General features: G+C 50.7%; 53 protein-coding genes, 1 tRNA gene, 1 pseudogene and 1 riboswitch (2 of these 56 cut by a window edge). Of the genes and pseudogenes, 37 read left to right on the forward strand and 18 right to left on the reverse strand.

Annotation, left to right across the window (positions count from 1 at the left end):
• The 4 genes from ESM_RS0113950 to dsbI form a co-directional block, all read left to right on the forward strand.
• Positions 1-475: the 3' portion of a glutathionylspermidine synthase family protein gene (locus ESM_RS0113950; protein WP_000442874.1), read on the forward strand. The gene continues 686 nt to the left of window position 1, outside the view; 475 of the gene's 1,161 nt are visible here — the last part of the coding sequence; its start codon lies beyond the left edge, outside the window; it ends in the stop codon at positions 473-475.
• 483 nt (positions 476-958) lie between these two features.
• Positions 959-2,755, forward strand: coding sequence for an aryl-sulfate sulfotransferase (locus ESM_RS0113955; RefSeq protein ID WP_000459873.1), 1,797 nt, complete (start codon positions 959-961; stop codon positions 2,753-2,755).
• Between the two features lie 17 nt (positions 2,756-2,772).
• Complete coding sequence (locus ESM_RS0113960) at positions 2,773-3,441, forward strand: thiol:disulfide interchange protein DsbA/DsbL (RefSeq protein WP_000040026.1); 669 nt, start codon at positions 2,773-2,775, stop codon at positions 3,439-3,441.
• A gap of 14 nt (positions 3,442-3,455) precedes the next feature.
• Positions 3,456-4,127 (forward strand): protein-disulfide oxidoreductase DsbI, encoded by a 672-nt coding sequence (dsbI, locus tag ESM_RS0113965; protein WP_000511510.1) that lies wholly within the window; start codon positions 3,456-3,458, stop codon positions 4,125-4,127.
• Positions 4,128-4,175: 48 nt separating this feature from the next.
• On the opposite strand, the gene ygiD is transcribed toward dsbI, so the two are convergent.
• A complete protein-coding gene (gene ygiD, locus ESM_RS0113970; RefSeq protein WP_010378843.1) occupies positions 4,176-4,964 on the reverse strand; it encodes a 4,5-DOPA dioxygenase extradiol in 789 nt (262 codons plus the stop codon).
• Positions 4,965-5,106: 142 nt separating this feature from the next.
• Between ygiD and zupT the strand changes: the two genes are divergently transcribed.
• Positions 5,107-5,880 (forward strand): zinc transporter ZupT, encoded by a 774-nt coding sequence (gene zupT / locus ESM_RS0113975; RefSeq protein ID WP_000115865.1) that lies wholly within the window; start codon positions 5,107-5,109, stop codon positions 5,878-5,880.
• A 57-nt stretch (positions 5,881-5,937) separates the two neighbouring features.
• Here the strand turns inward: zupT and yqiD are convergent, their stop codons facing one another.
• Both yqiD and ribB read right to left on the reverse strand, forming a co-directional pair.
• The gene (yqiD, locus tag ESM_RS1000000129400) at positions 5,938-6,108 is read right to left on the reverse strand and encodes a protein YqiD (RefSeq protein ID WP_000469265.1); all 171 of its coding nucleotides are present in this window, start codon (positions 6,106-6,108) and stop codon (positions 5,938-5,940) included.
• Between the two features lie 262 nt (positions 6,109-6,370).
• Positions 6,371-7,024 carry a 3,4-dihydroxy-2-butanone-4-phosphate synthase gene (ribB, locus tag ESM_RS0113985; protein WP_001076995.1) on the reverse strand — a complete coding sequence of 218 codons (654 nt, stop codon included), beginning with the start codon at positions 7,022-7,024 and terminating at the stop codon, positions 6,371-6,373.
• 103 nt (positions 7,025-7,127) lie between these two features.
• A riboswitch (FMN riboswitch) is annotated at positions 7,128-7,276 on the reverse strand.
• 122 nt (positions 7,277-7,398) lie between these two features.
• On the opposite strand from ribB, the gene ubiK reads away from it, so the two are divergent.
• On the forward strand, positions 7,399-7,698 hold the full coding sequence (gene ubiK / locus ESM_RS0113990) for a ubiquinone biosynthesis accessory factor UbiK (RefSeq protein ID WP_024257688.1): 300 nt from the start codon (positions 7,399-7,401) through the stop codon (positions 7,696-7,698).
• A gap of 33 nt (positions 7,699-7,731) precedes the next feature.
• Here the strand turns inward: ubiK and glgS are convergent, their stop codons facing one another.
• Complete coding sequence (gene glgS, locus ESM_RS0113995) at positions 7,732-7,932, reverse strand: cell surface composition regulator GlgS (protein WP_001517115.1); 201 nt, start codon at positions 7,930-7,932, stop codon at positions 7,732-7,734.
• 268 nt (positions 7,933-8,200) lie between these two features.
• Here glgS and ESM_RS0114000 point away from each other — a divergent pair, with 268 nt between their 5' ends.
• From ESM_RS0114000 to ibsE, 3 genes are all read left to right on the forward strand, one after another.
• Positions 8,201-8,830, forward strand: a complete 630-nt coding sequence (locus ESM_RS0114000) for an OB-fold-containig protein (RefSeq protein ID WP_000600176.1) — start codon at positions 8,201-8,203, stop codon at positions 8,828-8,830.
• A gap of 26 nt (positions 8,831-8,856) precedes the next feature.
• Entirely contained in the window at positions 8,857-10,518 is a 1,662-nt protein-coding gene (locus ESM_RS0114005; protein WP_000341014.1) for a flotillin family protein, read from the forward strand.
• 238 nt (positions 10,519-10,756) lie between these two features.
• Positions 10,757-10,816, forward strand: a complete 60-nt coding sequence (gene ibsE, locus ESM_RS1000000128465; RefSeq protein WP_001387082.1) for a type I toxin-antitoxin system Ibs family toxin — start codon at positions 10,757-10,759, stop codon at positions 10,814-10,816.
• Positions 10,817-10,934: 118 nt separating this feature from the next.
• Here the strand turns inward: ibsE and hldE are convergent, their stop codons facing one another.
• The 3 genes from hldE to ygiF are packed head-to-tail and all read right to left on the reverse strand — an operon-like array spanning position 10,935 to position 16,580.
• Positions 10,935-12,368, reverse strand: coding sequence for a bifunctional D-glycero-beta-D-manno-heptose-7-phosphate kinase/D-glycero-beta-D-manno-heptose 1-phosphate adenylyltransferase HldE (hldE, locus tag ESM_RS0114010; RefSeq protein WP_000869164.1), 1,434 nt, complete (start codon positions 12,366-12,368; stop codon positions 10,935-10,937).
• A 47-nt stretch (positions 12,369-12,415) separates the two neighbouring features.
• On the reverse strand, positions 12,416-15,256 hold the full coding sequence (glnE, locus tag ESM_RS0114015) for a bifunctional [glutamate--ammonia ligase]-adenylyl-L-tyrosine phosphorylase/[glutamate--ammonia-ligase] adenylyltransferase (RefSeq protein WP_010378851.1): 2,841 nt from the start codon (positions 15,254-15,256) through the stop codon (positions 12,416-12,418).
• Positions 15,257-15,278: 22 nt separating this feature from the next.
• Positions 15,279-16,580 (reverse strand): inorganic triphosphatase, encoded by a 1,302-nt coding sequence (ygiF, locus tag ESM_RS0114020; RefSeq protein WP_000046322.1) that lies wholly within the window; start codon positions 16,578-16,580, stop codon positions 15,279-15,281.
• A 241-nt stretch (positions 16,581-16,821) separates the two neighbouring features.
• On the opposite strand from ygiF, the gene ESM_RS0114025 reads away from it, so the two are divergent.
• Positions 16,822-17,442, forward strand: coding sequence for a TIGR04211 family SH3 domain-containing protein (locus ESM_RS0114025; protein ID WP_001125318.1), 621 nt, complete (start codon positions 16,822-16,824; stop codon positions 17,440-17,442).
• A 63-nt stretch (positions 17,443-17,505) separates the two neighbouring features.
• Positions 17,506-18,744 (forward strand): fused tRNA nucleotidyltransferase/2',3'-cyclic phosphodiesterase/2' nucleotidase/phosphatase Cca, encoded by a 1,239-nt coding sequence (gene cca / locus ESM_RS0114030; RefSeq protein ID WP_000708523.1) that lies wholly within the window; start codon positions 17,506-17,508, stop codon positions 18,742-18,744.
• 181 nt (positions 18,745-18,925) lie between these two features.
• Here the strand turns inward: cca and bacA are convergent, their stop codons facing one another.
• Both bacA and folB read right to left on the reverse strand, forming a co-directional pair.
• Positions 18,926-19,747, reverse strand: a complete 822-nt coding sequence (gene bacA / locus ESM_RS0114035) for an undecaprenyl-diphosphate phosphatase (RefSeq protein WP_010378857.1) — start codon at positions 19,745-19,747, stop codon at positions 18,926-18,928.
• A 90-nt stretch (positions 19,748-19,837) separates the two neighbouring features.
• Positions 19,838-20,206 (reverse strand): bifunctional dihydroneopterin aldolase/7,8-dihydroneopterin epimerase, encoded by a 369-nt coding sequence (gene folB / locus ESM_RS0114040; protein WP_010378860.1) that lies wholly within the window; start codon positions 20,204-20,206, stop codon positions 19,838-19,840.
• Between the two features lie 105 nt (positions 20,207-20,311).
• Here folB and plsY point away from each other — a divergent pair, with 105 nt between their 5' ends.
• Positions 20,312-20,929, forward strand: coding sequence for a glycerol-3-phosphate 1-O-acyltransferase PlsY (gene plsY, locus ESM_RS0114045; protein ID WP_001272800.1), 618 nt, complete (start codon positions 20,312-20,314; stop codon positions 20,927-20,929).
• Between the two features lie 44 nt (positions 20,930-20,973).
• On the opposite strand, the gene tsaD is transcribed toward plsY, so the two are convergent.
• Complete coding sequence (gene tsaD / locus ESM_RS0114050; protein WP_001264356.1) at positions 20,974-21,987, reverse strand: tRNA (adenosine(37)-N6)-threonylcarbamoyltransferase complex transferase subunit TsaD; 1,014 nt, start codon at positions 21,985-21,987, stop codon at positions 20,974-20,976.
• A 237-nt stretch (positions 21,988-22,224) separates the two neighbouring features.
• Here tsaD and rpsU point away from each other — a divergent pair, with 237 nt between their 5' ends.
• From rpsU to rpoD, 3 genes are all read left to right on the forward strand, one after another.
• Entirely contained in the window at positions 22,225-22,440 is a 216-nt protein-coding gene (gene rpsU / locus ESM_RS0114055) for a 30S ribosomal protein S21 (RefSeq protein ID WP_001144069.1), read from the forward strand.
• A 110-nt stretch (positions 22,441-22,550) separates the two neighbouring features.
• The gene (gene dnaG, locus ESM_RS0114060; RefSeq protein ID WP_000918813.1) at positions 22,551-24,296 is read left to right on the forward strand and encodes a DNA primase; all 1,746 of its coding nucleotides are present in this window, start codon (positions 22,551-22,553) and stop codon (positions 24,294-24,296) included.
• Positions 24,297-24,490: 194 nt separating this feature from the next.
• Positions 24,491-26,332 carry an RNA polymerase sigma factor RpoD gene (gene rpoD, locus ESM_RS0114065; RefSeq protein ID WP_000437384.1) on the forward strand — a complete coding sequence of 614 codons (1,842 nt, stop codon included), beginning with the start codon at positions 24,491-24,493 and terminating at the stop codon, positions 26,330-26,332.
• A 79-nt stretch (positions 26,333-26,411) separates the two neighbouring features.
• Here the strand turns inward: rpoD and mug are convergent, their stop codons facing one another.
• Positions 26,412-26,918 carry a G/U mismatch-specific DNA glycosylase gene (gene mug / locus ESM_RS0114070; protein ID WP_000227305.1) on the reverse strand — a complete coding sequence of 169 codons (507 nt, stop codon included), beginning with the start codon at positions 26,916-26,918 and terminating at the stop codon, positions 26,412-26,414.
• A 125-nt stretch (positions 26,919-27,043) separates the two neighbouring features.
• Between mug and ESM_RS0114075 the strand changes: the two genes are divergently transcribed.
• Positions 27,044-27,119, forward strand: a tRNA-Ile gene (locus tag ESM_RS0114075).
• Positions 27,120-27,177: 58 nt separating this feature from the next.
• Here the strand turns inward: ESM_RS0114075 and nfeF are convergent.
• On the reverse strand, positions 27,178-27,942 hold the full coding sequence (gene nfeF, locus ESM_RS0114080) for an NADPH-dependent ferric chelate reductase NfeF (RefSeq protein ID WP_000185302.1): 765 nt from the start codon (positions 27,940-27,942) through the stop codon (positions 27,178-27,180).
• A gap of 291 nt (positions 27,943-28,233) precedes the next feature.
• On the opposite strand from nfeF, the gene nfeR reads away from it, so the two are divergent.
• Entirely contained in the window at positions 28,234-28,863 is a 630-nt protein-coding gene (nfeR, locus tag ESM_RS0114085; RefSeq protein ID WP_000017992.1) for a DNA-binding transcriptional regulator NfeR, read from the forward strand.
• 117 nt (positions 28,864-28,980) lie between these two features.
• On the opposite strand, the gene aer is transcribed toward nfeR, so the two are convergent.
• Positions 28,981-30,501: an aerotaxis sensor receptor Aer gene (aer, locus tag ESM_RS0114090; RefSeq protein WP_000094660.1), complete on the reverse strand. Its 1,521-nt coding sequence runs from the start codon at positions 30,499-30,501 to the stop codon at positions 28,981-28,983.
• Positions 30,502-30,919: 418 nt separating this feature from the next.
• Here aer and ygjG point away from each other — a divergent pair, with 418 nt between their 5' ends.
• Positions 30,920-32,299: a putrescine aminotransferase gene (gene ygjG, locus ESM_RS0114095; protein ID WP_032141512.1), complete on the forward strand. Its 1,380-nt coding sequence runs from the start codon at positions 30,920-30,922 to the stop codon at positions 32,297-32,299.
• Positions 32,300-32,342: 43 nt separating this feature from the next.
• On the opposite strand, the gene ESM_RS0114100 is transcribed toward ygjG, so the two are convergent.
• A complete protein-coding gene (locus tag ESM_RS0114100; protein WP_000450593.1) occupies positions 32,343-32,675 on the reverse strand; it encodes a tRNA-binding protein in 333 nt (110 codons plus the stop codon).
• A 218-nt stretch (positions 32,676-32,893) separates the two neighbouring features.
• On the opposite strand from ESM_RS0114100, the gene ebgR reads away from it, so the two are divergent.
• From ebgR to ygjK, 6 genes are all read left to right on the forward strand, one after another.
• Positions 32,894-33,877, forward strand: a complete 984-nt coding sequence (ebgR, locus tag ESM_RS0114105) for a transcriptional regulator EbgR (RefSeq protein WP_000212448.1) — start codon at positions 32,894-32,896, stop codon at positions 33,875-33,877.
• 183 nt (positions 33,878-34,060) lie between these two features.
• Entirely contained in the window at positions 34,061-37,153 is a 3,093-nt protein-coding gene (gene ebgA / locus ESM_RS0114110; protein WP_001082935.1) for a beta-galactosidase subunit alpha, read from the forward strand.
• The gene (locus ESM_RS0114115; protein ID WP_001219940.1) at positions 37,150-37,599 is read left to right on the forward strand and encodes a beta-galactosidase subunit beta; all 450 of its coding nucleotides are present in this window, start codon (positions 37,150-37,152) and stop codon (positions 37,597-37,599) included. Before ebgA ends, ESM_RS0114115 begins: the two co-directional genes overlap by 4 nt.
• 62 nt (positions 37,600-37,661) lie before the next feature.
• The gene (locus ESM_RS0114120; protein WP_001285444.1) at positions 37,662-39,095 is read left to right on the forward strand and encodes an amino acid permease; all 1,434 of its coding nucleotides are present in this window, start codon (positions 37,662-37,664) and stop codon (positions 39,093-39,095) included.
• 140 nt (positions 39,096-39,235) lie between these two features.
• Positions 39,236-40,306 carry a protein YgjJ gene (ygjJ, locus tag ESM_RS0114125; protein ID WP_000671503.1) on the forward strand — a complete coding sequence of 357 codons (1,071 nt, stop codon included), beginning with the start codon at positions 39,236-39,238 and terminating at the stop codon, positions 40,304-40,306.
• Positions 40,307-40,322: 16 nt separating this feature from the next.
• A complete protein-coding gene (gene ygjK, locus ESM_RS0114130; protein ID WP_000695443.1) occupies positions 40,323-42,674 on the forward strand; it encodes an alpha-glucosidase in 2,352 nt (783 codons plus the stop codon).
• Between the two features lie 62 nt (positions 42,675-42,736).
• Here the strand turns inward: ygjK and srmB are convergent, their stop codons facing one another.
• Entirely contained in the window at positions 42,737-44,071 is a 1,335-nt protein-coding gene (srmB, locus tag ESM_RS0114135) for an ATP-dependent RNA helicase SrmB (protein WP_000219188.1), read from the reverse strand.
• A gap of 131 nt (positions 44,072-44,202) precedes the next feature.
• On the opposite strand from srmB, the gene trmN reads away from it, so the two are divergent.
• Complete coding sequence (gene trmN / locus ESM_RS0114140; RefSeq protein ID WP_010378883.1) at positions 44,203-44,940, forward strand: tRNA(1)(Val) (adenine(37)-N(6))-methyltransferase TrmN; 738 nt, start codon at positions 44,203-44,205, stop codon at positions 44,938-44,940.
• Here the strand turns inward: trmN and nadB are convergent.
• A pseudogene (gene nadB / locus ESM_RS01000000124950) lies at positions 44,925-46,546 on the reverse strand (L-aspartate oxidase). The gene trmN and the pseudogene nadB sit on opposite strands and share 16 nt — an antisense overlap.
• Positions 46,547-46,801: 255 nt before the next feature.
• Here nadB and rseD point away from each other — a divergent pair.
• From rseD to acpS, 12 genes are all read left to right on the forward strand, one after another.
• Positions 46,802-46,957, forward strand: a complete 156-nt coding sequence (gene rseD / locus ESM_RS1000000128470; RefSeq protein ID WP_010378892.1) for a rpoE leader peptide RseD — start codon at positions 46,802-46,804, stop codon at positions 46,955-46,957.
• Positions 46,954-47,529, forward strand: coding sequence for an RNA polymerase sigma factor RpoE (gene rpoE / locus ESM_RS0114155; protein ID WP_001295364.1), 576 nt, complete (start codon positions 46,954-46,956; stop codon positions 47,527-47,529). The genes rseD and rpoE overlap by 4 nt, the downstream gene beginning before the upstream one ends.
• A gap of 32 nt (positions 47,530-47,561) precedes the next feature.
• Positions 47,562-48,212, forward strand: a complete 651-nt coding sequence (gene rseA, locus ESM_RS0114160; protein ID WP_001168447.1) for an anti-sigma-E factor RseA — start codon at positions 47,562-47,564, stop codon at positions 48,210-48,212.
• Complete coding sequence (rseB, locus tag ESM_RS0114165; RefSeq protein ID WP_000812042.1) at positions 48,212-49,168, forward strand: sigma-E factor regulatory protein RseB; 957 nt, start codon at positions 48,212-48,214, stop codon at positions 49,166-49,168. The genes rseA and rseB overlap by 1 nt, the downstream gene beginning before the upstream one ends.
• The gene (gene rseC, locus ESM_RS0114170; protein WP_000589074.1) at positions 49,165-49,644 is read left to right on the forward strand and encodes a SoxR-reducing system protein RseC; all 480 of its coding nucleotides are present in this window, start codon (positions 49,165-49,167) and stop codon (positions 49,642-49,644) included. The genes rseB and rseC overlap by 4 nt, the downstream gene beginning before the upstream one ends.
• Positions 49,645-49,841: 197 nt before the next feature.
• Positions 49,842-51,641: a translation elongation factor 4 gene (gene lepA / locus ESM_RS0114175; RefSeq protein ID WP_000790174.1), complete on the forward strand. Its 1,800-nt coding sequence runs from the start codon at positions 49,842-49,844 to the stop codon at positions 51,639-51,641.
• A 15-nt stretch (positions 51,642-51,656) separates the two neighbouring features.
• Positions 51,657-52,631 (forward strand): signal peptidase I, encoded by a 975-nt coding sequence (gene lepB / locus ESM_RS0114180; RefSeq protein ID WP_000002549.1) that lies wholly within the window; start codon positions 51,657-51,659, stop codon positions 52,629-52,631.
• A 272-nt stretch (positions 52,632-52,903) separates the two neighbouring features.
• Positions 52,904-53,584, forward strand: a complete 681-nt coding sequence (gene rnc, locus ESM_RS0114185) for a ribonuclease III (RefSeq protein WP_001068343.1) — start codon at positions 52,904-52,906, stop codon at positions 53,582-53,584.
• Positions 53,581-54,486, forward strand: coding sequence for a GTPase Era (gene era, locus ESM_RS0114190; RefSeq protein WP_000020738.1), 906 nt, complete (start codon positions 53,581-53,583; stop codon positions 54,484-54,486). The genes rnc and era overlap by 4 nt, the downstream gene beginning before the upstream one ends.
• 11 nt (positions 54,487-54,497) lie before the next feature.
• A complete protein-coding gene (gene recO / locus ESM_RS0114195; RefSeq protein ID WP_000399390.1) occupies positions 54,498-55,226 on the forward strand; it encodes a DNA repair protein RecO in 729 nt (242 codons plus the stop codon).
• 11 nt (positions 55,227-55,237) lie between these two features.
• Entirely contained in the window at positions 55,238-55,969 is a 732-nt protein-coding gene (gene pdxJ / locus ESM_RS0114200; RefSeq protein ID WP_001516896.1) for a pyridoxine 5'-phosphate synthase, read from the forward strand.
• Positions 55,969-56,349, forward strand: coding sequence for a holo-ACP synthase (gene acpS, locus ESM_RS0114205; protein WP_000986026.1), 381 nt, complete (start codon positions 55,969-55,971; stop codon positions 56,347-56,349). The genes pdxJ and acpS overlap by 1 nt, the downstream gene beginning before the upstream one ends.
• Positions 56,350-57,051: 702 nt before the next feature.
• On the opposite strand, the gene yfhL is transcribed toward acpS, so the two are convergent.
• Together yfhL and ESM_RS0114215 are read right to left on the reverse strand one after the other, a co-directional pair.
• Positions 57,052-57,312, reverse strand: a complete 261-nt coding sequence (gene yfhL, locus ESM_RS0114210) for a 4Fe-4S dicluster ferredoxin YfhL (protein WP_001196284.1) — start codon at positions 57,310-57,312, stop codon at positions 57,052-57,054.
• Between the two features lie 55 nt (positions 57,313-57,367).
• Positions 57,368-57,671, reverse strand: partial view of a MurR/RpiR family transcriptional regulator gene (locus tag ESM_RS0114215; protein WP_001013776.1) — the final stretch only. Its footprint extends 545 nt past the window's final position; 304 of the gene's 849 nt are visible here — the last part of the coding sequence; its start codon lies off the right edge, out of view; the stop codon is at positions 57,368-57,370.

A 57,671-nucleotide genomic window follows, 5' to 3' on the forward strand; every position in this document is an offset into this window, starting at 1 on the left:
CCTGTTCAAACTATATCCGTGGGAATTTATGCTGCGCGAAATGTTCTCTACCAAGCTGGAAGATGCTGGCGTACGCTGGCTGGAACCGGCGTGGAAGAGCATTATCTCCAACAAGGCGCTTCTGCCACTGCTGTGGGAGATGTTCCCGAATCACCCGAACCTGTTGCCCGCTTATTTTGCGGAAGATGATCATCCGCAAATGGAAAAATATGTGGTTAAGCCGATCTTCTCACGTGAAGGTGCAAACGTGTCGATCATTGAGAACGGTAAAACCATTGAAGCGGCGGAAGGCCCGTATGGCGAAGAAGGAATGATTGTTCAGCAATTCCATCCGCTGCCGAAATTTGGCGACAGCTATATGCTGATTGGAAGCTGGCTGGTGAACGATCAACCTGCCGGAATTGGCATTCGTGAAGACCGTGCATTGATCACCCAGGATATGTCTCGCTTCTACCCCCATATTTTTGTTGAATAATACTGCTTAAAATTGCCCCGATAACCGGGGCAATTCATTATTAATCCGCAATTCATAACTCCAATCAATATATAACCACATACATCTCTACATTTTATTTAACATTAATAATCAATCTAATGTTAAATCGTCATATACAGACGGTTTTGTAATTAAAACAAGTAAAGAAATCACAATACAAGTCACTGATATTCCTTAAATATTTTGTTTTTATCACATTAAAATTTGATTTAATAATAAAAAAACAATGCCGCAGAGATCACACTACACAATATTGAATATTGTTATTGATATATCGCCACCCTACTATCCATTAAAGATAAATATTCATTTCAGAGAATGACAATATATTAAAAAACAACAAAAACATTCTCACTATTTATTTAACCTGCATCTTCATTCATAAAATGAATTTATTAGTCCTATCTCAACAGTCGATATTCATCATTATTATATATTTGCGTTATATAAGGAGATATATCCATGTTTGATAAATACAGAAAAACACTGGTAGCCGGAACTGTGGCATTAGCTCTGGGTTTATCTGCAACTGGCGTGATGGCTGCGGGTTTTAAACCAGCGCCACCAGCCGGGCAACTCGGTGCTGTCATCGTTGATCCCTACGGTAATGCACCTCTGACCGCTGTGGTTAATTTAGACAGTCACGTCATTTCAGACGTCAAAGTTACCGTCCACGGTAAGGGCGAAAAAGGCGTTGAAATCAGCTATCCCGTGGGTCAGGAGTCACTAAAAACTTATGATGGCGTACCGATTTTTGGTCTTTATCAGAAATTTGCAAACAAAGTGACCGTTGAATGGAAAGAAAACGGCAAAGCCATGAAAGATGACTACGTGGTGCAGACTTCAGCCATCGTCAACAATTACATGGATAACCGCTCCATCTCCGATCTACAGCAGACCAAAGTTGTTAAAGTCGCCCCCGGTTTTGAAGACCGCCTCTATCTGGTTAATACCCATACCTTTACCGCACAAGGTTCCGATCTCCACTGGCACGGCGAAAAAGATAAAAATGCCGGTATCCTCGATGCAGGCCCGGCAACCGGTGCACTGCCTTTTGATATCGCCCCCTTTACCTTCATTGTCGATACCGAAGGTGAATATCGCTGGTGGCTGGATCAAGACACCTTCTATGATGGCCGTGACCGCAACATCAACAAACGTGGTTATCTGATGGGTATCCGCGAAACACCGCGTGGCACCTTTACCGCAGTACAAGGCCAGCACTGGTATGAGTTCGACATGATGGGCCAGGTGCTGGAAGATCACAAACTGCCGCGTGGATTCGCTGACGCTACCCATGAATCCATTGAGACGCCTAACGGCACGGTACTGCTGCGCGTAGGCAAGAGCAACTACCGTCGCGATGATGGCATACACGTCACGACCATTCGTGATCACATTCTTGAAGTCGATAAATCGGGTCGCGTTGTCGATGTATGGGATCTGACAAAGATCCTTGATCCGAAACGTGATGCTCTGCTTGGCGCACTGGATGCCGGCGCAGTTTGCGTTAACGTTGATCTGGCCCACGCGGGTCAGCAGGCAAAACTGGAACCGGATACACCGTTCGGTGACGCTCTGGGTGTAGGACCAGGCCGTAACTGGGCGCACGTTAACTCCATCGCATATGACGCCAAAGATGACTCAATTATTCTCTCCTCTCGTCATCAGGGCGTAGTGAAGATTGGTCGTGATAAGCAAGTGAAATGGATCCTTGCACCATCCAAAGGCTGGGAAAAACCGCTGGCCAGCAAACTGCTGAAACCTGTGGATGCCAATGGTAAACCTATCGCCTGTAACGAAAATGGCTTATGTGAAAACTCGGATTTCGACTTCACCTACACCCAACATACCGCATGGATCTCCAGCAAAGGTACGCTCACTATCTTTGATAATGGCGACGGTCGCCATCTGGAACAGCCCGCCTTACCGACCATGAAATATTCACGCTTCGTGGAATATAAGATTGATGAGAAGAAAGGTACTGTTCAGCAAGTTTGGGAATACGGTAAAGAACGCGGTTACGATTTCTATAGCCCAATCACCTCCATCATCGAATATCAGGCCGACCGTAACACCATGTTCGGCTTCGGCGGTTCCATTCATCTGTTCGACGTCGGTCAGCCTACCGTCGGTAAGTTGAACGAAATCGACTACAAAACCAAAGAAGTGAAAGTGGAAATCGACGTGCTGTCTGATAAACCCAACCAAACTCACTATCGCGCGCTGTTAGTCCATCCAAAACAGATGTTTAAATAATTAAGAAGGGAATAAAAATGTCGAAATTAGGGATCTCATCACTGCTTAAAAGCGTGCTACTTACCGCTACTCTGGCGGTTTCATTTACTGCTTCCGCCTTCACCGAAGGCACGGATTATATGGTTCTGGAAAAACCCATTCCGAACGCCGACAAAACGCTGATCAAGGTTTTCAGCTATGCCTGCCCGTTCTGCTACAAATATGACAAAGCAGTTACCGGCCCGGTATCGGAGAAAGTGAAGGATGTCGTCGCTTTTACCCCATTCCATCTGGAAACCAAAGGTGAATACGGTAAGCAGGCAAGCGAAGTCTTTGCAGTATTGATTAATAAAGATAAAGCGGCCGGCATTTCTTTATTTGATGCTAACTCGCAGTTTAAGAAAGCCAAGTTTGCTTACTACGCGGCTTATCACGACAAAAAAGAACGCTGGTCTGACGGTAAAGATCCGGCTGCTTTTATCAAAACCGGTCTGGATGCCGCAGGTATGAGCCAGGCGGATTTTGACGCCGCACTGAAAGAGCCTGCGGTACAGGAAACACTGGAAAAATGGAAAGCGGCCTATGACGTAGCCAAAATTCAGGGCGTTCCGGCCTATGTCGTCAATGGTAAATACTTGATCTATACCAAGAGCATTAAATCTATCGACGCTATGGCAGACCTTATCCGTGAGTTAGCAAGCAAATAACAGGGAAACAGGCTATGGGTATTAAGGGAATGTGGAAAGACCTTAGCACTTCACCGGTGAACACGCTGGTAAGATGGCAGGAACAACGCTTTTTATGGTTGTTAATGGCTGTTGCGATGGGCGCGCTGATTATCCTGGCGCACTCTTTCTTCCAGATCTATCTCTACATAGCACCCTGTGAGCAGTGTGTTTACATTCGCTACGCCATGTTTGTGATGGTTATTGGTGGATTGGTTGCGGCGATTAATCCGAAGAATATCGTCCTTAAGTTGATTGGCTGTGTGATGGCCTTTTACGGCAGCATTATGGGACTGAAGTTTTCGCTCAAACTGAACGATATCCATCATGCAGTGCATAACCCGGATCCCGATTCACTGTTTGGCGTACAGGGTTGCTCGACCGATCCCACTTTTCCCTTTAATCTGCCGCTGGCACAATGGGCTCCAAACTGGTTCAAGCCTACCGGGGATTGCGGCTATGATGCGCCAATCGTTCCTGATGGCGTCACACTGAGCAGTATGCAGCAGTGGTTTGTGGAGATGTATCAGCAATCTGAAGGTTGGTATCTGCTACCTCCGTGGCACTTTATGAACATGGCACAGGCCTGTATGTTGGCTTTTGGTCTCTGTTTGTTGCTGCTACTGGTGATGAGCGGTGCGTGGGGACTTAACCTGCTGAGAAAGTAAGGTAATGCAAACCGAAGCCAACAATTTGGCTTCGGTTTTCTTCATCTATTAACCTACCTGCACCGATAGCATACTTAAACTCCCCATTTCTATGCCATCGACTGGAATGGTAATTGCCTCTTGCCCATCCCATGCGCCTAAAATATACAAAAGCGGTAGATAGTGTTCCGGTGTTGGGTTCGATAACGCCCCGCCCTCATGGTCCAGGTAGTTCACCAGAGGATGCTGTTCCACTGGCCCTTGCCACGTTAAATTCGCTTTCACATACTCATTGAACGACATCGCCCACGGATACGGTGAGCTGTCGCCATGCCATTTTACTGTGCGAAGGTTATGCACCACGTTGCCGCTGGCGACTAACATTATTCCTTCATCGCGCAGCGCCGCCAGTTTACGCCCCATTTCGAAATGCCAGGCGATGGGTTTAGTACTATCGATACTCAACTGCACCATCGGAATATCAGCTTGCGGATACATCTTAATCAGCACGCCCCACGAACCGTGATCAAAACCCCAGGCTTCTTGATCCAACGTGACAGGGACTGGCGCTAACAATTCAACCAGACGTTGCGCCAATACTGGCGATCCTGGAGCCGGGTAATGAGTGTCGTAAAGCGCCTGCGGAAAGCCACCAAAGTCATGAATAGTGGGCGGCGCTTCCATCGCAGTAACTCCTGTTCCCCGGGTAAACCAGTGAGCCGAAACCACAACAATCGCTTTCGGGCGCGGTAACGTCATCCCCAACTTGTACCAGCTACGGGTATATAGATTATCTTCCAGCACGTTCATCGGGCTACCGTGACCTAAAAACAATGCTGGCATACGTGTTGAAGACATGATGATATCCTTAACTAAAGGTGTCATTTTGATATCCTCACAATACGCTTGTTCGGCGGAGTAAGAACCCGGATAACAATGATGATCATCATCAGTTATTTTGAAGATCCGCCTGAAGGTGAAGATTTATAAGGAGTAGTCGATGTCAGTACCTCTCATTCTGACCATACTGGCGGGGGCAGCCACGTTTATTGGCGCGTTTCTCGGCGTTCTCGGGCAAAAACCCTCGAACCGGCTACTGGCGTTTTCGCTAGGATTTGCAGCGGGGATCATGTTGCTTATCTCATTGATGGAGATGCTACCTGCCGCATTAGCCGCTGAAGGGATGTCCCCTGTTCTGGGCTATGGGATGTTTATCTTTGGTCTGCTGGGCTATTTTGGTCTGGACCGTATGTTACCGCATGCGCATCCGCAGGATTTAATGCAAAAATCGGTGCAACCGTTACCAAAATCGATCAAGCGTACTGCCATTCTGCTCACTCTTGGCATCAGTCTGCATAACTTCCCGGAAGGTATCGCTACCTTTGTAACGGCAAGCAGCAATCTGGAACTGGGCTTTGGCATCGCGCTGGCCGTTGCATTACACAATATTCCTGAAGGTCTGGCAGTGGCGGGTCCTGTTTATGCAGCTACGGGGTCAAAACGAACAGCGATTCTGTGGGCGGGAATTTCTGGGCTGGCGGAAATACTCGGCGGCATTCTGGCGTGGTTGATCCTCGGCAGCATGATTTCACCCGTCGTTATGGCGGCAATTATGGCGGCGGTGGCTGGGATTATGGTGGCGCTCTCTGTTGACGAATTAATGCCGTTAGCGAAAGAGATAGACCCCAATAATAACCCGAGCTATGGCGTGCTATGCGGAATGTCAGTGATGGGATTCAGTTTAGTGCTGCTACAAACGGCAGGAATTGGCTAAAAACAATTTCAGATGTTGTCCTGTACATGGACAACATCTGCTGGCTCCCATAAAGCCCTATTCTAGCTTTTCGGCCGTCTCTTCTCTCGTACTGTTTAAGTATTTGTTTCGCGCTTCCAGCAGTGCGTCTCTATCCTGGCGAAAAGCCCGACAATAACGTTTCAAATGCAGGAAATAACCCACTACAACCAGCGCAATCAATACAATCCAGTACCAGGCGATAAACATCCTTTTTACCCTTAATATTTAACAATACTAAACATTTGGCGCATAAATTTCACATACCCTTTTCGGATATATTCATATGGTCGCATAATAACGGAACAAATATATGATTTTGATCATAATGAAAAAGGTTGGCTGATATCAGTGAAATTTTTTCATAGAAAAAGAGGGGATATTTACATTCCGTCAGGTGAAGACAAAATAAAACCGAAGCCTGCTACCGCTTCGGTTTCTTTGATTATCGCGCCAGTTTAAGCAGCCGTTTTCAGCTAGCTTTACGCTCATGCGCCTGCCGATACGCCACCAAATCTTCAATGGTGACCAGCGCCATATTGTGTTTATTGGCAAATTCAATGCATTCTGGCGCACGCGCCATAGTGCCATCATCATTAGTCAATTCACACAGCACACCTGCTGGTTTAAAGCCTGCCAGCGTCACCAGATCGATAGTCGCTTCAGTATGACCACCGCGAGTCAGTACACCACCCGCCTGTGCACGCAATGGAAATACGTGACCCGGACGATTGAGGTCAGAGGGTTTCGCATCATCGGCAATGGCGGCACGAACGGTCGTAATACGATCAGCAGCAGAAACACCGGTAGTCACACCTTCAGCAGCTTCAATGGTTACGGTAAAACCGGTGCCATAGGCACTGGTGTTATTTTCTACCATCATTGGCAGATCAAGTTGTTTACGGCGATCCTCGGTAATGCACAGGCACACAATACCGCTACCGTGGCGGATGGTCAGCGCCATCTGCTCAACGGTCATGGTTTCTGCCGGGAAGATCATATCGCCTTCGTTTTCACGGTCTTCGTCATCAAGCACCATTACACCGCGTCCTTCACGCAGCGCTGCCAGTGCATTTTCAACACGTTCGAAAGGCGTACCAAAAGAGGAAAGTAGCGTCTGATTCATGGTAAAAAAACCTCACTAAAATTATGGTTACCAGAATCAGGGCAGTCTTAGGAGTGGCGGCATACAGCCAAAATAACGTGAGCGGGTCCATGCCCGACAGAATCGTTACTCTCTCCCATCCGGACTTTAACCGTCGGCCCCGGAATTACACCGGATCTGCTGTCCTTTGAGTTTGCACCCAAAGCGCTCGCGGGCTTTCAACTATGTTGATTTACCGCCGGTGGGGAATTTCGCCCCGCCCTGAGAATAAGCGAGATCACTATAACGCTAATGGCTAGCGGCAGCAACGCTGCAGGTTCACATAATTCTGGTTTATGCCTGTCTCTTATCGCACTACAATGTTACTCAATACCTATCAGTTCAGGGAAACTACAATGATTGACCCGAAAAAAATTGAGCAAATCGCTCGCCAGGTTCACGAATCGATGCCTAAAGGAATCAGGGAGTTCGGGGAAGATGTGGAGAAGAAAATCCGCCAAACCCTACAAGCGCAGTTGACGCGTCTCGATCTGGTAAGCCGTGAAGAATTCGACGTTCAGACGCAGGTCTTGTTACGGACTCGTGAGAAACTGGCATTGCTGGAACAGCGCATCAGTGAACTGGAAACACGCTGCACCCCGACAGTAGAAACTCAATCTCCACCAGCTATCCCACCAGTTGATAAGCCTGAATAAAATAAACAAAAACGGGCCAAATGGCCCGTAATATCAATGTTCTAATTCCAGTTCTCTTGGCTGTGTCATCTGCTGGCAATACCATGCATAGCGGGCGCAAAACCAGGTTCGATGTTCTTCATCCATATTACCGGTGACGGCCAGAATATCGACCGGGCGGCCTTCAGTATGCATTCTGGCAAAACTACGCGCCAGGAAATCGAAATTATTTAAAGAATTAAGACTATGATCCATAAGCACATCCTCCGGTTATCGCATACCTTTTAAGGCTATATGCTTTTTCTGATTTCAGTATTCCTTAATCAGTGTAGTGCCTTTAAACATAACGTGCGTAAATATATTGTTTCGGATCACACTTTTTATCGAAAAATAAAAAATAACATTAATGGACTTCCCCTTTTAAAACATCACTAACACATGTTATTATTAGCAAAGGCAAATGTAAGAAAGGAAACAATACCATTGTAAACAATGCGTCACTGAATGGACGATGGAGTGACAAATGATTTTATTTACCGACTATAACGCACCTTATCTTTTTGCTATTTCCTTTGTACTATTGATCGGTTTGTTGGAAATTATTGCCATTATCTGTGGCCATATGCTCTCCGGCGCTCTTGATGCACATCTTGATCATTGCGATTCCATAACCACAGGTAATATTAGCCAGGCACTTCATTATCTCAATATTGGAAAACTGCCAGCCCTCGTCGTCCTCTGTCTGTTGGCAGGCTTTTTTGGCCTCATTGGCATTCTTCTTCAGCATGTCTGTGTCATGCTCTGGCAAACACCACTCCCAAACCTTTTCGTAGTTCCAGTTAGTTTACTGCTCACAATTATCATGGTGCATTATACCGGCAAGGTGATTGCGCCCTGGATCCCTCGCGACCATAGTACTGCCATTACAGAAGAAGAATATATTGGCTGCATGGCATTAATTACTGGTCATCAGGCCTCTTCCGGAAAACCCTGTGAAGGAAAACTCACTGATCAATTTGGTCAAATACACTATTTATTACTGGAACCCGAAAAAGGGATATTCTTCAATAAAGGCGATAAAGTATTAATTATTTGTCGACTTTCTACAACGCGGTATTTGGCTGAAAAAAATCCCTGGCCAAACATATTGTAATTATTTAATTAAAAGGAAATTTAATAATGGATGATATTGTCAACTTAGTTCCGTCATGGATGTTTACCGCGATTGTTGCCGTATGCATTCTATTTATTATCGGTATTATTTTCGCGCGGCTTTATCGTCGGGCATCCGCCGAGCAGGCATTTGTCCGTACCGGATTAGGCGGGCAAAAAGTAGTCATGAGCGGCGGCGCAATTGTTATGCCTATCTTCCATGAAATAATCCCCATCAATATGAATACATTGAAACTGGAAGTCAGTCGCTCGACAATTGATAGTCTGATCACGAAAGACCGTATGCGCGTCGATGTGGTTGTCGCTTTCTTTGTGCGCGTAAAACCTTCAGTTGAAGGAATTGCCACCGCAGCTCAGACGCTGGGGCAACGCACTCTGTCGCCTGAAGATTTACGTATGCTGGTCGAAGATAAATTCGTCGATGCCCTACGTGCGACAGCGGCACAAATGACGATGCATGAGTTGCAAGATACGCGCGAAAACTTCGTTCAGGGAGTGCAAAATACCGTTGCAGAAGACTTATCGAAAAACGGCCTGGAACTGGAAAGCGTGTCACTCACCAACTTTAACCAGACCTCCAAAGAACATTTCAACCCGAATAATGCCTTTGACGCTGAGGGTTTGACCAAGCTGACCCAGGAAACAGAACGTCGCCGCCGCGAACGTAACGAGGTTGAACAAGATGTAGAAGTTGCGGTTCGTGAAAAAAACCGTGATGCGCTGTCGCGGAAGCTGGAAATTGAACAGCAAGAAGCGTTTATGACCCTTGAGCAGGAGCAGCAGGTGAAAACCCGCACTGCCGAGCAGAACGCAAAAATTGCTGCTTTTGAAGCTGAACGTCGGCGTGAAGCAGAGCAAACGCGTATTCTTGCTGAACGTCAGATTCAGGAAACCGAAATCGACCGCGAGCAGGCCGTCCGCTCCAGAAAAGTTGAGGCTGAACGTGAAGTTCGCATTAAAGAAATCGAACAGCAACAAGTCACCGAAATCGCCAACCAAACGAAATCGATCGCCATTGCGGCCAAATCGGAACAACAATCGCAGGCAGAAGCCCGTGCCAACCTGGCTTTAGCAGAAGCAGTAAGCGCCCAGCAAAACGTAGAAACGACACGTCAGACCGCCGAAGCTGACCGTGCCAAGCAGGTAGCGCTGATTGCAGCAGCACAGGATGCGGAAACCAAAGCAGTTGAACTGACCGTGCGGGCGAAAGCAGAGAAAGAAGCTGCAGAAATGCAGGCGGCAGCCATTGTTGAGTTAGCCGAAGCTACGCGTAAAAAAGGCCTGGCAGAAGCAGAAGCGCAACGAGCGTTGAACGACGCCATCAACGTACTTTCTGACGAACAAACCAGCCTTAAATTCAAGCTGGCACTATTGCAGTCTCTGCCTGCTGTAATCGAGAAATCCGTTGAGCCGATGAAGTCTATTGACGGTATCAAGATTATTCAGGTCGATGGCTTGAATCGTGGCGGCGCTGCGGGTGATGCGACATCAGGCAGCGTTGGCGGAGGAAACCTGGCGGAGCAGGCATTATCAGCCGCTCTTTCTTACCGTACACAGGCACCGCTTATTGACTCTCTACTTAATGAAATCGGTGTTTCAGGCGGTTCGCTGGCGGCACTGACTTCACCATTGGCTTCATCGATTCCCGTCGCAGATAAAGTAGAATAAATCTTCTTATATTCACATCCCTGGCTCAAAAAGCCGGGGATTTTTTATATCTACGTTCCAGCAAAAAGTGCAAATGATCAGGCTGTTGCAGCGTTTTGCGTGACCGCTCGGGGAAGACCAAACTGCATCAGAGAAAGCATTGTGCGGGGTCTGTCACTCATCAACACTCGGAGAGTCAGTAAGGGGTTGAAACGGAAAAGCCCCTCCCAAGGAAGGGGCCTTATAGAAGGAAAGGGTTATGATGAAGTTCGTCATCATACTGGTTGTGTTGTTACTGTTAAGTTTCCCGACTTACTAACAACTCATCAGAGGGAGAGAAATCCTCCCTTACCCTTGTTCCTTTACCTTAGGTTGAAAAAACAACAGCGCCAATAGCTCTACCTGGCACGAAGCGAGATCTGCGAACCGCTTTCCAGTTAGCCTTTTTTATCCTGTTGGATCTTCTTGATGATGTTGGTTGTCGAGCAACCATCTTCGAAGTTGAGCACCAGCACTTCACCGCCGTTGGCCCAGACTTCTTTACTCCCGGCGATCTCTTCCGGTTTATAGTCGCCGCCTTTCACCAGCAGATCCGGCAGGATCCCGGCGATCAGGCGCTGCGGCGTATCTTCTTCAAATGATACCACCCAGTCGACCGCTTCCAGTGCGCCCAGTACAATCATGCGCTGTTCGAGCGGATTAACCGGACGAGAATCCCCTTTCAGCCGTTTAGTGGAGGCATCGCTGTTCACGGCGACAATCAAGCGGTCGCCCAGTTTACGGGCATTTGCCAGATAGGAGACATGCCCGGCATGCAAAATATCGAAGACGCCGTTGGTCATCACCACTTTTTCACCGCGTTTACGCGCCGCGGCTACAGCCAGCTTCAGTTCTTCTTCAGTCATCACGCCAAAGCCGGTGTCCGCACGTCCACGTACTGCGTTTTCCAGCTCGATCGGTGAAACCGTGGACGTCCCCAATTTACCGACAACAACGCCTGCTGCCGCATTCGCAAAGAAGCAAGCTTCTTCCAGTGAATTACCCGCAGCCAGCGTTGCCGCCAGCACGCCAATCACCGTATCGCCTGCGCCAGTTACGTCATAAACTTCCTGCGCCTGAGTTGGCATATGCAGCGGCGCTTTCCCCGGTTGCAGCAGTGTCATCCCCTGTTCGGAACGGGTTACCAGCAGCGCAGAGAGTTCATAATCGGCAATCAGTTTCATGCCGCGTTCAACAATCTCTTCTTCGGTCTTACATTTACCAACAACAGCTTCAAATTCAGAGAGATTCGGCGTCAGCAGTGTAGCGCCACGGTAACGTTCAAAATCAGTACCTTTTGGATCAATCAGCACCGGAACGCTCGCTTTACGCGCTAGTTGGATCATATGCTGTACGCTTGCCAGCGCGCCTTTGGCGTAGTCAGAAAGCACCAGCGCGCCAATCGAACCCAGCGCCTGATTAATCCGCTCGTGCAGTGGCTGCGGATCGACGCCTTCGAAACCTTCTTCAAAGTCCAGGCGGATAAGCTGTTGGTTACGGGAAAGCACCCGCAGTTTGGTAATGGTTGGATGCGTCGGCACAGAAACGAAGTCGCATTTTACGTTCACGTCCGCCAGTGATTTACTGAGCGCGCGCGCCGCATCATCAATACCTGTCAGCCCAACCAGACGCGCGTTAGCACCGAGAGAAGCGATGTTCATCGCCACGTTGGCTGCGCCGCCCGGACGTTCTTCAATGGTATTGACCTTAACCACAGGCACCGGCGCTTCCGGCGAAATACGACTGGTGGGGCCGTACCAGTAACGATCCAGCATCACATCACCAACCACCATCACTCCAGCACGTTCAAACTCTGGCAGCGTTACTTTCATTCCTGTCTCCTGAGAGATTCAAAATTTGCGCGCGATAATATCACACTTCATTCCTCCACCAGCCACTTCTGCCAGCTTGCCCGCACCAGTTCACGCTCTGCGGTGAAGCACTCATCCGGCACATGGCCCGGCAACTCCTGTAACGCCAGGTGGTGAAGTTCATCGCGAAGCGTAGTGTAAGCACGGGTTAGCGCCATCGCTTCCCGCTCTTCCATAATGTCGTTTTGCGCCAGCAGTTCCAGAATGCGCACGTTGTCTGACCAGCGCGTTAACTTTGGTTTTTCATGAGCGTAGCGCAACACCAGATATTGGGTAATAAATTCGATATCGGTAATTCCGCCCTCATCGGCTTTGATATCAAAGCGATCGCGATGTTTATTGCCGAGATGAGCGCGCATTTTCTCGCGCATTTCCCGCACTTCCGTTTGTAGGTTTTTACCTTCACGCGGCAGTGTCATAATTTCCCGACGCACCGCGTCGAATTGCGCTGTCAGTTGTGGATCGCCATACACCACACGCGCACGCACCAACGCCTGATGCTCCCACGTCCAGGCCTCGTTTTTCTGATAATCGGCAAACGCTTCTGTGGAGGTAACCAGCATTCCCGCCGCTCCGGACGGGCGCAGCCGCGCATCCACTTCATACAAAATGCCGGAAGAAGTACGTGTGCTGAACAGGTGCATAATGCGTTGCGCCAGACGCAGATAAAACTGCCGTCCGTCGATTTCCCGATCGCCGTCGGTCATTACATCCATCGGGCAATCGTGCAGGAAGATCAGATCAAGATCAGAACTGTAGCCTAACTCCCAGCCCCCCAGCTTACCGTAGCCGACCACCGCAAAACCGCGGCCTTCGCGTTCACTCAGGTGATTCGGTTTACCATAGCGGGCAACCATTTGTCCCCATGCTTGCTGTACCACAGCATCGATCATCGCCTCCGCCAGCCAGGTTAAGTGATCGCTCACTTTCATCACTGGCAGTGTTCCGGCAATATCCGCGGCAGCAATACGTAACAACTGTGCCTGTTTAAATTGACGCAACGCCTCAAGCTGCTGTTCTTCATCATCTTCTGGCACGCGCAGCAAATACTGGCGCAGTTCATCACGATATGCATCAGTCGCCGTCGGCTGGTAGAGCGTGTTCGGATCGAGCAGTTCATCCAGCAATAATGGATAACGCGCCAGTTGGCTGGCAATCATCGGAGATGCAGCGCACAGCGAAATCAAATGTTTAAGCGCCGCCGGAAATTCACTGAGCAACTCAAGATAAGTGGTACGAGTGACAATCCCCACCAACAAGGCGGTAATACGCGACAGCGTGACGGCGGCATCTTCACGCCCACAAACGTCACTCAGCAGATGCGGCATCAGATGGTCGAGTACCTGACGTCCGCGCGGCCCGATGGTACGTTTGTCTAACTCTTTACGGAAATCGGCAATCAGCGCCAGCACTTGTTTGCGATCATCCTCGCTAAGATGCGCCAGCACCGGCGTGGTGTCATCTTCCTGCAACGCATCCTGCCACAACTCACGCCACTGCTCCGATAGCGACTCTTCCTGAGTTTCGCTTTCGTCATCGCCAATCAGTTCGTTAAATACCCGGCGCACATTGGTCATATGTCCGATCAGCGCTCCGGTCAGTTGCAACCAGTCAGCGAAATCCATCGCCCACGCCAGCCGCGCACGGTTAAGCTCATCGGCTGGAAGCGTCTGGGTTTGTTCATCATTAATGCTTTGCAGCAAGTTTTCCAGACGACGCAGAAACAGATATGCCACTCGCAATTGTTCGGCATCGTTTTCAGAAAGCAGATGCAGTGCGGCAATGGCGCTGAGTGTTGGCAGTAAAGAGCGTGATTGCAGCGACGGTTCGCGCCCACCGCGAATGAGCTGAAACACCTGGACGATAAATTCAATTTCACGAATGCCACCGGCACCAAGTTTGATGTTGTCAGTAAGGCCACGACGGCGGACTTCACGGGCAATCATCCCTTTCATGTTGCGTAGCGACTGGATCACGCTGAAATCGATGTAACGGCGGAAAACAAACGGACGCAGCATCGAACGCAATTCGTTAGCATAAACGCCATCGCTATCGCCCATAATCCGCGCCTTGACCATCGCGTAACGCTCCCAGTCACGCCCCTGTTCCTGGTAATAATCTTCCAGCGCCGCGAAACTCAGCACCAGCGGGCCACTTTCACCAAACGGGCGCAGCCGCATATCCACGCGATAGACAAAGCCATCTTGCGTCGGTTGATCCAGCACTTTAATCAGCCGCTGGCCCATGCGGGTAAAGAACTGAGCATTATCCAGTTCGCGGCGTCCTCCCTGCGTGCAACCATGTTCCGGCCAGGCAAAAATCAGATCGATATCCGAGGAGAAATTCAGTTCTCCACCACCCAGCTTACCCATGCCTAAAATCAGCAGCGGTTGCGCTTCGCCCTGCGCATTACACGGCGTTCCCCATTCGCGGCAGCAGGCGTCATACAGCCAGTCACGCGCCGCGACAATCAGCGTCTCCGCCAAATGGCTGAGTTGCTGCAAAATGTTCTCTTCCGCAACCAGCGCCAGTGTTTGCGCCCAGGCAATACGCACCATAATGCGCCGACGGAACAGCCGCAGTTCGCGCATTAAGCTGGCTTCATCGTTTACATCACTGAGCGCCTTCTGTAACCATGCAGCGTAATGCTGCCATTCGTCGGCCTGCGGTGGTTCGCTTTCCAGTTCCACCAACCACTCTGGATGCGCAATCACACTGTCCTGCACAAAATCACTGAAGGTAAGTACTGACTTCGCCTGTGAGCTAAGTGATTCCTCGGCTAAAGGCGCTGGCAGCCGCTCAACAACGGTCTGCCAGTACTGCTGTAACGGTGAAGAGAGCGGCTTCATACGCGATTTTATCCTTGCCTGATTAACGTTTTCCGCTGTGCAACCAGAACGGTTCCTGATTGTTTGCCTCATTACGGAAATGTTCAATTTCAATGCGTTGCCCGGTCGCAATAGCGTGACGCAGCCCCTGCCAGTTCTCCAGCCAGGCTTGCGCGACGAGAGGATCGTAATAACCTGCCAGCAGCAATACGGAGTCAATATCACGCGTAAGACGTGGCAACTGATCACGATAGCGATCGCCCAACGGCTGGCAAAAAACACTTTTCAGCTCAGCGGCGTGGCGGGAGAGATGGATATCAGCAAAGCGTTTAAAGGAATCACTCATTTTGCTCTGCGCTTTGCTATCTAAAAACGGCTGCCAGGCTTTGCTTACCAGCCATTCGGTCAACGCCAGTTTCGCCATTGCCGTTTCGGTAGAGTAGACAGCCGTTACGGCAGAAACCGCAGAAACAATTGTCGCTTCACATTGGGTCAGCAGATCACGTAAGTGAGTGCTCGCTTTACGTGGGACAATGCCACCGAACAGCATCAGCGTATGACGAACCAGGCCGATGGCTGCCAACACTTGCTCTTTCGCCGCATCGTTGCCGCGTACCCACAGCTCCTCATGATACTGCCATTGCGCTAATGCCAGCTCCAGCGCCGCTTCCAGCCCCTGCTCGACATCCGCTTTTGCCGCAACATGCAGAATAGAGGTGGGTTTAATTTCACGCGCAGGATTGCCCTGTGCCAGGTGATAACCACGTGCGGCTTTGCTCAGGCTGCCCTGACGCAATCCGGTTTGCGATACCAGTTGGCTCGCCAGTTTCAGCACCGCGCGCGTTTCACCGCTAAGTAATTCCAGCTCCAGTTCGCAGATGGGTTCAGCAAATTCACCGGCTTTCACTTCCCCCAAATCGAGGGCAATCTCAATCTGGCTGCCATCAACATCTACCAACCATTTTTCGCGATAAAAATCAGTGCTGAACAGCGGCTGTACGCGGGAAGCAAGATCGGCAGGTAATTCATTGTTTGGCCAGACTTCTACTGGAAACTGTGCCAGATCGAGGTTCGCCTCACTCAACGCAACGTTATATTCCGGTCGCTGGTGTAACCCGCCCGTTACCCGCCCGGCAACTTTCATGGTCATCTCATAGCGACCATTTTCGCCACGAATACGCAGGCCCATATCGTGCCCACGCAGCCAGTTATCCGGCGTTTCGTAGTAGACGTTGAGCAACTGCACGGGGTCATGATGCTCACCGCCCAGCGTATTGAGATGGTCACGCAACGCCTCAACGGCACTGTGATTAACAATAAACTTTAATTCGATTTCCTGAGCCATGGCCTTTACTTATCGGTTATGTCACATAAGTGACGATGAACGGCGAACTAAATGCGATCTTTTTTGTCAGTAGATAGTATTTTGCGCCAAATTGCCATGCAACGAGCATTTTGACGGGCGTAAAAGTTTGAAACAGTGGCAAGAGCTGACACAGAGGATTCCGATTGATGCCGAATGCTTTGCGTAGCGACACTGATGCCACTACTATCGTTCCACTTTCCATGACAATAACGACAGCCTGATGCCAAAATTACGCCTGATCGCACTAACTTTACTCGCGCTTAGCGCCACTGCCGTCTCTCACGCGGAAGAAAAGCGCTATGTTTCTGACGAACTGAATACTTGGGTCCGCAGTGGCCCGGGAGATAATTATCGCCTCGTGGGCACGGTTAACGCCGGTGAGGAAGTGACATTATTACAAACTGACGCCAACACCAGTTACGCCCAGGTGAAAGACAGCTCTGGTCGTACCGCCTGGATCCCGTTGAAACAACTTAGCACAGAGCCAAGTCTACGCTCCCGTGTGCCAGATCTGGAAAATCAGGTCAAAACCCTGACTAATAAGCTCACTAATATCGATAACACCTGGAATCAGCGCACGGCAGAAATGCAGCAGAAAGTGGCGCAGAGCGACAGCGTGATCAACGGGTTAAAAGAAGAAAATCAGAAGCTGAAAAACGAACTGATTGTCGCCCAGAAAAAAGTTGATGCCGCCAGCGTGCAACTGGATGACAAACAGCGCACCATCATCATGCAGTGGTTTATGTATGGTGGCGGCGTGCTGGGGCTTGGCTTGCTGCTCGGTCTGGTATTGCCGCACCTGATCCCAACGCGCAAACGTAAAGATCGCTGGATGAACTAAATCGCCTTCTTCGTCACACTATCTTATTATTAGGAATTGTGTATTTGACGAAGGGAAAATGGCGTGAAGATTTATCTGGTCGGTGGTGCGGTTCGGGATGCGTTATTAGGGCTACCGGTCAAAGACAGAGATTGGGTGGTTGTCGGCAGCACGCCACAACAGATGCTTGACGCGGGCTACCAGCAGGTAGGCCGCGATTTTCCTGTTTTTCTGCATCCGCAAACGCATGAAGAGTATGCGCTGGCGCGTACCGAGCGGAAATCCGGTTCGGGATACACAGGTTTTACCTGTTATGCCGCGCCTGATGTCACGCTGGAAGATGATCTTCAGCGTCGCGATCTGACTATCAATGCGCTGGCCCAGGATGATGACGGCGATATTATCGATCCGTACAACGGTCTGGGCGATCTGCAAAGCCGTCTTCTGCGCCATGTTTCCCCCGCTTTTGGCGAGGATCCGCTACGCGTGCTACGCGTAGCGCGTTTTGCCGCACGTTATGCTCATCTCGGTTTTCGTATTGCCGATGAAACAATGACGTTGATGCGCGAGATGACCCACGCGGGTGAACTGGAACACCTGACGCCCGAACGCGTGTGGAAAGAAACTGAAAGCGCCCTCACAACCCGCAATCCACAGGTGTTCTTTCAGGTACTACGCGATTGCGGCGCATTACGCGTTTTATTCCCGGAGATCGACGCGTTGTTTGGTGTCCCCGCTCCGGCGAAATGGCACCCGGAAATCGATACTGGTATTCACACCTTAATGACACTCTCAATGGCGGCGATGCTAAGTCCGCAGGTCGATGTCCGTTTCGCAACGTTATGCCACGATCTCGGTAAAGGGCTAACGCCGCCGGAGCTGTGGCCACGTCATCATGGTCATGGTCCGGCAGGCGTGAAATTAGTAGAACGATTGTGCCAGCGCCTGCGCGTCCCTAATGAAATCCGCGATTTAGCCAAACTGGTCGCGGAGTTTCACGATCTCATCCACACCTTCCCAATGCTGAATCCGAAAACCATCGTCAAATTGTTTGATTCCATCGATGCCTGGCGTAAACCGCAGCGTGTCGAGCAACTGGCGCTGACCAGCGAGGCAGACGTGCGCGGTCGAACCGGTTTTGAAGCGGCAGATTACCCACAAGGACGCTGGTTACGTGAAGCGTGGGAAGTAGCGCAGTCAGTACCAACAAAGGCGGTTGTTGACGCAGGATTTAAAGGCGTGGAGATCCGCGAGGAGCTGACACGACGCCGAATTGCGGCGGTGGCTACCTGGAAGGAACAACGTTGCCCAAAGCCTGAATAAGTTTTGGGCATTTTGCCGGATGCGGCATAAACGCCTTATCCGGCTACATGTCAACGACGGTTGTAGGCCTGATAAGACGCGCAAGCGTCGCATCAGGCGTTGATTGCCGGATGCGGCGTGAACGACTTATCCGGCCTACGCAATCGTGGACAATTCCAGGCATCCGACACTGTTCTTCACATCAAAAGAACACAACGTACACCGCAGCCGCCACAATAAAGCGATAAATGGCGAACGGGATAAACGAAATCCGCTTAATTAATTGCAGGAAGGTTTTAATCGCAATCAGCGCCACCACAAAGGCGGTGAAAAACCCAACGGTAAACATCGGGATATCACCGGTTGTCAGGAACCCCCAACTTTTGTAGAGATCGAGCGCCGTTGCGCCCATCATCATCGGCACCGCCAGCAGGAACGAGAACTCAGAAGCGGCGTAACGACTCACGCCCATCAGCATCCCACCAGAAATAGTCGCTCCGGAGCGGGAGAAACCCGGCCACAGCGCCAGACACTGGAAACAGCCAATCATAAACGCCTGACGATATGTCATATCATCCAGACCCGGCGCGCGCGGCTCTTTCGGCTTCAGGCATTCCGCGGCAATCAACAATAGACCGCCAACGACCAGCGCGTACATGACATTTATCGGGTTAAACAATGACTTAATCGTATCGTGGAATAACAGCCCCAGGACAACTGCCGGGATCATCCCCAGTAAAATGTGGATCAGCGTTAACCGGCCTTTGCTTTCTCCTTCGCGCTGCAATGGACGGCCAAAATGAATGCCAATCAGGCCAAACAAACGCCGCCAGAACATGACAACCACAGCCAGAATCGATCCTAACTGGATAACGACTTCAAAGGTTTTCGCCGTATCGCCCTCAAATCCCAACAAATGACCGACAATAATCATGTGGCCCGTGCTGGATACCGGCAGAAATTCTGTCAATCCTTCGACCACACCCAATATTGCCGCTATCAGCAGCGAGTGCATATCGCTCATCAATAAACCCCTAAATTATAAAAATATACCGCTTGTCCAAACTACTGCAGTATGACCCGCTTATAACCATTTGGTTTAACAGCTATAAAATTAATTATTCTCTTTCAGATTATTGCCACGCTCAATGATTACGCCAACATTAACAGCGCGCGCCACTGCACCTGGCTTGCTGAGTTTGATGCGCACCCACGGAGAGTTAAAGCGAGTCAGTAGCAATTCCGCCACTTCTTCCGCCACGCGTTCCACTAACGCAAAACGCGCCCCCTCGACGTGGCTAACCACCGTTTCTGCGATGTCAGCGTAGCTGAGGCAGTCCGCCACATCATCGCTTTTCGCCGCTTTACGGTTATCCCACGCCATTTCGATATCGAACACCAGCTTCTGCTCGATGGTCTGTTCCCAGTCGTAAACACCAATAGTGGTGATTACCGAAAGTTGCTCTATAAATACAATATCCATCACGACCTGCTCGCTTTTTGGCTAACCCGGATACCACTTCCGGCGAAATGTGCGTATTATCCACGGATTCATCGTTAAACACGAATTTTCAAAACGGAACAGCTTATGAGTGCAATCGCGCCTGGAATGATCCTCATCGCGTACCTCTGCGGCTCCATTTCCAGTGCCATTCTGGTTTGCCGCTTGTGTGGTCTGCCCGATCCGCGAACCAGCGGCTCCGGTAATCCTGGCGCAACCAATGTATTACGTATCGGTGGCAAGGGAGCAGCCGTAGCAGTACTGATTTTCGACGTTCTGAAAGGAATGTTGCCCGTTTGGGGCGCGTATGTATTAGGTGTCAGCCCCTTCTGGTTAGGCTTAATTGCCATAGCTGCCTGTCTTGGACATATCTGGCCGGTTTTCTTCGGTTTTAAAGGGGGGAAAGGCGTTGCCACCGCTTTTGGTGCAATAGCCCCGATTGGCTGGGATTTAACGGGCGTGATGGCGGGAACCTGGCTGCTTACCGTGCTATTGAGTGGATATTCGTCGCTGGGGGCGATTGTCAGCGCGCTGATTGCTCCGTTTTATGTCTGGTGGTTTAAGCCACAATTCACCTTCCCGGTTTCGATGCTCTCTTGCCTGATCCTGCTGCGTCATCATGACAACATCCAGCGTCTGTGGCGTCACCAGGAGACAAAAATCTGGACGAAATTCAAAAGAAAGCGCGAAAAAGATCCTGAGTGATTTTTCAGCCCGTGCTTATCCTTTTCACAGGCTGAATCATAGCCTTACGCAGCCGGTAACTCTGCCAGTGGCCAGCGCGGACGCACACTCACGCCGAGATCCGCCGTCGCGCCTGCTTTAAACCGCACCATTCCAGCATAGGCGATCATCGCGCCGTTATCGGTACAAAACTCCGGACGCGCGTAGAATACCTCGCCACGACGCTTTTTCATCATTTCCGCCAGTTTCGCCCGCAGCGTGCGGTTAGCACTCACGCCGCCTGCCATGACCAGTCGCTTAAAGCCCGTCTGATCCAGCGCTCGCTTACACTTAATCATCAACGTATCGACCACCGCATCTTCAAAGGCGCGAGCGATATCAGCACGCGTCTGGTCGTCGGTGCCGTTGTCACGAATGGTATTTGCCGCGAAGGTTTTCAGGCCAGAGAAGCTGAAATCCAGCCCCGGACGGTCGGTCATCGGACGCGGGAAGACAAAGCGCCCGGCAGTACCCTGGGCGGCCATTTTCGACAGTAACGGCCCGCCTGGATAATCCAGCCCCAGCAGCTTCGCGGTCTTATCAAACGCTTCCCCGGCAGCGTCATCAATGGACTCACCGAGCAACTCGTACTGACCAATACCAGTGACGCTGATTAACTGCGTATGACCGCCGGAAACCAGCAGCGCGACAAACGGAAATTCCGGTGGGTTATCTTCCAGCATCGGCGCTAACAGATGCCCTTCCATATGGTGTACCGGGATCGCCGGAACGCCCCAGGCAAACGCCAGCGAACGCCCAACCGTTGCGCCAACCAACAGCGCGCCGACTAATCCAGGGCCTGCGGTATAGGCCACTGCATCAATATCTTTTGCTGTCAGCCCGGACTCTTTCAGCGCCGCCTGGATCAACGGTACGGTTTTACGCACGTGATCGCGGGAGGCCAGTTCAGGCACTACGCCGCCGTAGTCAGCGTGTAATTTCACCTGACTATACAATTGGTTGGCTAACAAACCTTTTTCATCGTCGTAAATGGCGATGCCGGTTTCATCGCAAGAAGTTTCAATACCCAGTACACGCATGACTTGTTTTACCTCGCTTTATTACCGCGCAGTGTAGGACCAATGCGGGTTGATGTAAAACTTTGTTCGCCCCTGGAGAAAGCCTCGTGTATACTCCTCACCCTTATAAAAGTCCCTTTCAAAAAAGGCCGCGGTGCTTTACAAAGCAGCAGCAATTGCAGTAAAATTCCGCACCATTTTGAAATAAGCTGGCGTTGATGCCAGCGGCAAACCGAATTAATCAAAGGTGAGAGGCACATGCCGGTAATTAAAGTACGTGAAAACGAGCCGTTCGACGTAGCTCTGCGTCGCTTCAAGCGTTCCTGCGAAAAAGCAGGTGTTCTGGCGGAAGTTCGTCGTCGTGAATTCTATGAAAAACCGACTACCGAACGTAAGCGCGCTAAAGCTTCTGCAGTGAAACGTCACGCGAAGAAACTGGCTCGCGAAAACGCACGCCGTACTCGTCTGTACTAATTCCCCGAGAGCGTTGCTCTCCGATCAGACCGAGTTGTAGTTGTAAGGCCGTGCTTCCGAAAGGAATGCGCGGCTTATTTTCGTTTATGAATTGCTAAAAATCGGGGCCTATGGCTGGACGAATCCCACGCGTATTCATTAATGATCTGCTGGCGCGCACTGACATCGTCGATCTGATCGATGCTCGTGTGAAGCTAAAAAAGCAGGGCAAGAATTTTCACGCGTGTTGTCCATTCCACAACGAAAAAACCCCGTCCTTCACCGTCAACGGTGAGAAACAGTTTTACCACTGCTTTGGATGTGGCGCGCACGGCAACGCGATCGACTTTCTGATGAACTACGACAAACTCGAGTTCGTCGAAACGGTCGAAGAGTTGGCGGCAATGCACAATCTTGAAGTGCCATTTGAAGCAGGCAGCGGCCCCAGCCAGATAGAGCGCCATCAACGGCAAACTCTTTATCAGTTGATGGACGGTCTGAATACGTTTTACCAACAATCTTTACAGCAACCTGTTGCTACATCTGCGCGCCAGTATCTGGAAAAACGCGGATTAAGCCATGAGGTAATCGCCCGTTTTGCGATTGGTTTTGCGCCCCCCGGCTGGGACAACGTCCTGAAACGGTTTGGCGACAATCCAGAAAATCGCCAGTCATTGATTGATGCAGGCATGTTGGTAACCAACGATCAGGGCCGCAGTTACGATCGTTTCCGCGAGCGGGTGATGTTCCCCATTCGCGATAAACGCGGTCGGGTGATTGGTTTTGGTGGGCGCGTGCTGGGCAACGATACCCCAAAATACCTGAACTCGCCGGAAACTGATATTTTCCATAAAGGCCGCCAGCTTTACGGTCTTTATGAAGCGCAGCAGGATAACGCTGAACCCCAGCGTCTGTTGGTGGTCGAAGGCTATATGGACGTGGTTGCTCTGGCGCAATACGGTATTAATTACGCCGTTGCATCGTTGGGTACATCGACCACTGCCGATCACATTCAGTTGTTGTTCCGCGCGACCAACAATGTCATTTGCTGTTATGACGGCGACCGCGCAGGTCGTGATGCCGCGTGGCGAGCGTTAGAAACTGCGCTGCCCTATATGACAGATGGTCGTCAGCTACGCTTTATGTTTTTACCGGATGGCGAAGACCCTGACACGCTGGTACGCAAAGAAGGTAAAGAGGCGTTTGAAGCGCGTATGGAGCAGGCCATGCCGCTCTCTGCGTTTCTGTTTAACAGCCTGATGCCGCAAGTTGATCTGAGCACACCTGACGGGCGTGCGCGTTTAAGTACGTTGGCGCTGCCGCTGATTTCTCAGGTGCCCGGAGAAACATTGCGCATCTATCTTCGTCAGGAATTAGGCAACAAGTTAGGCATACTTGATGACAGCCAGCTTGAACGATTAATGCCGAAAGCAGCGGAGAACGGTGTTTCTCGTCCTGTTCCGCAGCTAAAACGCACGACCATGCGTATACTTATAGGGTTGCTGGTGCAAAATCCAGAATTAGCGACGTTAGTCCCGCCGCTGGAAAATCTGGATCAAAATAAGCTCCCCGGACTTGGCTTATTCAGAGAACTGGTCAACACTTGTCTCTCTCAGCCAGGTCTGACCACCGGGCAACTTTTAGAGCACTATCGTGGCACAAATAATGCTGCCACCCTTGAAAAACTGTCGATGTGGGACGATATAGCAGATAAGAATATTGCTGAGCAAACCTTCACCGACTCACTCAACCATATGTTTGATTCGTTGCTTGAACTGCGCCAGGAAGAGTTAATCGCTCGTGAGCGCACGCATGGTTTAAGTAATGAAGAACGCCTGGAACTCTGGACATTAAACCAGGAGCTGGCGAAAAAGTGATTTAACGGCTTAAGTGCCGAATAGCGATCGGGAAGCCCCCGACAGCCGCACTGAGAGGCAGCGGCAATGATATAAGTACGCCCTCGTAATTATCGTTGGCGGTAAACAACCGTTGGATTTCAGCATTAATATCTGAATGATATCCGGTCAATCGCCCAACACCAACCTCATGAAATAAGTGTGGATACCGTCTTATGGAGCAAAACCCGCAGTCACAGCTAAAACTTCTTGTCACCCGTGGTAAGGAGCAAGGCTATCTGACCTATGCCGAGGTCAATGACCATCTGCCGGAAGATATCGTCGATTCCGATCAGATCGAAGACATCATCCAAATGATCAATGACATGGGCATTCAGGTGATGGAAGAAGCGCCGGATGCCGATGATCTGATGCTGGCTGAAAACACAGCAGACGAAGATGCTGCCGAAGCCGCCGCACAGGTGCTTTCCAGCGTGGAATCTGAAATCGGGCGCACGACTGACCCGGTACGCATGTACATGCGTGAAATGGGCACCGTTGAACTGTTGACCCGCGAAGGCGAAATTGACATCGCTAAACGCATCGAAGACGGGATCAACCAGGTTCAATGCTCCGTTGCTGAATATCCAGAAGCGATTACCTATCTGCTGGAACAGTACGATCGCGTTGAAGCGGAAGAAGCACGTCTGTCCGATCTGATCACCGGCTTTGTCGATCCGAACGCAGAAGAAGAACTGGCACCAACCGCCACTCACGTCGGTTCAGAGCTTTCTCAGGAAGATCTGGACGATGACGAAGATGAAGACGAAGAAGATGCCGACGACGACAGCGCCGACGATGACAACAGCATCGACCCGGAACTGGCTCGCGAAAAATTTGCTGAACTGCGTGCCCAGTATGTTGTAACGCGCGACACCATCAAAGCGAAAGGCCGCAGTCACGCAGCCGCTCAGGAAGAGATCCTGAAACTGTCTGAAGTGTTCAAACAGTTCCGCCTGGTGCCGAAGCAGTTTGACTACCTGGTCAACAGCATGCGCGTCATGATGGATCGCGTTCGTACACAAGAACGTCTGATCATGAAGCTCTGCGTTGAGCAGTGCAAAATGCCGAAGAAAAACTTCATCACCCTGTTTACCGGCAACGAAACCAGCGATACCTGGTTCAATGCAGCGATTGCGATGAACAAACCGTGGTCGGAAAAACTGCACGATGTCTCTGAAGAAGTGCATCGCGCCCTGCAGAAACTGCAGCAAATTGAAGAAGAAACCGGCCTGACCATTGAGCAGGTTAAAGACATCAACCGCCGTATGTCCATCGGTGAAGCGAAAGCCCGCCGTGCGAAGAAAGAGATGGTTGAAGCGAACTTACGTCTGGTTATTTCTATCGCCAAGAAATATACCAACCGTGGCTTGCAGTTCCTCGATCTGATTCAGGAAGGCAACATCGGTCTGATGAAAGCGGTTGATAAGTTCGAATACCGTCGTGGTTATAAGTTCTCCACCTACGCAACCTGGTGGATCCGTCAGGCGATCACCCGCTCTATCGCGGATCAGGCGCGCACCATTCGTATTCCGGTGCATATGATTGAGACTATCAACAAGCTCAACCGTATTTCTCGCCAGATGCTGCAAGAGATGGGCCGCGAGCCGACGCCGGAAGAACTGGCTGAACGTATGTTGATGCCGGAAGATAAGATCCGTAAAGTGCTGAAGATCGCCAAAGAGCCAATCTCCATGGAAACGCCGATCGGTGATGATGAAGATTCGCATCTGGGGGATTTCATCGAGGATACCACCCTCGAACTACCGCTGGATTCTGCGACCACCGAAAGCCTGCGTGCGGCAACGCACGACGTGCTGGCTGGCCTGACCGCGCGTGAAGCGAAAGTTCTGCGTATGCGTTTCGGTATCGACATGAACACCGACCACACGCTGGAAGAAGTGGGTAAACAGTTCGACGTTACCCGTGAACGTATCCGTCAGATCGAAGCGAAGGCGCTGCGCAAACTGCGTCACCCGAGCCGTTCTGAAGTGCTGCGTAGCTTCCTGGACGATTAATCTGTAGGCCGGATAACACGTTCACGTCATATCCGGCACTCGTCTTGCTACTCTAACGCCACCTTTCTGGTGGCGTTTTTTATCGCCCACGCACTACCAGTGCCTGATCCAACTCCCGATATGCCTCAACCAGTTTCTCCAGAGAAACTCGACTTAAACCGCTGGGATTCGGCAATACCCAAATCTGCGTCGAACCAATGGTCAGCGTTTGTTTCCCCCACTGCACGCCTCGCTGACTGAATCCCTGTTCATACGCCTGCTTACCCAGAATCGCCAACGCCTGCGGCTGATAATTCTCAATTTTTTCAATTAGCTTGCGCCCACCTGCGTGCAATTCCTGCTTTGACACTTCATTAGCCTGCACCGTTGGCCTGTCAACCAGTTTGGTGACGCCACAACGATAATCCAGCAGATGCTGCGCTTCCTGCGGCTTCAACTGACGGTCGGTAAACCCGGCCTGATAAATCACCTTCCAGAAGCGATTCGCCGGATGGGCAAACGGAAAACCAGACTCCGCGGAAGAAAGACCCGGATTGATGCCACAAAACACCACACGCAATCCTGGCGCAAGAATATCGTCAACCATATTAACTCCTGAACAACACAACCCGCAGGAAGTATAACGAATTGAAAACACATTGTTTATAAAAACAGCAGCCGCGCGGTAATGGCTGGATTGCGACACAGAGTTACTTTATAATCCGCTATCATGGCCCCTTAGCTCAGTGGTTAGAGCAGGCGACTCATAATCGCTTGGTCGCTGGTTCAAGTCCAGCAGGGGCCACCAGACACAGCAAAAGGCTGACGAAAAATCGTCAGCCTTTTGTTTTTTTCTTTCTGTTCAATCACTTCGCGTGCCAATAAGCCGCTGCGCGTACCCGCTGTGGATCATACTGTTCCGCTTCAAAGCGACGGCTTAAATTCTTAACCACTTTTCCTTCACCGGTTATCCAGATGAAGTAATCATCGGCAGGAATTGCCAACTGCGCCAGACGCGCGTCCACCGCCTGCTCATCATGCGTCAGCCATTCGATGTTAAAACCGTCAAGGTGCGCGAGATAATCCTGACAGGCGTTATCCCGCACGCTGACCAGCGCAGTAACTTGCGGTTTAACGGCAAGTTTGCTCAACGTTTCCAGGCGGCGGCGCAGTGCAGGCATTCCGGACTCATCGCAGACATACACCTGATACGCGTAATCCTCCGGCACCACCAGCGAACCTCGCGGTCCGGCCACCGTGAGTTTATCGCCTGGTTGCGCCTGCATCGCCCAGCCGCTGGCGACGCCGCCGTCGTGTATAAAGAAATCGATCGCCAGTTCATGGCGTTGTTCATCGTACAGCGGCGTATAGTCACGCGACGGCGGGCGCGGTCCTTCCGGCCAGACGATACCTTCTTCCGTTACTGTTGGCGGCACAAAATGAGCGTCAGTTTGAGGAAAGAAGAGTTTGCTGTGATCGTCAAAGCCGCGCGACGTAAAACCGTCCAGCGCCTCGCCGCCAAGGACAATACGCTGAAAACCGGCGCTGATACGCTCAACACGTAACACAGTCAGTTCACGGAAGCGCAGATCATTTCGAACGCGCTGTGGGTAGCGGGGAGAGTTAGTCATTGTTATCGCCTTCGTGATGGTAATCAGATATATCTAAATAAAATTCACAAATGATAATGATTGCTAATCATGATAAATGCAAGCAATTTGTAGAATTGATATATCTGAAGTATGTGAAGGCATTCAGCACCATAGCAAGGCTGCCATAGCAAGGCTGCCGGATGCGGCGTGAACGCCTTATCCGGCCTACATGTTGAGCACATCTGCGTTTAAAAATCATTTTTGCACTTGCAGTAATGTCCACATTAGATATAAATTAGATATATCTAATTAAGCAACAGGAGGCTGATTATGAGCCATCATCACGAAGGGTGTTGTAAACATGAAGGCCAGCCACGCCATGAAGGCTGCTGCAAAGGTGAGAAGTCAGAACACGAGCACTGCGGGCACGGTCATCAGCATGAGCACGAGCATGGTCAATGCTGCGGTGGTCGTCACGGTCGCGGCGGTGGTCGTCGGCAGCGTTTCTTTGGTCACGGTGAATTGCGTCTGGTGATTCTGGATATTCTTTCACGCGATGACAGCCACGGTTACGAGTTGATTAAAGCGATTGAGAATCTGACCCAGGGAAATTACACCCCAAGTCCGGGCGTCATCTATCCGACGCTGGATTTTCTCCAGGAGCAGTCGCTGATTACCATCCGCGAAGAAGAAGGCGGCAAGAAGCAGATTGCGCTGACCGAACAGGGCGCGCAGTGGCTGGAAGAAAATCGCGAACAAGTGGAAATGATTGAAGAACGGATCAAAGCCCGCTGCGTTGGCGCTGCGCTACGCCAGAACCCGCAAATGAAGCGGGCGCTGGATAATTTTAAAGCGGTGCTGGACTTACGTGTCAACCAGAGTGACATCAGCGACGCGCAGATAAAAAAGATCATTGCGGTAATTGACCGCGCCGCTTTTGATATTACGCAACTGGATTAATCACCGATTGCCGGATGCGGCGTGAACGCCTTATCAGCCTACGCGCCCGTAGGCCTGATAAGATGCGCCAGCATCGCATCAGGCATTGTGTACCAACCACGATATCCGGCATACCGATTAATGCAGCACCGTCACCGCGTCTTCCAGTCGGCTGGCGCGGTGTTTAACCATCGCTGACACCTGCGCGCTCTCTTCCACCAGCTCGGCGTTTTTCTGGGTAATCAGGTTAAGCTCATCTACCGCACGGGTCAGACTGGAAAGCCCATCAGCTTGTTCCTGCGTTGAATGGCTAATCTGAGCAATCAACTGAGTTACGTTTTTCACCTGCGCCACAATATCGTCCATCGTCCGTCCGGCAGCGTGCACTTGTTGTGAACCGGATTGCACCTTATCAGCACTGGCATCGATCAGCTTGCGAATATCGTTGGCAGCATTGGCGCTGCGGCTGGCTAAATGACGTACTTCGCCCGCAACCACCGCAAAACCTTTACCCTGCTCTCCGGCACGCGCCGCTTCCACCGCCGCATTCAGCGCGAGGATATTGGTCTGAAAAGCAATATCGTTAATCAGCGAAGTAATAGTGCCAATGCGCTGAGTACTGTCTGCAATATCATCCATCGTTTTGATCACCGTGGTCATCGCTTCCCCGCCCTGCACTGCCGCATTACTGGCGGTAATAGAAAGTTTATCGGCAGCCGAAGCCGTGGCAGAGTTCTGTTTTACCGACGCTGCCATCTGATTCATGGTCGCTACCGTTTGCTGAACATTATCTACCGTCTGCTGAGTATGTTCGTTAAGTTCATCGGTGCCTTTTGCCAGCGTTTCACTGCCGCTTCTGACGCTGGAAACCTGGCTTGATACGTCATTAATCAACCAGCGGCACATCAAACCAAGCTGCCCTACTGCCCGCAACGTCAACCCCAGTTCATCACTGCGATTCAGATGATCAACACTGTTACACTCACCGGTCGCCACCTTCAGCGCCTGGCTGGCGACATTTTCTATCGGACGAATAATCTGCCATTCAAAACAGGCAATTCCTGACAGCATCACTAACGCACAGAGGAAATAATTCACCACTGGTGCGGCGGCAAACCAGAGCATGGTCGCCAGCGCGATAAACATCAGCGCCATCACTCCACGCGCCCGCCAGCGAAGCGGCAATGAAGGGAGTTTTCCCAACCAGCCTTTACGCACCACTAAACCTTTATGGATACGCTTATTTGTGCGCCCGACATTCAACGCCTTGTACAGCGGCTCTACCGCTGCGATCTCTTTATCCGTCGCCCGCGTGCGAATCGACATATAGCCACTGATTTTGCCATCGCGCACCATCGGCACCGCGTTCGCCCGCACCCAATAATGATCGCCATTTTTATGCCGATTTTTCACGATTCCACTCCAGGGTTCCCCCTGTTTCAGGGTGTACCACATATCAGCAAAGGCCGCTTTCGGCATATCCGGATGGCGCACCATGTTATGCGGCTGCCCCTGTAACTCCCGCAATGTATAGCCGCTAATCTGCACAAAAGTGTCATTAGCATGTGTGATATAGCTTTGTAGATTGGTAGTAGACATCAGAGTGGTATCGTCAGCCAGCGGGATATTTTGCTGGGTGACATACGGATGAGAAGACATAATCGCGTCCTGTGCAGGTTATATTGTTGTTAACTTCTTGTCGGAAGTTATGTCGGCCCCGGCGCGGTTATCTTTAGCGGTTTAATTTGATTTAGATCGCAATTTGCGATTAAAGCACAAAATGTAATTCATTGATTTAAAATACTTTCACCATGTTACTATGCGATAACATTAATTACATTGCCCAAAAAACAGGCATTTGCTGCCCTGAAAGAGTGCATTTACATAACAAGCGCAAAATCCATACTCGATAGAAATCGTACCAAATAACAACAAATGTTAACAATCAGCATTAAATGTTGCACAGATGATTGCCGCATTTGTGTTTATCCCGATTTTCGCAATCGCAGCCGGAGTGGCGCAATCCCTGCAATACTTAAATCGGTATCATGTGATACGCGAGCCTCCGGAGCATATTTTGAACAGGTTACCTTCGAGCGCATCGGCTTTAGCGTGCAGCGCCCACGCCCTGAATCTCATTGAAAAGCGAACGCTGGATCATGAGGAGATGAAAGCACTTAACCGGGAGGTGATTGAATACTTCAAAGAACATGTCAATCCGGGATTTTTAGAGTATCGCAAATCTGTTACCGCTGGCGGGGATTACGGAGCCGTAGAGTGGCAAGCGGGAGGTTTAAATACGCTTGTCGACACCCAGGGACAGGAGTTTATTGACTGCCTGGGAGGTTTTGGAATTTTCAACGTGGGGCACCGTAATCCAGTTGTAGTTTCCGCCGTACAGAATCAACTTGCGAAACAGCCACTGCATAGCCAGGAGTTGCTCGATCCGTTACGGGCGATGCTGGCGAAAACCCTTGCCGCACTGACGCCCGGTAAACTGAAATACAGCTTCTTCTGTAATAGCGGCACCGAGTCCGTTGAAGCGGCGCTAAAACTGGCGAAGGCTTATCAGTCACCGCGCGGCAAATTTACTTTTATTGCTACCAGCGGCGCGTTCCACGGCAAATCGCTTGGCGCACTGTCGGCCACGGCGAAATCGACCTTCCGCAAACCGTTTATGCCGCTGCTGCCGGGTTTCCGTCATGTACCGTTTGGCAATATTGAAGCCATGCGCACAGCCCTTAGCGAGTGCAAAAAAACCGGTGATGATGTTGCCGCAGTGATCCTTGAGCCAATTCAGGGCGAAGGTGGTGTAATTCTGCCGCCGCCGGGTTATCTCACCGCCGTACGTAAGCTGTGCGATGAGTTCGGCGCACTGATGATCCTCGATGAAGTGCAAACGGGCATGGGGCGCACGGGCAAGATGTTCGCCTGCGAACATGAGAACGTTCAGCCGGACATCCTGTGCCTGGCGAAAGCCCTCGGCGGCGGCGTGATGCCGATTGGCGCGACCATCGCCACCGAAGAGGTATTCTCAGTGCTGTTCGACAATCCGTTTCTGCATACCACCACTTTTGGCGGCAACCCGCTGGCCTGTGCGGCAGCGCTGGCAACCATCAACGTGTTGCTGGAACAGAATTTACCGGCCCAGGCTGAGCAAAAAGGCGATATGTTGCTGGACGGTTTCCGTCAACTGGCGCGGGAATATCCCGATCTGGTGCAGGACGCGCGCGGCAAAGGAATGTTGATGGCGATTGAGTTTGTTGATAACGAAATCGGCTACAACTTTGCCAGCGAGATGTTCCGCCAGCGCGTGCTGGTTGCCGGAACGCTCAACAATGCCAAAACGATCCGCATTGAACCGCCACTGACACTGAGCATTGAACAGTGTGAACAGGTGATCAAAGCGGCGCGTAAGGCGCTGGCCGCCATGCGAGTAAGTGTCGAAGAGGCGTAATACCGATGGCGGATAGCGAGGCAAATTCGCCATCCGCCATTTTTTATACGATACGCACACCCGCAGGCATCATCCGCTCCGGCGCTAATAACACGCTTTCACTGCCGTCATCAGTTTCTGCACACAACAGCATGCATTCCGAGGTTTCACCGCGCATTTTTGCTTTTTGCAGATTGCACAGTACCACCACCGTTTTACCCATCAGCTCTTCTTCGCGGTAGTACGGCACCAGGCTGGTCACGGTTTGCAGCGTTCTTTCACCGACATCAACCTGTACGATGTACAGCTTGTCGGCGTTTTCATGGCGTTTAACTTCCACAATCTTCCCGACACGCATTTCCAGACGCGCAAAATCAGCGTAAGCCACGGTTTCCATTGTTTCTCCCCTTCAAGTAAAATTTTACTAAACTATAGCAAAAGTTTTTCTGAATACTGTAGGCTAAAAATAGAGAATGCAGGCGTGATCACATTCGTAAGCCACTGTGTTACCGTTACAGCGTCAAAGAAACGCGCTTTATTTACTGAAAACAGGTGACCCAATAAGCACTTCCTCTACAATGAAGGCGCACATCAGGGAAAGTAAAAAAGGTAAACATGGCAACACTAAAAGACATCGCAATCGAAGCTGGCGTATCCCTGGCGACAGTATCCAGGGTCTTAAATGACGATCCGACATTGAATGTAAAGGAAGAGACGAAACATCGCATTCTGGAGATCGCAGAAAAGCTGGAGTACAAGACCAGCAGCGCCCGTAAATTACAGACTGGTGCAGTCAACCAGCACCATATTCTGGCCATCTACAGCTACCAGCAGGAGCTGGAGATCAACGACCCTTACTATCTGGCGATCCGTCACGGCATTGAAACCCAGTGCGAAAAGCTGGCGATCGAACTGACCAACTGTTATGAGCACAACGGCTTGCCGGACATTAAAAACGTCACCGGCATTTTAATTGTCGGCAAGCCCACGCCTGCCCTACGCGCCGCCGCCAGTGCGTTAACCGATAATATCTGTTTTATCGACTTTCACGAGCCAGGCAGCAATTACGATGCGGTAGATATCGATCTGGCACGCATCAGTAAAGAAATCATCGATTTCTATATTGCTCAGGGTGTAAATCGCATCGGTTTTATTGGCGGCGAAGACGAGCCAGGCAAAGCAGATATTCGCGAAGCGGCATTTGTCGAGTATGGTCATCTCAAGCACGTTGTGCGCGAAGAGGATATCTGGCGCGGCGGTTTTTCCAGCTCGTCAGGCTATGAACTGGCAAAACAAATGCTGGCGCGGGAAAACTACCCGAAGGCATTGTTTGTCGCTTCCGATTCCATTGCTATCGGCGTACTACGGGCAATTCATGAACGTGGCCTGAACATCCCGCAGGATATTTCGCTTATCAGCGTTAACGACATTCCTACCGCGCGATTTACCTTTCCGCCGCTCTCAACCGTGCGAATCCATTCCGAGATGATGGGAAGCCAGGGCGTTAATCTGGTGTATGAAAAGGCTCGCGATGGTCGCGCGCTGCCGCTGCTAGTCTTCGTTCCCAGCAAATTAAAACTGCGCGGTACAACCCGCTAAATCCCCTCACACACTGTCTGGCAATCGTTTTTGCCGGACAGTGCTGCCGTTTATTTTCGTGATCCAGTTAAAGTAAATGCATTTACCTGCTACTTTTTAGTAAAAATTTTACTAAACTCCCCATCAATTACACAAACTACCATCGCCATAAATGGTTCCGATTTCTCTCTACCGGGAGGCCCTATGAATCGCTGGGAAAACATTCAGCTCACCCACGAAAACCGACTTACGCCGCGTGCGTACTTTTTTTCATATGATTCTGTTGCGCAGGCACGTACCTTTGCCCGCGAAACCAGCAGCCTGTTTCTGCCTTTAAGCGGTCAGTGGAATTTCCATTTTTTTGATCATCCGCTGCAAGTGCCAGAAGCCTTCACCTCTGAGCTAATGGCTGACTGGGGGCATATTACCGTCCCCGCCATGTGGCAAATGGAAGGTCACGGCAAACTGCAATATACCGACGAAGGTTTTCCATTCCCCATCGATGTGCCGTTTGTTCCCAGCGATAACCCAACCGGTGCCTATCAACGTATTTTCACCCTCAGCGACGGCTGGCAGGGTAAACAGACGCTGATTAAATTTGACGGCGTCGAAACCTATTTTGAAGTCTACGTTAACGGTCAGTATGTTGGCTTCAGCAAGGGCAGTCGCCTGACCGCAGAGTTTGACATCAGTACGATGGTTAAAACCGGCGACAACCTGTTGTGTGTGCGCGTGATGCAGTGGGCTGACTCCACCTACGTGGAAGACCAGGATATGTGGTGGTCGGCGGGGATCTTCCGCGATGTTTATCTGATCGGTAAACAACTGACGCACATTAACGATTTCACCGTGCGTACCGACTTTGACGAAGCCTATTGCGACGCCACACTTTCCTGCGAAGTGGTGCTGGAAAATCTCGCTGCCTCCCCTGCCGTAACGACGCTGGAATATACCCTGTTCGACGGCGAACGCGTGGTGCACCGCAGCGCCATTAATCACCTGGCAATTGAAAAACTGACCAGCGCCAGTTTTGCTTTTACTGTCGAACAGCCGCAGCAATGGTCAGCAGAATCCCCTTATCTTTACCATCTGGTCATGACGCTGAAAGATGCCAACGGCAATGTTCTGGAAGTGGTGCCGCAACGCGTTGGCTTCCGTGATATCAAAGTGCGCGACGGTCTGTTCTGGATCAATAACCGTTATGTGATGCTGCACGGCGTCAATCGCCACGACAACGATCATCGCAAAGGCCGCGCCGTTGGGATAGATCGCGTTGAGAAAGATATCCAGTTGATGAAACAACACAACATCAACTCTGTGCGTACTGCTCACTACCCGAACGATCCGCGTTTTTACGAACTGTGTGATATCTACGGCCTGTTTGTGATGGCGGAAACCGACGTCGAATCGCACGGCTTTGCTAACGTTGGTGATATCAGCCGCATTACCGACGATCCGCAGTGGGAAAAAGTCTACGTCGAGCGCATCGTTCGTCATATTCACGCGCAGAAAAACCATCCGTCGATCATCATCTGGTCGCTGGGCAACGAGTCCGGCTATGGCTGTAACATCCGCGCGATGTACCACGCGGCGAAGGCGCTGGATGACACGCGTCTGGTTCACTACGAAGAAGATCGCGATGCTGAAGTGGTCGATATTATTTCCACCATGTACACCCGCGTGCCGCTGATGAATGAGTTTGGTGAATACCCGCATCCAAAACCGCGCATCATCTGTGAATACGCCCATGCGATGGGTAACGGACCTGGCGGGCTGACGGAATACCAGAACGTCTTCTATAAGCACGATTGCATTCAGGGGCATTATGTCTGGGAGTGGTGTGATCACGGGATCCAGGCGCAGGATGACAACGGCAACGTCTGGTATAAATTCGGCGGCGATTACGGCGACTATCCCAACAACTATAACTTCTGTCTTGATGGTTTGATCTATTCCGATCAGACACCGGGGCCGGGTCTGAAAGAGTACAAACAGGTTATCGCGCCGGTAAAAATTCACGCGTTGGATCTGAATCGCGGCGAACTGAAAGTCGAAAATAAACTGTGGTTTACCACGCTTGATGACTACACCCTGCACGTAGACGTGCGCGCCGAAGGTGAAACGCTCGCGACGCAGCAAATTAAGCTGCGCGACGTTGCGCCGAACAGCGAAGCCCCCTTGCACATCACGCTGCCGCAACTGGACACCCGCGAAGCGTTTCTCAACATTACGGTGACCAAAGATTCCCGCACTCGCTACAGCGACGCCGGGCACCCTATCGCCACTTATCAGTTCCCGCTGAAGGAAAACACTGCGCAGCCTGTGCCTTTCGCGCCGAATAACGCCCATCCGCTGAAGCTGGAAGATGAACGTTTGAGCTGCACCGTTCGCGGCTACAACTTCACAATCACCTTCTCAAAATTGACTGGCAAACCGACGTCATGGCAGGTGAATGGCGAATCACTGCTGACTCGCGAGCCAAAGATCAACTTCTTCAAGCCAATGATCGACAACCACAAGCAGGAGTACGAAGGACTGTGGCAACCGAATCATTTGCAGATCATGCAGGAGCATCTGCGCGACTTTGCCGTTGAGCAAAGTGATGGCGAGGTGTTGATCATCAGCCGCACGGTTATTGCCCCGCCGGTGTTTGACTTCGGGATGCGCTGCACCTACATCTGGCGCATCGCTGCCGATGGTCAGGTTAACGTGGCACTTTCCGGCGAACGTTACGGCGACTATCCGCACATCATTCCGTGCATCGGTTTCACCATGGGAATTAACGGCGAATACGATCAGGTGGCGTATTACGGACGTGGACCGGGCGAAAACTACGCCGACAGCCAGCAGGCTAACATCATCGATATCTGGCGCAGCAACGTCGATGCCATGTTCGAGAACTATCCCTTCCCGCAGAACAACGGCAACCGCCAGCATGTCCGCTGGGCGGCACTGACTAACCGCCACGGCAGCGGTCTGCTGGTGGTTCCGCAGCGCCCGATTAACTTCAGCGCCTGGCACTATACCCAGGAGAACATCCACGCAGCCCAGCACTGCAACGAGCTGCGGCGCAGCGATGACATCACTCTGAACCTCGACCACCAGTTGCTTGGCCTCGGCTCCAACTCCTGGGGTAGCGAGGTGCTGGACTCCTGGCGCGTCTGGTTCCGTGACTTCAGCTACGGCTTTACGTTGCTGCCAGTTTCTGGCGGAGAAGCCACCGCGCAAAGCCTGGCGTCGCATGAGTTCGGCGCAGGGTTCTTTTCCACGAATTTGCACAGCGAGAATAAGCAATGAGGATCATCGATAACTTAGAACAGTTCCGCCAGATTTACGCCTCTGGCAAGAAGTGGCAACGCTGCGTTGAAGCGATTGAAAATATCGACAATATTCAGCCTGGCGTCGCCCACTCCATCGGTGACTCATTGACCTATCGAGTGGAAAACGACTCCGCGACTGATGCGTTATTTACCGGACATCGTCGCTATTTTGAAGTGCATTACTACCTGCAAGGGCAGCAAAAAATTGAATATGCACCGAAAGAGATGTTACAGGTCGTGGAATATTATCGCGATGAAACTGACCGTGAATATTTAAAGGGCTGCGGAGAAACCGTTGAAGTTCATGAAGGGCAAATCGTTATTTGCGATAACCATGAAGCGTATCGGTTTATCTGTAATAACGCAGTCAAAAAAGTCGTTCTCAAAGTCACCATCGAAGATGGTTATTTCCATAACAAATAACAACTACGGCGGCAAAAGGAGTTTGCCGCCACCGCTACCCTACTCATTTTCGGAGATGTGTTATGTCTGATACCAAACGTAATACAATCGGCAAATTCGGCTTGCTCTCGCTGACTTTTGCCGCCGTTTATAGCTTTAATAACGTCATCAATAATAATATTGAGCTTGGACTGGCCTCGGCACCGATGTTTTTCCTCGCGACGATTTTTTATTTTATTCCCTTCTGTCTGATCATCGCAGAATTTGTTTCGTTAAATAAAAACTCGGAAGCTGGTGTCTACGCATGGGTAAAAAGTTCGCTGGGCGGACGTTGGGCATTTATTACTGCCTATACCTACTGGTTCGTGAACCTGTTCTTTTTCACCTCATTATTGCCGCGCGTTATTGCTTACGCCTCGTATGCCTTCCTCGGCTACGAATATATTATGACGCCAGTTGCCACCACCATTATCAGCATGGTGCTGTTCGCCTTCTCCACATGGGTTTCCACCAACGGGGCGAAAATGCTGGGACCAATCACCTCCGTTACTTCAACGCTGATGCTGCTGTTAACGCTCTCCTACATTTTACTGGCAGGTACGGCGCTGGTTGGCGGCGTACAACCTGCAGACCCCATCACCGTTGACGCGATGATCCCGAACTTTAACTGGGCGTTCCTCGGCGTTACCACCTGGATCTTTATGGCCGCAGGCGGCGCAGAGTCCGTTGCTGTGTACGTTAACGACGTTAAAGGCGGATCGAAATCGTTCGTTAAAGTGATCATCCTCGCCGGGATTTTTATCGGTGTACTGTACTCCGTCTCCTCGGTGCTGATTAACGTCTTCGTCAGCAGCAAAGAGTTGAAATTTACTGGCGGATCGGTGCAGGTATTCCACGGCATGGCCGCATACTTTGGTCTGCCGGAAGCGTTAATGAACCGCTTTGTTGGCCTTGTGTCCTTTACCGCGATGTTCGGTTCCCTGCTGATGTGGACCGCAACGCCGGTGAAAATTTTCTTCTCCGAAATCCCGGAAGGGATCTTTGGTAAGAAAACCGTCGAACTGAACGAAAACGGCGTTCCGGCGCGCGCGGCGTGGATCCAGTTCCTGATCGTGATCCCACTGATGATTATCCCGATGCTCGGCTCCAATACCGTGCAGGATCTAATGAATACTATTATTAATATGACCGCGGCAGCGTCCATGCTTCCGCCGTTATTCATCATGCTGGCCTATCTGAATTTACGCGCCAAATTAGATCACCTGCCACGTGATTTCCGTATGGGTTCCCGTCGCACCGGTATTATCGTTGTTTCAATGCTGATTGCGATATTTGCCGTAGGATTTGTCGCCTCGACCTTCCCGACCGGTGCAAATATTCTGACCATCATTTTTTATAACGTTGGCGGTATTGTTATTTTCCTCGGCTTTGCGTGGTGGAAATACAGCAAATATATAAAAGGATTAACGGCTGAAGAACGCCATATTGAAGCGACGCCAGCCAACAACGTGGATTAAGCAGACTAATAAAAAATGAGCAGGCATTTTCCCTCTTCCTGGATGGGGAGAGGGAAAATAGTTTCTGCCTGAGTATTTTTAACATTATTAATTATGTCGATAAAAGGCTGTACTTTTTCTTTAGCTCATGGATTAACATTATGAAATTTAATAGTACGCCTTGCAGAGCATTAGTTGCTCTGCCGTTTTGCTACGCGTTTTTTGCGGCCGCTGATGAAGCACGTCCGGCAGAACATGACGACACAAAAACACCCGCGATTACTTCGACGTCTTCTCCTTCATTTCGTTTTTACGGCGAATTAGGGGTTGGTGGATATATGGATTTAGAGGGTGAGAATAAACATAAATACAGTGACGGCACCTATATTGAAGGTGGCCTGGAGATGAAGTATGGCTCCTGGTTCGGCCTGATTTACGGCGAAGGCTGGACCGTGCAGGCCGACCACGACGGCAATGCATGGGTGCCTGACCATAGCTGGGGCGGTTTTGAAGGTGGGATTAACCGTTTCTATGGCGGTTATCGTACCAATGATGGCACCGAAATCATGCTGAGTCTGCGTCAGGATTCCTCACTGGATGACCTGCAATGGTGGGGCGATTTCACGCCCGATCTGGGCTACGTCATTCCCAATACCCGTGACATTATGACCGCGCTGAAGGTACAAAACCTAACCGGTAATTTTCGTTATAGCGTCACCGCCACACCTGCCGGACATCATGACGAAAGCAAAGCCTGGCTGCATTTTGGCAAATACGATCGCTACGACGATAAATACACCTATCCGGCAATGATGAACGGTTACATCCAGTATGACCTTGCCGAAGGCATCACCTGGATGAACGGTCTGGAAATTACCGACGGCACAGGACAGCTTTATCTCACTGGCCTGCTTACCCCTAACTTCGCCGCACGCGCCTGGCACCATACCGGACGCGCCGACGGGCTGGACGTACCGGGAAGTGAAAGCGGGATGATGGTGAGCGCCATGTATGAAGCGTTAAAAGGCATTTATCTCTCCACCGCTTACACCTACGCCAGACATCGCCCTGACCACGCAGACGATGAAACCACCTCTTTCATGCAGTTTGGTATCTGGTACGAATACGGTGGCGGACGTTTCGCTACGGCTTTTGACAGCCGCTTCTACATGAAAAATGCCTCTCACGATCCCAGCGACCAACTCTTCCTGATGCAATATTTTTACTGGTAATAAGGACAGTAATCTCATGAAAATCAAAACCATTTTAACGCCAGTAGCCTGCGCCCTGCTGATGAGCTTTTCCGCCCATGCCGCTAACGCCGACAATTATAAAAACGTGATTAACCGTACCGGCGCGCCGCAGTACATGAAGGATTACGATTACGACGACCACCAGCGTTTTAACCCATTTTTCGATCTCGGTGCCTGGCATGGCCACCTGTTGCCTGACGGCCCGAACACCATGGGTGGCTTTCCGGGCGTTGCACTGCTAACGGAAGAGTACATCAACTTTATGGCCACCAATTTCGACCGCCTGACTGTCTGGCAGGACGGCCAAAAAGTCGACTTCACACTGGAGGCATACAGTATTCCCGGTGCGCTGGTGCAAAAGCTGACAGCAAAAGATGTGCAGATAGAAATGACTCTGCGCTTCGCCACGCCGCGCACGTCACTACTGGAAACCAAAATCACCAGCGATAAACCGCTGGATCTGGTGTGGGACGGCGAGCTGCTGGAAAAACTGGAAGCGAAAGAAGGGAAACCGCTTTCTGATAAAACCATTACTGGCGAGTACCCTGATTATCAACGCAAGATCAGCGCCACCCGTGATGGCCTGAAAGTTACCTTTGGCAAAGTGCGCGCCACCTGGGATCTGCTGACCTCCGGCGAATCGGAATATCAGGTGCATAAATCATTACCGATGCAGACTGAAATCAACGGTAATCGCTTTACCAGTAAGGCGCATATCAACGGTTCGACGACACTCTATACCACCTATTCCCATCTGCTGACCGCCCAGGAAGTCAGCAAAGAACAGATGCAAATCCGCGATATTCTGGCGCGTCCGGCGTTTTATCTCACCGCCTCGCAGCGACGCTGGGAAGAGTACCTGAAGAAAGGGTTAACCAATCCGGATGCGACGCTGGAGCAGACGCGCGTCGCGGTGAAAGCGATCGAAACCCTCAACGGCAACTGGCGTTCGCCGGGCGGTGCGGTGAAATATAACACCGTCACGCCGTCGGTAACCGGGCGTTGGTTCTCCGGCAATCAGACCTGGCCGTGGGATACCTGGAAGCAGGCGTTTGCGATGGCGCATTTCAATCCGGACATCGCCAAAGAGAATATCCGCGCGGTCTTCTCCTGGCAGATCCAACCTGGCGACGCCGTGCGTCCGCAGGATGTGGGATTTGTGCCGGACCTGATTGCGTGGAACCTTAGCCCCGAGCGTGGCGGCGATGGCGGCAACTGGAATGAACGTAATACCAAACCCAGTCTTGCCGCCTGGTCGGTGATGGAAGTGTACAACGTCACCCAGGATAAAGGCTGGTTGGCAGAGATGTACCCGAAACTGGTGGCCTATCACGATTGGTGGTTACGTAACCGCGATCATAACGGCAACGGCGTACCGGAATATGGCGCAACCCGCGATAAAGCCCACAATACTGAGAATGGCGAGATGCTGTTTACAGTGAAAAAAGGCGACAAAGAAGAGACGCAGTCCGGGCTGAACAATTACGCCCGGGTAGTTGAGAAAGGCCAGTACGACAGCCTGGAAATTCCGGCGCAGGTTGCCGCGTCGTGGGAATCGGGTCGTGATGATGCAGCCGTCTTTGGTTTTATCGACAAAGAACAATTGGATAAATATGTCGCTAACGGCGGCAAACGTAGTGACTGGACGGTGAAATTCGCTGAAAACCGCAGTCAGGACGGGACGTTGCTGGGCTACTCGTTGTTACAGGAATCGGTGGATCAGGCCAGCTATATGTACAGCGATAATCATTATCTGGCCGAGATGGCGAAAATCCTCGGCAAACCCGAAGAAGCCAAACGTTATCGCCAGTTGGCAGTACAGCTCGCAGATTACATCAATACTTGTATGTTCGACCCGGCCACACAGTTCTACTATGACATACGCATTGAAGATAAACCGTTAGCGAACGGCTGCGCGGGCAAGCCGATTGTCGAGCGCGGTAAAGGGCCGGAAGGCTGGTCGCCGCTGTTTAATGGTGCAGCAACGCAGGCCAATGCCGACGCGGTGGTGAAGGTGATGCTGGACACCAAAGAGTTCAACACCTTTGTCCCACTGGGAACGGCAGCGTTAACCAATCCGGCCTTTGGCGCGGATATCTACTGGCGCGGGCGCGTATGGGTGGATCAGTTCTGGTTTGCTCTGAAAGGTATGGAGCGTTACGGTTATCGCGATGATGCCCTGAAACTTGCGGATACTTTTTTCCAGCACGCCAAAGGCTTAACCGCCGACGGTCCGATTCAGGAGAATTACAACCCGCTGACCGGCGCACAGCAAGGTGCCCCAAATTTCTCCTGGAGCGCAGCGCATTTGTATATGTTGTATAACGATTTTTTCCGTAAGCAGTAATTTACAACGGTGGTGGTTATCTATAGACAAAAATAATGCCGGGATAAAACCCGGCATTATTTTTACTCTTCTGTCGTTTGCGGCGGCACGCCTGTTCCGCTTGGTTTGCGGCGCTTACCAATATTTTTGGTATCGCGGTGGCGTTTTTTCACCCGAGGCTTCTCTTTCTCTTTAGCCTTTTTTTTCTCGGCGCGTTTTGCCAGGACTTTCTTCGATGGTTTACCCGTCTGTTTCTCGCTTGGCGCACGCGTTTTCGGGCGTAACTCATCAATGACGCGAGCTTTAATCGGCTCTTCAATATAACGACTAACTTTGCCCAGCAGCAGATGGTCATGGGCTTCAACCAGTGAAATCGCGATCCCTTTACGACCGGCGCGAGCGGTACGCCCGATTCGGTGCAAATAGGTATCGCCACTGCGCGGCATATCGAAGTTAAAGACGTGGCTGACATCCGGAATGTCGATACCACGTGCGGCAACGTCGGTGGCAACCAGCACGTTTACGCGACCTTCAGTCAGACGCTTAATTGCTTCATTACGCTTGCCTTGTACCATCTCACCTTCGAGATAGCAGTTGTTGATGCCTGCTTCGCGCAACCAGTTTGCCAGTTCATGCACACGCTCACGCTTGCGCACAAATACGATTGAGCGAGTCGCTTCCGGCTGTTTTAACAGATGTACCAGCAACGCAGTTTTATGCTCAAGGTCATCGGCACGGTAATACCATTGATGAATCTTTTTGCGCTCACGGGTGGATGGATTAGCAGAAACTTCCACCGGATCCTCCAGCAGACGTTCGGCAAAATCCTGAATGGCATCGCCTTCCAGCGTAGCTGAGAAGAGCAGGGTTTGCTTACGCCAGCGAGTTTCGCCAGCAATATGTTCGATATCCTGGGCGAAGCCCATATCCAGCATACGGTCTGCTTCGTCAAGGATCAGTGTTTCAACCGCGCGGCAATCGAAGTTCTCTTCTTTTATGTATTGCAGCAGACGTCCGGTCGTGGCGACCACGATGTCCTGGTTTTCGCTGAACACTTCCGCGTGGTTCATATAGGCCACGCCGCCGGTGATGGTGGCAATATCCAGATGTGTATGTTTCGCCAGTTCACGGGCATGATCGGCCACCTGCATCGCCAGTTCGCGAGTTGGGGTGAGGATCAAAATACGCGGTGGACCGGATTTCTTACGCGGGAAATCGAGCAGGTGCTGCAACGCTGGCAGCAGATACGCCGCCGTTTTACCGGTGCCTGTCGGCGCAGAACCGAGTACATCACGGCCATCGAGCGCAGGCGGAATGGCGGCAGCCTGAATGGCGGTCGGGCGAGTGAAACCTTTATCCTGGAGGGCTTCCAGCAGGCTTTCGTCGAGTTCAAGTTCGGAAAAAGTCGTTACAGTCATGTTCTACCTCTGTGTGGGGCGCTGATTATAGACGTTACGGCTGCAATCTTCATCTGTTTGTATGGATATCGCTTCTCAGGTATTGTTCTTACCCGGTGCTATCGCCGTTTTTACAGCAAGGTTTTATTTTCATGTCACAGTCTACATCCGTGCTTCGTCGTAATGGATTTACTTTTAAACAGTTTTTTGTCGCGCACGATCGCTGTGCGATGAAAGTGGGAACGGATGGAATTTTACTGGGCGCATGGGCTCCTGTGGCAGGGGTAAAACGCTGCCTTGATATCGGCAGTGGTAGCGGGCTACTGGCGCTAATGCTGGCGCAACGAACTGATGACAGCGTGATGATTGATGCAGTTGAACTGGAAAGTGAGGCAGCGGCTCAGGCGCAGGAAAATATCGCGCAGTCCCCGTGGGCAGAGCGGATTAATATCCATACGGCGGATATTCAGCAGTGGATAACCCAGCAGGCCGCGCGTTTTGACTTAATTATCAGTAACCCGCCGTATTATCAGCAGGGGGTTGAGTGCGCGACGCCGCAACGGGAACAGGCGCGCTATACCACTACGTTGGATCACCAGACGTTGCTTACTTGTGCGGCAGAATGCATTACCGAAGAGGGATTTTTCTGCGTGGTGCTGCCGGAGCAGATTGGTAATGGTTTTACTGAACTGGCATTAAGCATGGGATGGCATTTACGTTTACGGACGGACGTGGCGGAAAACGAGGCTCGATTACCGCATCGGGTGCTACTGGCATTCTCCCCACTGGCGGGGGAATACTTTAGCGATCGGTTAGTGATTCGTGGGCCAGACCAGAACTATTCTGAAGCGTATACGGCGCTGACCCAGGCTTTTTATTTGTTTATGTAATGATGGCCAGGCGAGAGAATCGACGGACCGGAATGCGTGAGCAACTCCGGGTAGTCCAGCGTGTAATGCAAGCCCCGACTCTCCTTGCGCATCATCGCGCAGCGAACAATTAACTCGGCAACCTGCACCAGATTACGCAGTTCCAGTAAATTATTCGACACCCGAAAGTGGGCATAATATTCGTCTATTTCCTGCTGCAACATATTGATCCGTCGCAGGGCACGCTCCAGGCGCTTTGTTGTGCGCACAATACCGACGTAATCCCACATAAACAGACGCAGCTCATGCCAGTTATGTTGGAGCACCACCAGCTCGTCAGGATCCTCAACGCGGCTTTCATCCCATGACGGCAAGCTGTTGACGCCACGTGCATAAGGCATCCGTCTTTCAATGTCTTCCGCCGCCGACCAGCCGTAGACCAGACATTCCAGCAATGAGTTAGAGGCCATTCGGTTAGCGCCATGTAATCCTGTGTAGCTCACTTCGCCAATCGCATACACCCATCAACATCGGTACGCCCATAGTCATCCACCATTACACCGCCGCAAGTATAGTGCGCAGCAGGTACTATCGGCACAGGCTCTTTAGTGAGATCAATACCCAGACCCAGCAACTTTTCATAAATCATCGGGAAATGCTGACAAATAAAATCCGCAGGCTTATGACTAATATCCAGGAACATACAATCCGCGCCGAGGCGTTTCATTTCATAGTCAATAGCGCGGGCAACAATATCGCGCGGAGCCAGTTCACCACGCTCATCAAAATCGGGCATAAAGCGTGTGCCGTCCGGGCGCTTCAAATAAGCGCCTTCGCCACGTAAAGCTTCTGTTAACAGGAAGTTCCGCGCCTGTGGATGATACAGCGCCGTTGGGTGGAACTGATTAAATTCGAGATTAGCAACCCGGCAACCGGCGCGCCAGGCCATGGCAATACCATCACCAGAGGAAATATCCGGATTGGTGGTGTACTGATAAACCTTCGATGCGCCGCCAGTTGCCAGCACCACAGCTTTCGCATGACAGGTTTCTACCGCTTCTTTATTGCGATTCCACACCCATGCTCCGACCACTCGTCGCGTCCCCGGCAGACCAATTTTGTCGGAAATAATCAGATCGACTGCGTTGCTGCGTTCCAGTACACGAATATTCGGATGACTCTGCGCCTTGCTCACCAGCGTAGTTTCTACTTCTTTACCAGTGGCGTCGGCGGCATGAAGAATACGGCGGTGGCTATGACCGCCTTCACGGGTCAGATGGTAACTTTCTTCCCCATTTGGTTGCACCTGGGTATCAAACAATACCCCTTGATCGATCAACCATTGCACACAGGAACGCGCATTGCTGGCAACAAACTTAACCGCATGGCTATCGCAAATTCCGGCACCGGCAACCAACGTATCTTCCACATGTGAATCGATACTGTCAGTTTCATCAAACACGGCAGCAATTCCGCCCTGGGCGTAAAACGTCGAGCCTTCAGTAACAGAGCCTTTGCTAAGAACGATGACATGATGCTTATCTGCCAGACGTAGTGCCAGTGAAAGCCCGGCAGCGCCACTACCGATAATCAACACATCACAAGAATATTCAGGGAAAGTATTCATTTTTGTTGTTTAATTTACTAAACACAGTCCGGTCAGCATAGCATCATGTTGTACAATTAAACACCTGCTATTTTAATGTTTGTTACAATGGCTAAACATATTGTTTCTGGGAGGCGGAAAAAAGGGAAGTTGCTCGTCGACGGAGGATTAGGTGGTGAAATAAAAAGGCCGTTGGGTTACTCTTCAGGCAGTTAAATGGGCATTTCTGCACAGATAATGCGTTATTCAGATTCTGTAGACTTATAATGATAGATAATGATCCGTCTACAGCATGACAAACAAAAACAGATGCGTTACGGAACTTTACAAAAACGAGACACTCTAATCTTTTGCTTGCTCAAATTGCAGCTAATGGAGTGGCGTTTCGACAGCGCGTGGAAATTTGGTTTGGGGAGACTTTACCTCGGATGAGCGAGCAGTTAACGGACCAGGTCCTGGTTGAACGGGTCCAGAAGGGAGATCAGAAAGCTTTTAACTTACTGGTAGTGCGCTATCAGCATAAAGTGGCGAGTCTGGTTTCCCGCTATGTGCCGTCGGGTGATGTTCCCGATGTGGTACAAGAAGCTTTTATTAAAGCCTATCGTGCGCTGGATTCGTTCCGGGGAGATAGTGCTTTTTATACATGGCTGTATCGGATTGCTGTTAATACGGCAAAAAATTACCTGGTTGCTCAGGGGCGTCGTCCACCTTCCAGCGATGTGGATGCCATTGAAGCAGAAAACTTCGAAAGTGGCGGCGCGCTGAAAGAAATTTCGAACCCTGAGAACTTAATGTTGTCAGAAGAACTGAGACAGATAGTTTTCCGAACTATTGAGTCCCTCCCGGAAGATTTACGCATGGCAATAACCTTGCGGGAGCTGGATGGCCTGAGCTATGAAGAGATAGCCGCTATCATGGATTGTCCGGTGGGTACGGTGCGTTCACGTATCTTCCGAGCGAGGGAAGCTATTGATAATAAAGTTCAACCGCTTATCAGGCGTTGACGATAGCGGGATACTGGATAAGGGTATTAGGCATGCAGAAAGAACAACTTTCCGCTTTAATGGATGGCGAAACGCTGGATAGTGAGCTGCTTAACGAACTGGCTCACAACCCGGAGATGCAGAAAACCTGGGAAAATTATCACTTAATCCGTGACTCTATGCGGGGTGATACTCCCGAGGTACTCCATTTCGATATCTCTTCACGCGTGATGGCCGCCATTGAAGAAGAGCCCGTTCGCCAACCGACGATATTGATCCCAGAGGCTCAGCCTGCGCCGCATCAATGGCAGAAAATGCCATTCTGGCAGAAAGTTCGTCCGTGGGCGGCACAGCTCACCCAAATGGGTGTAGCGGCATGCGTATCGCTTGCAGTTATCGTTGGCGTCCAGCACTATAATGGACAATCTGAAACGTCCCAGCAGCCCGAAACACCGGTATTTAATACTCTGCCGATGATGGGTAAAGCCAGTCCGGTAAGCCTGGGAGTACCTTCTGAAGCGACCGCGAACAATGGTCAACAGCAGCAGGTACAGGAGCAGCGTCGTCGCATTAATGCCATGTTGCAGGATTACGAATTGCAACGTCGACTCCACTCCGAACAGCTTCAGTTTGAGCAGGCACAGACACAGCAAGCCGCTGTACAGGTGCCAGGAATTCAAACTTTAGGAACGCAATCGCAGTAATGAAGCAACTTTGGTTTGCCATGTCATTAGTGACAGGTAGCCTGTTATTCTCTGCTAACGCCTCGGCCACTCCCGCGTCCGGGGCGTTATTACAGCAGATGAACCTGGCTAGCCAGTCACTGAATTACGAGCTGTCATTCATCAGCATCAATAAACAAGGTGTTGAGTCTCTGCGTTATCGACATGCACGCCTCGATAACCGTCCTCTTGCACAGTTGTTGCAAATGGATGGCCCGCGCCGGGAAGTGGTACAGCGCGGCAATGAAATCAGCTACTTTGAACCGGGTCTTGAACCGTTCACTCTTAATGGCGATTACATTGTTGATTCTCTGCCATCGCTCATCTATACCGATTTCAAACGCCTTTCTCCTTACTACGACTTTATCTCTGTGGGGCGCACCCGTATTGCTGACCGCTTATGTGAGGTAATCCGCGTGGTAGCCCGTGATGGCACACGCTACAGCTACATCGTGTGGATGGATACCGAATCGAAATTACCGATGCGGGTTGATCTCCTTGATCGCGATGGTGAGACACTGGAGCAATTCCGCGTGATCGCTTTCAACGTTAATCAGGATATCAGCAACAGTATGCAGACACTGGCGAAGGCAAACTTGCCGCCTCTGCTTTCTGTACCTGTTGGTGAGAAAGCCAAATTTAACTGGGCTCCAACCTGGTTGCCACAGGGCTTTAGCGAAGTTTCCAGCAGTCGACGTCCGTTACCGACGATGGATAACATGCCCATCGAATCGCGTCTCTATTCCGACGGGTTGTTCAGCTTCTCGGTAAACGTTAACCGCGCTACGCCATCCAGTACCGATCAGATGTTGCGAACCGGACGCCGAACAGTCAGCACCAGCATACGCGACAACGCGGAAATCACCATTGTTGGTGAACTGCCACCGCAAACGGCGAAACGAATTGCCGAGAATATTAAGTTTGGGGCAGCGGAATGATCAAAGAGTGGGCTACTGTCGTCTCCTGGCAAAACGGGCAGGCGCTGGTCAGTTGCGATGTTAAAGCTTCATGCAGCAGTTGCGCTTCCCGCGCAGGTTGCGGCAGTCGCGTGTTGAATAAACTAGGCCCGCAAACCACACATACCATCGTCGTATCCTGTGATGAACCGTTAGTGCCGGGGCAGAAAGTTGAATTGGGAATCGCTGAAAGCAGCCTGCTTAGCTCCGCATTATTGGTTTATATGTCGCCGCTGGTGGGATTATTCCTTGTCGCTTCGTTATTTCAGCTACTCTTTGCTTCAGATATTGCAGCATTATGCGGAGCAATCCTCGGCGGCGTTGGTGGATTCCTGATTGCGCGAGGATACTCACGTAAGTTTGCCGCCCGAACAGAATGGCAACCGATCATCTTAAGTGTGGCATTGCCGCCTGGCTTTGTGCGATATGAAGCATCTTCGGAAGACGCGAGCCAGTGATTTCACTGGCTTTATTGTATTTTGCATAACAAATGCGAGGACGTTTCCAGATACCACAATCCATACGGTATGAACATTTCCTCGCCTCAATGTTGTAGTGTAGAATGCGGCGTTTCTATTAATACAGACGTTAAGCTCAGAACAGCGACTTCTAAAAGCCTGGTTAACCGGGCATTAAGGCACAATAATCATACTTTATGAAGAATATACGTAACTTTTCGATCATAGCTCACATTGACCACGGTAAATCGACGCTGTCTGACCGTATTATCCAGATCTGCGGTGGCCTGTCTGACCGTGAAATGGAGGCGCAGGTTCTCGATTCCATGGATCTTGAGCGTGAGCGTGGTATTACTATCAAAGCGCAGAGCGTGACGCTGGACTATAAAGCGTCCGATGGCGAAACCTATCAACTTAACTTTATCGACACCCCGGGGCACGTGGACTTCTCCTATGAAGTATCCCGTTCGCTGGCTGCTTGTGAAGGTGCATTGTTAGTGGTCGATGCAGGGCAGGGCGTAGAAGCGCAAACCCTGGCAAACTGCTACACCGCGATGGAAATGGACCTCGAGGTGGTGCCGGTACTTAACAAAATTGACTTACCAGCAGCCGATCCTGAACGCGTTGCGGAAGAAATCGAAGATATCGTCGGCATCGACGCTACCGACGCAGTGCGTTGCTCGGCAAAAACAGGTGTTGGTGTGCAGGATGTACTGGAACGTCTGGTGCGTGACATTCCGCCGCCGGAGGGAGATCCAGAAGGCCCATTGCAGGCACTGATTATCGACTCCTGGTTCGACAACTACCTGGGCGTTGTTTCACTTATCCGTATTAAAAACGGCACCCTGCGTAAGGGTGATAAAGTGAAAGTCATGAGTACCGGGCAGACTTATAACGCCGACCGCCTGGGTATTTTCACGCCGAAGCAAGTTGATCGTACTGAACTGAAATGTGGTGAAGTAGGTTGGTTGGTTTGTGCGATTAAAGATATTCACGGCGCACCAGTAGGCGATACCTTAACGCTGGCGCGTAATCCGGCAGAAAAAGCGCTGCCAGGCTTTAAGAAAGTTAAACCTCAGGTTTATGCCGGTCTGTTCCCGGTAAGTTCCGACGACTATGAAGCCTTCCGCGACGCGCTGGGCAAATTGAGTCTGAACGATGCCTCTCTGTTCTACGAGCCGGAAAGTTCTACAGCGCTGGGCTTTGGCTTCCGCTGCGGCTTCCTCGGCCTGCTGCATATGGAGATCATTCAGGAACGTCTGGAACGTGAATACGATCTTGACCTGATTACCACGGCACCGACAGTAGTGTATGAAGTAGAAACTACGGGGAAAGAAGTTATCTACGTCGACAGCCCGTCTAAGCTGCCAGCAGTGAATAACATCTACGAACTGCGTGAGCCGATCGCGGAATGTCACATGCTGCTGCCGCAGGCATATCTCGGTAACGTTATTACGCTGTGCGTAGAAAAACGTGGTGTACAGACCAATATGGTTTACCACGGTAATCAGGTGGCGCTGACGTACGAGATCCCGATGGCGGAAGTGGTGCTCGACTTCTTCGATCGCTTGAAATCTACCTCGCGTGGTTATGCGTCTCTGGATTACAACTTCAAACGCTTCCAGGCTTCCGACATGGTGCGTGTTGACGTTTTAATCAACGGTGAACGTGTCGATGCGCTGGCGTTGATCACCCACCGTGATAATTCGCAAAACCGTGGTCGCGAGCTGGTGGAGAAGATGAAAGATCTAATCCCACGCCAGCAGTTTGATATTGCCATTCAAGCAGCGATTGGTACGCACATTATCGCGCGTTCCACCGTGAAGCAGCTTCGTAAAAACGTACTGGCCAAATGTTATGGCGGCGATATCAGCCGTAAGAAAAAGCTGCTGCAGAAGCAGAAAGAAGGTAAGAAACGCATGAAGCAGATCGGTAACGTCGAGCTGCCGCAGGAAGCGTTCCTCGCCATTCTGCATGTCGGCAAAGACAACAAATAATCTTTAGGAGTTGGCATGGCGAATATGTTTGCCCTGATTCTGGTGATTGCCACACTGGTGACGGGCATTTTATGGTGCGTGGATAAATTCTTTTTCGCACCTAAACGGCGGGAACGTCAGGCAGCAGCGCAGGCGGCTGCTGGAGACTCACTGGATAAAGCTACGCTGAAAAAAGTTGCGCCAAAACCAGGTTGGCTGGAAACCGGTGCTTCTGTATTTCCGGTGCTGGCACTTGTGTTAATTGTGCGTTCATTTATTTATGAACCGTTCCAGATCCCGTCAGGTTCGATGATGCCGACTCTGTTAATCGGTGACTTCATTCTGGTGGAGAAATTTGCCTACGGTATTAAAGATCCTATCTACCAGAAAACGCTGATCGAAACCGGCCATCCGAAACGTGGTGATATTGTGGTCTTTAAATACCCGGAAGATCCAAAGCTTGATTACATCAAGCGTGCGGTTGGCTTACCGGGCGATAAAGTCACTTACGATCCGGTTGCGAAAGAGCTGACTATTCAACCTGGATGCAGTTCCGGTCAGGCGTGTGAAAACGCGCTACCGGTAACGTATTCCAACGTGGAGCCGAGCGATTTTGTTCAAACCTTCTCTCGTCGTAATGGTGGGGAAGCGACCAGCGGATTCTTTGAAGTGCCGAAAAACGAAACTAAAGAAAACGGTATTCGTCTTTCTGAACGTAAAGAGACACTGGGTGATGTTACACACCGCATCCTGACAGTACCTATCGCTCAGGACCAGGTAGGGATGTATTACCAGCAGCCAGGGCAACAACTGGCAACCTGGATTGTCCCGCCGGGCCAATACTTCATGATGGGTGACAACCGCGATAACAGCGCGGACAGTCGTTACTGGGGTTTTGTGCCAGAAGCTAACCTGGTGGGTCGGGCGACGGCTATCTGGATGAGTTTCGATAAACAGGAAGGCGAATGGCCAACTGGCGTTCGTTTAAGTCGCATCGGCGGCATTCACTAATTGTCGTTATCCGTTCACGTTGTCACTGTTATGGTGGCAACGTGAATTATTTATGAGATAAATCTCCCGTGGCTAACGACATCCCTTGTCGTTGTGTATAGAATATTCCCCCGAAGTTTCAGGTTGGCGCCTTCTGGTCGCCACGGCACACGAAACAGCGTTGGTCCCCATATACAGGTCAACTGAAACTGCTGAAAAGCTGTTAGCAGAACCCTGCATATCAGGTCTGTTTCGTGTGCTGAATTGTTGACGCATTTATTTATTGGTATCGCATGAACCCCATCGTAATTAATCGGCTTCAACGGAAGCTGGGCTACACTTTTAATCATCAGGAACTGCTGCAGCAGGCATTAACTCACCGCAGTGCCAGCAGTAAACATAACGAGCGTCTGGAATTTTTAGGCGACTCTATTCTAAGCTACGTTATCGCTAATGCGTTGTATCACCGTTTCCCGCGAGTGGATGAAGGGGATATGAGCCGGATGCGCGCCACGCTGGTACGCGGTAATACGCTGGCAGAACTGGCTCGTGAATTTGAGTTAGGCGAGTGCTTGCGTTTAGGGCCGGGTGAACTTAAAAGCGGTGGATTTCGTCGCGAGTCAATTCTTGCTGACACCGTTGAAGCATTAATTGGCGGCGTATTCCTCGACAGCGATATTCAGACTGTCGAGAAATTAATCCTTAACTGGTATCAAACTCGTCTGGACGAAATTAGTCCGGGCGATAAACAAAAAGATCCGAAAACGCGCTTGCAGGAATATTTGCAGGGGCGCCATCTGCCTCTGCCAACTTATCTGGTGGTCCAGGTACGTGGCGAAGCGCACGATCAGGAATTTACGATCCACTGCCAGGTTAGCGGCCTGAGCGAACCGGTGGTTGGCACAGGTTCAAGCCGTCGTAAGGCTGAACAGGCTGCCGCCGAACAGGCGTTGAAAAAACTGGAGCTGGAATGAGCATCGATAAAAGTTACTGCGGATTTATTGCCATCGTCGGACGTCCGAATGTTGGCAAATCCACATTGTTGAATAAACTGTTAGGGCAGAAAATCTCCATCACCTCCCGCAAGGCGCAGACTACACGTCACCGTATTGTGGGTATCCATACTGAAGGTGCGTATCAGGCGATCTACGTTGATACCCCGGGCCTGCATATGGAAGAGAAGCGTGCCATTAACCGCTTGATGAACAAAGCGGCAAGCAGCTCCATTGGCGACGTTGAGCTGGTTATTTTTGTCGTTGAAGGCACCCGTTGGACGCCGGACGATGAAATGGTGCTCAACAAGCTGCGTGACGGTAAAGCGCCGGTGATTCTCGCGGTGAACAAAGTAGACAACGTGCAGGAGAAAGCCGATCTACTGCCGCACTTACAGTTTCTGGCAAGCCAAATGAATTTCCTCGATATCGTGCCAATCTCAGCCGAAACTGGGCTAAACGTCGACACTATCGCGGCAATTGTACGCAAACACCTTCCAGAAGCGACGCATCACTTCCCGGAAGATTACATTACCGATCGTTCGCAGCGGTTTATGGCCTCTGAAATCATTCGTGAAAAGCTGATGCGTTTCCTCGGTGCAGAACTGCCGTACTCTGTAACCGTGGAGATCGAACGTTTTGTCACCAATGAGCGCGGTGGTTATGACATCAACGGTTTGATTCTCGTTGAGCGTGAAGGGCAGAAGAAGATGGTAATTGGCAACAAAGGGGCCAAGATCAAAACCATCGGTATTGAAGCGCGTAAAGACATGCAAGAAATGTTCGAAGCGCCTGTCCACCTTGAGCTATGGGTGAAAGTGAAATCTGGTTGGGCCGACGATGAACGCGCACTGCGTAGTCTCGGTTACGTTGACGATCTCTAAGAGTTACACCGATGGAAGGCTGGCAGCGCGCATTCGTACTGCATAGTCGTCCCTGGAGCGAAACCAGCCTGATGCTGGACGTCTTCACGGAGGAATCGGGACGCGTGCGTCTGGTTGCTAAAGGCGCACGTTCAAAACGTTCTACCCTGAAAGGCGCATTGCAGCCTTTCACCCCCCTCTTGCTTCGTTTTGGCGGGCGCGGTGAAGTCAAAACGCTGCGCAGTGCTGAAGCCGTCTCGCTGGCACTGCCGCTAAGCGGTATCACGCTTTACAGCGGGCTTTACATCAACGAACTCCTCTCCCGCGTACTGGAATACGAAACACGCTTTTCGGAACTTTTTTTCGATTATTTGCATTGTATCCAGGCACTGGCAGGGATCACAGGTACGCCAGAACCGGCGTTGCGTCGTTTTGAACTGGCGCTCCTTGGGCATCTGGGTTATGGCGTCAATTTTACCCATTGCGCAGGTAGCGGTGAGCCGGTGGATGACAACATGACGTATCGTTACCGCGAAGAAAAAGGATTTATCGCCAGTGTGGTTATCGACAATAAAACCTTTACCGGACGGCAGTTGAAAGCGTTACATGCGCGGGAATTTCCTGACGCAGACACATTGCGCGCCGCGAAACGCTTTACCCGTATGGCCCTTAAGCCTTATCTTGGCGGTAAACCTTTAAAAAGCAGGGAACTGTTCCGGCAGTTTATACCTAAGCGGACAGTGAAAACATTTAATGACTGATGAGGATTGTCATGGCTGAATTACTGTTGGGCGTCAACATTGACCATATCGCAACGCTGCGCAATGCACGCGGTACTGCTTATCCGGACCCGGTTCAGGCCGCATTTATTGCCGAACAGGCGGGGGCGGACGGCATTACCGTGCATTTACGTGAAGATCGCCGCCACATTACAGACCGTGACGTGCGCATCCTCCGTCAGACGCTAGATACCCGCATGAATCTGGAGATGGCGGTAACTGAAGAGATGCTGGCGATTGCCGTTGAGACGAAGCCGCATTTCTGCTGTCTGGTGCCGGAAAAGCGTCAGGAAGTGACAACCGAAGGCGGCCTGGACGTCGCGGGTCAGCGTGACAAAATGCGCGATGCCTGCAGACGTCTGGCAGATGCCGGGATTCAGGTTTCTCTGTTTATCGACGCTGACGAAGAGCAGATCAAAGCTGCAGCAGAGGTGGGGGCACCATTTATCGAAATCCACACCGGTTGTTACGCTGATGCCAAAACGGACGCTGAACAGGCGCAAGAGCTGGCGCGAATCGAGAAAGCCGCGACCTTTGCCGCAAGCCTCGGTTTGAAAGTTAATGCTGGTCACGGTCTGACCTATCACAACGTGAAAGCCATTGCCGCTATCCCAGAGATGCACGAACTGAATATAGGTCATGCCATTATTGGTCGCGCAGTAATGACCGGACTGAAAGATGCCGTGGCAGAAATGAAACGCCTGATGCTGGAAGCGCGTGGCTAATGGCAATATTAGGTTTAGGCACGGATATCGTGGAGATCGCTCGCATAGAAGCGGTAATCGCGCGATCCGGTGATCGCCTGGCACGACGTGTATTAAGCGATAATGAATGGGAGATCTGGAAAACGCATCATCAGCCGGTGCGTTTTCTGGCAAAACGTTTTGCTGTGAAAGAGGCGGCGGCAAAAGCGTTTGGTACTGGGATCCGTAATGGCCTGGCATTTAATCAATTTGAAGTGTTTAACGATGAGCTCGGCAAGCCAAGACTACGGTTGTGGGGCGAGGCGTTAAAACTGGCAGAAAAGTTGGGCGTCGCACATATGCATGTAACGCTGGCAGATGAACGCCACTACGCTTGTGCCACGGTAATCATTGAAAGTTAAAAGCCCTTCCTGAATATCAAAAAAGTACCGTTCTTTTTAAAAAGTAAAACCCCCGAACAGGTAAGGAGCAGGGGGTTTCTTTACTATTTTAATATTGTGCAGCACACGATTCCAACAGAAATGATTATGGAGCAGTTTAGTTGGTCTGTATAAGCAACTTGCAATTTCTGGCATAAAAATGCGAGCCGGGACGAAGAATTTAATATTGATGAGAAGATTAACGAGACCACTTTTTCATAAATACATTAGAATTGGCGTCGTTATTGGAGATTTTGCTGTGTTCTACACTATATTACTGAATTCCCCCATTGAAACGAGTGGTGTCATCAAAGCTTGCGGCACTCGATTCCAGTAACTCGCACGTTCAGTTTTGGGGAGATGTAAGGGCTAATCTGAATGGCTGTATTCCTTGTTTAAGGAAAAACAAATGACGGATTGTCGATATACCTTATTAAACAGGGCATTAAAGTCGTCATTGCTATTTTACAGTTGATCCCTCTGTTCTTGTAACACCAGAAAACGTAATTAAGGCGCGTCGGGTGAACCCGCCGGGCGCGCCTTTAATAATGATAATTAAGTGTCTGCGCAGATATTATGGAGTTTTATTTAATGAATGTGTTTATTAATGGCAACATAAAAATAAATATAATAATTTCGTTTTACAAGAGTAAATAATCAATATTCTGCTCCAGAAGCAAAATACTAAATTTTATCCGCGTGATGCATCAGCACAAACTTATCCCACAACTGTTCTTCCGTCTCGACATGCTCCGGATCTTTCACAATGGTATTGGGGATCGGACATACTTTCTGGCAGGTTGGCGTCTCGTAGTGACCTACGCATTCCGTACACTTATCGCTGTTAATCTCGTAGATGTGATCGCCCATTGAAATCGCCTCATTCGGGCATTCAGGTTCACACATATCACAATTGATGCATTTTTTAGTGATTAACAGCGCCATAAGGAAACTCTCAAAACAACACAAACCGGGCGGGCATTATACGCGCATTCTTTACTCAAACCAGTTTTTTCACCAGAGCCTCGCTGTGGCGAATGCGTTCTGGGGCTAACTCGAGATCTTGTTGTATCAGTGCAATAAACAGCAAATCCGTTAGCATTCCCTGAGCATGACATGCAGAGATCGAAGCACTGTTCGTCGCTTGTTCTTCGGCTATGGTATACAGGCAATGAGAAGCGCGCTGTTGCAGGGCATTGGGGGTGAAACCGGTGATGGCCAGCACTTTACCGCCCACTCGTAACATCTCATCTGCTGCCAGGTTTAACTCGCGCCGCACGCCCGTGTATGAGATGGCTAATAAC

The sequence above is a fragment of the Escherichia sp. TW09308 genome (assembly GCF_000208565.1).
Classification (GTDB): Bacteria; Pseudomonadota; Gammaproteobacteria; order Enterobacterales; family Enterobacteriaceae; genus Escherichia; species Escherichia marmotae.

Coding starts and splice junctions, on each gene's coding strand:
- ebgA (WP_001082935.1), top strand. CDS start 34,061: ATGAATCGCTGGGAAAACATTCAGCTCACCCACGAAAACCGACTTACG.
- rpsU (WP_001144069.1), top strand. CDS start 22,225: ATGCCGGTAATTAAAGTACGTGAAAACGAGCCGTTCGACGTAGCTCTG.
- dsbI (WP_000511510.1), top strand. CDS start 3,456: ATGGGTATTAAGGGAATGTGGAAAGACCTTAGCACTTCACCGGTGAAC.
- ESM_RS0114025 (WP_001125318.1), top strand. CDS start 16,822: ATGCCAAAATTACGCCTGATCGCACTAACTTTACTCGCGCTTAGCGCC.
- mug (WP_000227305.1), bottom strand. CDS start 26,918: ATGGTTGACGATATTCTTGCGCCAGGATTGCGTGTGGTGTTTTGTGGC.
- ESM_RS0114000 (WP_000600176.1), top strand. CDS start 8,201: ATGATTTTATTTACCGACTATAACGCACCTTATCTTTTTGCTATTTCC.
- ygiF (WP_000046322.1), bottom strand. CDS start 16,580: ATGGCTCAGGAAATCGAATTAAAGTTTATTGTTAATCACAGTGCCGTT.
- folB (WP_010378860.1), bottom strand. CDS start 20,206: ATGGATATTGTATTTATAGAGCAACTTTCGGTAATCACCACTATTGGT.
- acpS (WP_000986026.1), top strand. CDS start 55,969: ATGGCAATATTAGGTTTAGGCACGGATATCGTGGAGATCGCTCGCATA.
- ESM_RS0114115 (WP_001219940.1), top strand. CDS start 37,150: ATGAGGATCATCGATAACTTAGAACAGTTCCGCCAGATTTACGCCTCT.
- era (WP_000020738.1), top strand. CDS start 53,581: ATGAGCATCGATAAAAGTTACTGCGGATTTATTGCCATCGTCGGACGT.
- ygjK (WP_000695443.1), top strand. CDS start 40,323: ATGAAAATCAAAACCATTTTAACGCCAGTAGCCTGCGCCCTGCTGATG.
- yqiD (WP_000469265.1), bottom strand. CDS start 6,108: ATGTTTATCGCCTGGTACTGGATTGTATTGATTGCGCTGGTTGTAGTG.
- pdxJ (WP_001516896.1), top strand. CDS start 55,238: ATGGCTGAATTACTGTTGGGCGTCAACATTGACCATATCGCAACGCTG.
- ESM_RS0113960 (WP_000040026.1), top strand. CDS start 2,773: ATGTCGAAATTAGGGATCTCATCACTGCTTAAAAGCGTGCTACTTACC.
- ygiD (WP_010378843.1), bottom strand. CDS start 4,964: ATGTCTTCAACACGTATGCCAGCATTGTTTTTAGGTCACGGTAGCCCG.
- lepB (WP_000002549.1), top strand. CDS start 51,657: ATGGCGAATATGTTTGCCCTGATTCTGGTGATTGCCACACTGGTGACG.
- ubiK (WP_024257688.1), top strand. CDS start 7,399: ATGATTGACCCGAAAAAAATTGAGCAAATCGCTCGCCAGGTTCACGAA.
- glgS (WP_001517115.1), bottom strand. CDS start 7,932: ATGGATCATAGTCTTAATTCTTTAAATAATTTCGATTTCCTGGCGCGT.
- rseD (WP_010378892.1), top strand. CDS start 46,802: ATGATCCGTCTACAGCATGACAAACAAAAACAGATGCGTTACGGAACT.
- ESM_RS0113955 (WP_000459873.1), top strand. CDS start 959: ATGTTTGATAAATACAGAAAAACACTGGTAGCCGGAACTGTGGCATTA.
- lepA (WP_000790174.1), top strand. CDS start 49,842: ATGAAGAATATACGTAACTTTTCGATCATAGCTCACATTGACCACGGT.
- glnE (WP_010378851.1), bottom strand. CDS start 15,256: ATGAAGCCGCTCTCTTCACCGTTACAGCAGTACTGGCAGACCGTTGTT.
- nfeF (WP_000185302.1), bottom strand. CDS start 27,942: ATGACTAACTCTCCCCGCTACCCACAGCGCGTTCGAAATGATCTGCGC.
- zupT (WP_000115865.1), top strand. CDS start 5,107: ATGTCAGTACCTCTCATTCTGACCATACTGGCGGGGGCAGCCACGTTT.
- rnc (WP_001068343.1), top strand. CDS start 52,904: ATGAACCCCATCGTAATTAATCGGCTTCAACGGAAGCTGGGCTACACT.
- ebgR (WP_000212448.1), top strand. CDS start 32,894: ATGGCAACACTAAAAGACATCGCAATCGAAGCTGGCGTATCCCTGGCG.
- yfhL (WP_001196284.1), bottom strand. CDS start 57,312: ATGGCGCTGTTAATCACTAAAAAATGCATCAATTGTGATATGTGTGAA.
- plsY (WP_001272800.1), top strand. CDS start 20,312: ATGAGTGCAATCGCGCCTGGAATGATCCTCATCGCGTACCTCTGCGGC.
- hldE (WP_000869164.1), bottom strand. CDS start 12,368: ATGAAAGTAACGCTGCCAGAGTTTGAACGTGCTGGAGTGATGGTGGTT.
- rseC (WP_000589074.1), top strand. CDS start 49,165: ATGATCAAAGAGTGGGCTACTGTCGTCTCCTGGCAAAACGGGCAGGCG.
- bacA (WP_010378857.1), bottom strand. CDS start 19,747: ATGAGCGATATGCACTCGCTGCTGATAGCGGCAATATTGGGTGTGGTC.
- tsaD (WP_001264356.1), bottom strand. CDS start 21,987: ATGCGTGTACTGGGTATTGAAACTTCTTGCGATGAAACCGGCATCGCC.
- recO (WP_000399390.1), top strand. CDS start 54,498: ATGGAAGGCTGGCAGCGCGCATTCGTACTGCATAGTCGTCCCTGGAGC.
- ESM_RS0114120 (WP_001285444.1), top strand. CDS start 37,662: ATGTCTGATACCAAACGTAATACAATCGGCAAATTCGGCTTGCTCTCG.
- ESM_RS0114100 (WP_000450593.1), bottom strand. CDS start 32,675: ATGGAAACCGTGGCTTACGCTGATTTTGCGCGTCTGGAAATGCGTGTC.
- rpoE (WP_001295364.1), top strand. CDS start 46,954: ATGAGCGAGCAGTTAACGGACCAGGTCCTGGTTGAACGGGTCCAGAAG.
- ESM_RS0114005 (WP_000341014.1), top strand. CDS start 8,857: ATGGATGATATTGTCAACTTAGTTCCGTCATGGATGTTTACCGCGATT.
- ygjJ (WP_000671503.1), top strand. CDS start 39,236: ATGAAATTTAATAGTACGCCTTGCAGAGCATTAGTTGCTCTGCCGTTT.
- rseB (WP_000812042.1), top strand. CDS start 48,212: ATGAAGCAACTTTGGTTTGCCATGTCATTAGTGACAGGTAGCCTGTTA.
- aer (WP_000094660.1), bottom strand. CDS start 30,501: ATGTCTTCTCATCCGTATGTCACCCAGCAAAATATCCCGCTGGCTGAC.
- srmB (WP_000219188.1), bottom strand. CDS start 44,071: ATGACTGTAACGACTTTTTCCGAACTTGAACTCGACGAAAGCCTGCTG.
- dnaG (WP_000918813.1), top strand. CDS start 22,551: ATGGCTGGACGAATCCCACGCGTATTCATTAATGATCTGCTGGCGCGC.
- rseA (WP_001168447.1), top strand. CDS start 47,562: ATGCAGAAAGAACAACTTTCCGCTTTAATGGATGGCGAAACGCTGGAT.
- trmN (WP_010378883.1), top strand. CDS start 44,203: ATGTCACAGTCTACATCCGTGCTTCGTCGTAATGGATTTACTTTTAAA.
- ribB (WP_001076995.1), bottom strand. CDS start 7,024: ATGAATCAGACGCTACTTTCCTCTTTTGGTACGCCTTTCGAACGTGTT.
- nfeR (WP_000017992.1), top strand. CDS start 28,234: ATGAGCCATCATCACGAAGGGTGTTGTAAACATGAAGGCCAGCCACGC.
- rpoD (WP_000437384.1), top strand. CDS start 24,491: ATGGAGCAAAACCCGCAGTCACAGCTAAAACTTCTTGTCACCCGTGGT.